The following is a 57,671-nucleotide window of genomic DNA, read 5'->3' on the forward strand; positions in this document are numbered from 1 at the left end:
CAGTCCGAAGCTCGAGGAGATCACCCCGATGGACCCGACCAGACTCGACGGTGCCGCGAGAATCTCGCCGGCGCCGGCTGCCATGTAATAGGCGCCACTCGCCCCGAGATCCTCGATCACGGCGATCACCGGCTTGCCACCCTGCTCCCGCATGCGCATCAACTCGTCATAGACGCGCTGGGACTGCACGGGACTGCCGCCGGGGGAGTTGATATCCAGCACCACCGCCACGGAGGCCGGCGACTCATTGGCCGCTCGCAGACCCTTGATGATGCGCTCGGCATTGGCTTCGCCATCCGCCTCGATCACGCCCTTGACGCGCACGACACCGAGGTGCCGCTCACCGGGCAAGGCTGCCGGCTGGCTGCCGAGCGTGAAGAGGGTCACGGATGTCGCGATCGAGGCAATGAACAACAACGCGAACAGGAAGCGAAAGAACAGCTTCCAGCGCCTGGAGCGCCGTTGCTCGGTGACCACGCCCTGCACCCAGCGGTCCATCATCTCGAGCTGCACGGTACGCTCACGCGCCTGCCAGTCCACCTCGCTGCTGGAGGTGGCAGCGCTGTCAGCGCCCTGTCCGCTCGCGCCCGCTCCCCCCTCGTCCTTGCCACCTGGCCCTTCACGCCAGGGATCCTGCGGCCTGTCACTCATCGCTTGCTGCTCCTGTCATGGGCAGGACACCGTCATCATCTGACCGCGCCAAGCCACTCCATCAATTCATCGAAGTGCGAGACGATGCGCTGTGGGGCACAGGCCTCGAGTCGCGGCACGCTGTGCACGCCATAGGTGACACCGACACTGTGCATGCCCAGCGCACGCGCCATCTCGAGATCATATTCGGTATCGCCGACCATCAGCGCCTCATGCGCCTCAACGTTCAGCTCGGCCAGCAGCTCTTCGAGCATCAGTGGATGCGGCTTGGACAGCGTCATGTCCGCGGTACGCGAGGCGTGGAACCAGTCACCGCAGTCATGGGCCTGGAACATCCGATCCAGCCCGCGGCGACTCTTGCCCGTCGCGACGGCCAGCAGCTGCTCCGGGTGAGCTCGCAGACGCTCGATGCCATTTTCCACGCCCGGAAAGAAATCCAGCGGCGTGGTATCGACTGCCACGAAATGCTGCTTGTAGGCCTCGACCAGTGCCTCGCACTGGGCAGCCGAAGCTCCGGGGAACAGCCGCGCCATGGCCTCCGGCAATCCGAGACCGATGATGTCGCGCGCGGCATGCGCCGGAAGCTCTCCCATGCCGACCGCCAGCGAGGCCGCCTGCAGGCAATCGACGATGCGTGCCTCGGAGTCCATCAAGGTACCGTCCCAATCGAAGATGACCAGACGATAGCGAAGTGAAGGCAGTACCGCAGAGGCGTCAGTCATGACGGGCTCCCAATTCTCGAGCATTGGCAAGGACGCGCTTCATGCGCTTGTCCAGCGGCGCACGGACCGTCACGGTCCGCCCGTCGGTGGGGTCCGGGAAGCTGAGCTGAGCGGCATGCAGGAACAGCCGCTCCAGCCCGACCTTCTTCGCCAGCGCATTGCCGCGCTCGGTCCCGTACTTGGTATCGCCGAGCAGCGGGTGACCGGCATGCACGGAGTGCACACGAATCTGGTGGGTACGCCCGGTGATCGGCTCGGCCTCGACCAGCGTCATGCTGGGATAGGCTTCGCGCACCGCATAACGGGTACTGGCCGTCTTGCCGGCCTCGTCGACGCGCACGCGACGCTCCCCGTTGCCGCCGTCGTAACGCTCAAGCGGTGCATTGACGTAATCACGCCGCGAGTCCCAGCGCCCTTCCACCAGCGCCAGATACAGCTTGGTCATCTTGTGGGCCTTGAGGTCCGCATTGAGCTGCAGCAACGCCGCACGCGTCTTGGCCAGCAGGATGCAGCCGGAGGTATCACGATCCAGACGATGGACCAGCTCCAGAAACGGCAGTTCATCACGAATCTGACGCATGGCCTCGATCAGCCCGATCTTGACGCCGCTCCCGCCGTGCACGGCGAGACCGGACGGCTTGTTGATGACCATGAAATCATCGGTCTCGCGCACGATGCAGCCCGCCAGCACCTCACGCAGATTGCCACTGACTTCCTGCACCGCAGCTTCCGGCGACAGGCGCAGTGGCGGTACACGCACCAGGTCTCCCGCCTGCAGGCGATAGTCGACCTTGATGCGCTTCTTGTTCACCCGAACCTCACCCTTGCGCACGATGCGATAGATCAAGGCCTTGGGTGCCCCCTTGAGACGTGTACGCAGGAAATTGTCGATGCGCTGCCCGGCCAGTTCCGGGGCAACCTCGATCCACTGGACTGATTGGCCCTCGGCCATGTCTCGCTCCTTTCCGGCCTCGCCTTCGCGCGGCCTGTTCATCATGTTGCCGTACGCCGGGGCGCACTCAGACTGGCCATTCTACGGTGTCATGCGACCAATGGGGAATCATCCCGCCATCGGAGGGCTCTGGCTGCGCCGCTCAAGGCCGCGAAACCCGGGACGAATGGCGGGCATTCGGGCGAAGCATTTGATATGCCTGCCGAATTGCTGGCCCATACCTTTACTGGTATATTCGGGCCCAGTGAGATGGGCCTTCTCTATATGCCCGATCACCCGCGTCACGACCCCGCCGAGACGGCGAGGTAGACGGTTCTGCATGCGGCGTGAAACCCCATGCAGACCACGTGAACAGGGCCAGCCGGCCCACGACGAAACAATGCGCACCGACGTCAGCACCGTGCAGAGTCTTCACGCACCCTGTTGTCACCTGGCCTGTCGGCCGCGTGCTGTCCTGCGCAACGGGTCTGCCGATTGCAGATCACGAATGCCGCCTCACGGACAGTCGTCCAATGCCGCTGGCTGGCCAGCATCATGACGAAAGACATCGATAACGTCCGCGCCAGAGATGGCGAGGTAACGCTATCAGCGGGCGCGGGACGTGTTACCCCGCGCGCCGCAGCGCGACCGGCCGTGACGCCACCTCCCCGCGAGACACGTCACTGCCCTCGAGCGCAGCAACACGATGCAATGCCCAGCCTTCTGGTGGGCCAATGACACACTACCGCCCGGGCATGATGCCCGGGCAATCATTCGATATCCGTGCCGAAGGCCGGCGTCGATGAATCGGCGAATGCCAGGTGTTAGGGAAGAGACCGCAGGGCCGGAGGAGTCAACGTTCCCCGCAACACGTCCTGCCTCTTTCCAGTACTCAACATGATCATGCCGCATGTGGCACGTCACGAGACGTGCCTGCATGCGAAAGACGCATCCCACGACATGCGCTGAGCACAACACGAAGCTGAAAACGGTTCCTCGTCGCCGACGCAAATGCGGCTGCCCTTCGGCACGCCCAGTCTAGCGAGACGACATGAAACGGATGCTCATCAACGCGACCCAGCCGGAAGAGCTGCGCGTCGCACTGGTCGACGGACAACGCCTTTACGATCTCGACATCGAGTCTGGTGCCCGCGAGCAGAAGAAAGCCAACATCTACCGCGGCAAGATCACCCGCATCGAGCCCAGTCTGGAAGCCTGCTTCGTCGATTTCGGCGCCGATCGCCACGGCTTCCTGCCGCTCAAGGAAATCTCCCGCGAGTACTTCAGCAAGGACCCGGGCCAAGGCCGCCCCAACATCAAGGAAGTGCTCAAGGAAGGCCAGGAAGTCATCGTCCAGGTCGACAAGGAAGAGCGTGGCAACAAGGGCGCCGCCCTGACCACCTTCATCAGCCTGGCCGGCCGCTTCCTCGTGCTGATGCCCAACAACCCGCGTGCCGGTGGCATCTCCCGCCGCATCGAGGGGGAAGAGCGCGCCCAGCTGAAAGAGGCGATGAACAGCCTCACCCTGCCGGACAAGATGGGCGTCATCGTACGCACCGCCGGTATCGGCAAGAGCGCAGAAGAGCTCCAATGGGACCTCGACTATCTGGCTCAGGTCTGGGATGCCGTCACCAAGGCTGCCGCCAGCCGCCCTGCCCCCTTCCTGATCTATCGTGAATCCAATGTCATCATCCGTGCCATGCGCGACTATCTGCGCAATGACATCGGTGAGGTGCTGATCGATTCCGGTGACGTCCAGGAAGAAGCCCTGTCCTTCGTCCGTCAGGTCATGCCGAGCTATCAGCAGAAGATCAAGCTCTACGAAGACGACGTCCCGCTGTTCTCGCGCTTCCAGATCGAATCCCAGATCGAGACCGCCTATCAGCGCGAAGTGAAGCTGCCTTCCGGTGGCGCCATCGTCATCGACCACACCGAAGCTCTCGTCTCCATCGACATCAACTCCGCGCGTGCCACGCGTGGCAGCGATATCGAGGAAACCGCGCTGCAGACCAATCTGGAAGCGGCGGACGAGATCGCGCGCCAGCTGCGTCTGCGTGACATCGGCGGCCTGGTGGTGATCGATTTCATCGACATGACCCCGGCGCGCAATCAGCGTGAAGTCGAGAATCGCGTGCGAGACGCGCTCAAGATCGACCGCGCTCGCGTGCAGATCGGTCGCATCTCACGCTTCGGCCTGATGGAAATGTCGCGCCAGCGCCTGCGTCCGTCACTGGGCGAGACCAGCGGCGTGGTCTGCCCGCGCTGTGACGGCCAGGGCACCATCCGCGACGTGCGCTCCATGGCGCTCTCGATCATGCGCCTGATCGAGGAAGAGGCCATGAAGGAGCGCAGCTCGCAGATCCGCGCCATCCTGCCGGTGCCGGTCGCGACCTACCTGCTCAACGAGAAGCGCGCCACGCTGTTCGACATCGAGCGTCGTCAGGGCGTCAATGTCGTGCTGCTGCCGAACCCGGAACTCGACACGCCGCACTACGAAGTCGTGCGTCTGCGTGATGACCATGTCGATGAAGACGGTGCCGACAAGTCCAGCTTCGAGCTGTCCGTCGAGACCGAAGTCGGCAAGGAGCCGGATCCGAATTTCGACAAGCCACCGGCACGCACCGAAGCGGCGGTCAAGAGCGTGTCCCACACGACGCCTGCCCCCGCCTCCGCACCGGAAGTCAGCGAGCCCGCCGAGACTGACGAGAACACCTCCGCTTCCGGCAACGGCAACGGCAACGGCAACGGCAACGACAATGCCAAGAACGGCAACCGTCGTCGCAATGGCAATGGCAGCAATAACCGCAGCCGCAACGACAATCGCAACGACAGCCAGAGCGAGACTCGCAACGACAGTCGTCAGGGATCGCGCAGCGACACTCGTAACGACGGCCGCAATGCCAATCGCAACGACAACCGTCAAACCTCTCGCAATGACGGGCGCAATGCGGTGAGCAAATCCGAGGCCACGGCGGCCCCGGCCACCCAGGCACCGGCAGCAGCCCCTTCCGGCGGCGGTCTGCTGGCACGTCTGGCCAAGGGCTTCAGCCGCCTGCTGGGCAGCGACGACAGCGCCAGCGCGACGCCGGCCAAGTCCAGCGAAGCCCGCAAGGCACTGGAAAAGGCACGCGAACGTCGCGAAAGCGTCAGCGAAGCCTCAACCGACGGCAATGCACGCAAGGATGGCCGCAATGCCAACCGCGGCAACGCACGCAACGACAATCGTCGCCGCAACGCCGAGGGCGATTCACGCCAGCAGGACTCGCGCCAGCAGGACTCGCGTCAGCAGGACACGCGCGGCAACGACAACGATGGTCGCAACGACAACCAGAGCGACAACCGCTCCGAGGGTCGCAGCAACAACAAGCGTCGTCAGCGCAACGACCGTGGCAATCGTCGCAAGTCCAGCGAGTCGCGTCAGGACAACGCTCAGGACATCGTGACCAACGACAGCAAGCCGCAGGCAGAAGCGACGGAGAAGACATCCGACGCACAGACACCTGCCAAGGCGCCGTCTGGCAATGATGCCAAGAGCGATGCCAAGCAGAACGTTGCCAAGCAGAACGATGCCAAGCAGGACAATGCTGCCAAGCGTGATGACAAGCCGGCGCGCCGTGAGAAGCCTTCCAAGGCGGACAAGGCAGAGCAGGTCAACAGCCATCATGCTCGCGAGTCCATCAAGGCGGCAGAACAGGCCCAGCAGAGCGAGCAGCAGGCAGACGATGTCCAGCAGCCGACGCGCAACAATCCGCGCGCTCGTAGCCGCAGCCATGCACTCAATCCCGATGCCGTCGCTCAGCAGCAGTCCCTGAAGGCCATGGCACTGGCCGGCCCGCAGGCGCAGAGCGCTCAGCCAGCCGACGCCGTGCTCGATGACGTCGCCCCGACCGCAGCACCGCAGCAACCGGTTCCCGCCGTTGCCGAGGAAGGTGCCGAAGGCGTGAAGGTCGCGCCTGAGACGGTCGAGAGCAGTGAACCGCAAGCGCAAGCTGTCGTCGCTGACAGCGACGGCGACAAGGCAGCGCCTGCCGACACCAGTGCCGACGTCAGCGCCAAGGTGGAGACGGACGTGACGCCGGCCGTGGCTGTGACCGCTGACGACGCCACGCCTGATGAGCAGCCGTCGGTCGCCGAGACGCCAGAGGCGCCGGAAATCAGTGCGCCCAGCACGCAAGCCCTGCAACAGGACGTGACGACACGGGATGGCTCTGCCGAGGTCAGCGACTCCAGCACCGCGCCTGCCACGCCCCATCAGGCTCAGCGCACTGAACAGCACGCCACCCAGCGTACTGAGCAGCATGCACCGCAGCAGGCCAGCGCTCATCAAGCGCAGGCCGAGACGCTGAGCGCAACGACCGATACCGATGCCGACACCTCTGAAACCGTGTCCGATGCCGAGGCCGATGTGGCAGCAACGGACGTCAAGGCGGATGACAGCGCGGTACAGGCGCAGGTCGCGGTGGAGACCGCACCGGAAGCGGCCGTCGACAGCCAGGCGCTGAAGGACAGCGTGATGCCGCAGGAGACGGCGTCCGTGGCAGAGACCGAAGCTTGCGTGGAAGCAGACACCCCCCATCGCACTGAGCACGCCAGCGACGCTGCGCCGACTGCGACAGCAGAAGACGTCAGCGAAGCGGCGACGCAGCCAGAGGCGACAGCTCAGGTAGAAGCGACTCCTGAGACTGCACCTGCCGAGCAAGATGCAGGACAGTCTGAAGCCGCCAAGCCGGAAGTGCAGCAGCCACAGACGGAATCTGCCGCGACCCCGCTGGCGTCGACTCAGGCCGATGCACAGCCTGATGCGTCTCAGGCAGAGGCTGCGCCAGCAGAGCCCGCTCTGGAAGATGTCGAGGCGACCGCCTCCGTGCAGACGGAAACGCCAGCACAGGATGACGACATCGCCGCGGCAGACGCTCAGGCACCTGCAAGCGATGACAAGCAAGATGAGGCAGCCGGGACCGCCAACGCTTCACGTCGCCGCCGTGGTGCTCGCGCCTACAATGACCCGCGCGAAGTTCGTCGTCGTGAGCGTGAGGCCGCCGAGAAAGCGGCCGCCGATGCTCAGGCGACAGAGGGTCAGGCAGAAGTCAGCTCGCAGGACAACGACGACAGCACGACACGTTGAGCCCTGCCCCCTGCCTCACCGGCTTCATCGGTGCAGGCAGGGGATTGACCCGTCACGAAAAAGCCCCGCAGATCACTCTGCGGGGCTTTTTCGTGACGGAATACCTTCGACAAACCGACCAACCGTCAGGAAGGCGTCGCGGCCATCTCTCCCAGTACGCGCGGTTCCTGCTCCAGCCAGATCCCGAAGCGCGCATGAACGCTCTCACGCACCTCCTGTGCCAGCGCCAGCAGCTCCGAGACCTGCCCGCCCCCAAAGTGAACCAGCACCAGCGCCTGGCGATCATGCACGCCGACATGACCCCGACGTGCCCCCTTGAGGCCACATTGGTCGATCAGCCAGCCGGCCGCCAATTTCACGCTGTCATCGGCCTGCGGGTAGTGCGGCAAGGTCGGATGATGCGCCAACAGCTCGCGAGCCTCGTCGGCGGCAAGCTGAGGGTTCTTGAAGAAGCTTCCCGCATTGCCGAGCACCGCAGGGTCCGGCAGCTTTTCACTGCGCATGGCAATCACGGCATTCGCCACACTCAATGGCGTGATGGCCTCCCCTTGCGGTGTGGCGGCACTAACGCGCTGAGCGAGGTCCCCATAGGCGAGTTGCGGTGTCGCTTCACGCGTCACCACGAACTCCAGGCGAGTGATCAGGACGCGATGCTCAAGCGACCCCTTGAAGAGACTGTCACGGTAGCCGAAGGCGCACTCCTCGCGACTCAGCCAGCGCGTGCTGCCATCCTCCAGCGACATGACTTCCAGTCGCAGCAGATGGTCGGCCAGCTCGACACCATAGGCACCGATGTTCTGGATCGGGGCTGCGCCACAGCAGCCGGGAATCAAGGCCAGATTCTCATAGCCCCACCAGCCAGCTGTCGCCAGCTCCATCACCAGGGCGTGCCAGCGCTTGCCCGCCTCGACACTCACGGTGGCGGTTCTACCATCCGCTGCCGGCGTGATCGTCATGGCCTCGAAGGCCGGGCGCATCACATGGGCATCCAGCCAGGGCAGCAACACCAGATTGCTGCCCCCACCGATCACCACCAGACGCTCATCGGCCGCACGCGAGTCCAGAATCTGGCGACGCGCCTCGGCCACGCTGCGTGGCTCACTGAAGGTACGTGCGGTGGCGGCAAAGCCCAGGGTATTGCAGGCCGTCAGTGATGCTCTCGTCGATGTCTTGTCGGACGCCATCATGAAGGGGCCCGCGTGACAGGTGGCAGGGCATCGATCAATGCCTCACAGGCGATGTCGATCAGGTCCAGCACCTGCTCGAAGGCCTCAGCCCCCCCGGTATAGGGGTCCGGCACTTCGCGACTGCCTCGCGCCGGAGCCGGCAGCGGCGTCGGCAGCAGGTCCAGCAGACGGCCAAGCAGTGCCGGACTGTCCTGGGGTGCCAGACGCCGCGCGTCACTCAGGTTGGCATCATCCATCACCAGGATCAGATCGACGTCATAAAAGTCCTGCACGCACAGCTGGCGGGCGCGCAGGCCACTGATGTCGTACCCACGCTCAGCCGCATGCGCGATGGCACGTGAATCCGGCGGAGCACCCACATGCCAGTCACTGGTACCACAGCTGTCGACCTCGATGAGCTCATCCAGCCCATGGCGTGCCAGCGCGGCACGCAGTACGCCTTCCGCGCTGGGGGAGCGACAGATATTGCCCAGACAGACCATCAGAATTCGTCTGACCGGCGGTCTGCGCGCCGCTATCCGCTCAAGCAACTCACTCATCACCGGCCTCTTGCGTCAGCCAGTCACGCACGCGCTCGAGATCTTCCTGGGTATCCACACCGGCAGGATGGGAGGTGCAGGCGATGGCGACCTGAATCGCATGACCATGATGCAGTGCGCGCAATTGCTCGAGCTGCTCGAGCTGCTCCAGCGGCGCCGGCAGCCAATCGACATATTCGCTCAGAAAGCTGGCGCGATAGGCGTAGAGACCGATATGGCGCAACCAGGAGTCGGTGGCCAGCACGGTCGGCGGCGTGGTGAAGTGCTCCCGATCCCACGGCAGCGGTGCGCGCGAGAAGTACAGCGCGCGACCACGCAGATCACGCACCACCTTGACCACATTGGGATTGAACAGGCTATCGACACTGGTGATGGGCTCGGCCAGGGTCGCGATGGAAGCCCCCTCGTCTTCCTCGAGACGCAAGGTGACCTGATCGATCAGCGCGGCAGGCAACAACGGCTCATCTCCCTGCACGTTGACGACCAGCGTCTCGGGAGCCAGTGCCAGCCGCTCGACCACTTCCGCGAGACGATCGGTGCCACTGGGGTGATCGGCACGAGTCATCACGACCTCGGCACCGAAGCCCTCACAGACGGTGCGGATACGCTCGTCGTCCGTGGCGATCACCACACGGCTTGCCTGACTGGCACAGGCATTGCGCCAGACATGCTCGATCATCGGCCGACCATGGATGTCCGCCAACGGCTTGCCGGGCAGGCGCGAGGAGTTGAAGCGCGCCGGAATCACCACCACGGCGCCACGACCTGTCACATCACTGCTGTGCGCCACATCGCTCATCAGCCGCGACTCCCCTTGAGCTTCTCGTCGGCATCCATCACGCGCGCTTCTTCTTCCAGCATGACGGGGATGCCGTCACGCACGGGATAGGCCAGCCCATCATAGAAGCACTTGAGCTCGGCATTCGCCGCATCGTAGGTCAGCTTGGCCTGACAAAGCGGGCAGACCAGCAGCGCGAGCAATTCCTTGTCCATCGAGACATCTCCGGGATAACAGCTAATAAGAAAGAAACAATCGGTCAGTCGCTCACAGCGCCTCGAGGCGGTTGGCGAGCCAATCCACCAGCGCCTGATCCGGCCGTGCCTCGACATCCAGTGCCCAGCAACGCTCGTTGGCGAAGCGGCGACACTTCACGGCATCCTTGGCCGTCATCACCACCGGCAGGTTGTCGGAAAAGCGCAGATCCGTCGGCGTGAAGCGATGATGGTCCGCCAGGGGATGGGGCTGATGCTCCACCCCCAGATTGGTCAAGGTACGGAAGAAACGCTGGGGATTGCCGATGCCGGCCAAGGCATGCACCGAGCCACTGAATGGCTGATGAGTGGCGGGATAACGCACATCATCGATCAGATGGCGCCAATGGACCGGCGTCAGCGTCATGCAATGTGATTCCACCGGCAGGCGGGTGCAGTCGATCACCCCATTGGAGATCACGGCATCGACACTCGCCAGCCGTGACAGCGGCTCCCGCAGGGGACCCGCCGGCAGGCACCGCTGATTGCCGAAGGCGCGCTCGCCATCCACCACCACCAACTCGATGTCGCGCCCCAGCGCATGGTGCTGCAAGCCGTCATCGGAGAGCAGGATGTCGCACCCCGCCGCGATCAGACGACGCGCGGCACTGGGACGGTCCGGGTCCACCGCCACCGGCAGGCCGGTCTGCTGAGCCAGCATCACCGGCTCATCACCGGCATGCTGCGGGTCCGTATCGGCCTGGACATACAGCGGGTAACGCGGCGCGTGGCCACCATAGCCCCGTGAGATGATGCCCGGGCGCCAGCCCTGCTCGCTCAACCAACGGCCGAGCCAGGCCACCAGCGGCGACTTGCCGGTTCCACCGACGGTGATGTTGCCGATCACGATCACCGGCACCGGCGCCTTCCAGACCTCACGCTTGCCAGTGAGATAGGCCTCACGTCGGCGTGCCACCACCCCTTTATAGACATGCTCCAGCGGACGTAACAGATGGAGCCAGGCGGCGCCCCGATACCAGGCGTCTACCAGTCGTTCACTCATGCGTCAGCCGTCTCCCGGAACTGGATGCGATGCAGGGCGGCGTAGGCCCCTTCCTTAGCGATCAACGCTTCATGCGTACCGTCTTCGATGATCTCGCCGTCATCCATCACCAGGATGCGATCCGCCTTCTCGATGGTGGACAGGCGGTGCGCGATGACGAAGGTGGTACGGCCCTGACAGACTTCCTCCAGCGCCCGCTGGATGTAGCGTTCCGACTCGGTGTCCAGCGCCGAGGTGGCCTCGTCCAGCACCAGAATCGGCGAATCCTTGTAGATGGCACGCGCAATGGCGATGCGCTGACGCTGCCCTCCCGAGAGCATGATGCCGTTGTCACCGACGATGGTGTCATAGCCCTGACTCATGCGTTCGATGAACTCGTGGGCATAGGCGGCGCGCGCCGCCTCCTCGACCCGCTGGACATCCGCTTCCCCGGTGCCGTAGGCGATATTGGCGGTGAGGTTGGCATTGAACAGCGTCACGTTCTGGGAGACCAGCGCGATCTGCTGGCGCATCGGGCGCAGCTTGTAGTCCTCGATGGCCACGTCGTCGATCAGGATGCGGCCCGTGGTAGGCGAGTAGAACCGTGGCAGCAGGCTCATCAGCGTCGACTTGCCGGAACCGGAGCGCCCGACGATGGCCACCATCTGCCCGGCCTCCACTTCCAGATCGATGCCCTTGAGCACATCCGGCTGATTGTCGGCGTAGCGGAAGTGGACGTTGTCGAAGCGCACCCGACCCGCCAGGCGACCGTCCGGAACCACGTTGCCGTTGTCGGGCTCCGCGGGCATGTCGAGCAGCCCGAACAGCTCCTCGGATGCCGCCATGCCCTTCTGGATCTCGCCGTTGACCTCGGTCAGCTGACGCACCGGCTTGGCCATCATCGAGGCCGCGGTGATGAAGCCGACGAATTCACCCGCCGACATGCCAGCCATCAATTCCGGCGCCATCGCCAGCCACACCAGGGTCGCCAGTGCCACGGCGATCAACAGCTGGATCACCGGCGTGGCGGTGGCCTTGGTCAACGCCTCCTTCATCTTCTGCTCGCGGTTGTACTCACTGACCGCAGCGAAGCGCGCCTTCTCGTAATCTTCCGCACCGTGGGTGCGGACCACCCGATGCCCGGACAGCGCCTCGGATGCCACATGGGTGACCTCCCCCATCGAGCCCTGGATACGCTTGGAGAGCTTGCGGAAGCGCTTGCTGGCATAGCTGACCACCCAGCCGATCAGCGGCGTGACCGCGATGAATACCAGCGTGAGTTTCCAGTTGGTCCAGAACAGATAGCTCAGCAGACCCAGCACGAAGAAGCCTTCGCGCATGATGATGGTCAATGCCTTGGTGGCGGCGCCGGTGATCTGCTCCACGTGATAGGTCACGCGGGTGATCAGGTGACCGGTGGAGTTCTCGTCGAAGTAACGTCCCGGCAGATGCAGCATGTGGTTGAACACGGTGGTACGCAGGGTATGCACCACGTTGCGTGCCACGTCGCTCATGCAGTAGGTCCCCAGGAAGGTCCCCACACCGCGTATCGCGAACATGCCGATCACGAACAACGGCAGGAACAATCTGAACTGGGCGTCAGGATTCTGAATGCCATCGATCAGGCGCTTCATCATCTCGGCCAGCGCCGTGCTCGAGGCACCATAGATGACGTAACCCAGCACGGCAGCCAGGAACATCTTCCAGTACGGACGGACATAGCCGAGCAGGCGGCGGTAATGAATCCAGGTGGAGTCGCGACTCACGGGGTCTCCATAGACTTGAGCGGCGCCCTCATGGGGCATCCGGTGGTGATGTATCGGTCCCGGTGCGCGTACTGATGCGCACTCGGGTAATGCCCACTTCGGCGGCAGCGTCCAACGCTTTCACCACCTTCGCATGTGGCGTACGGCCATCGGCTTCGAGGATCAACCCGAAGCGATCAGCCTGGTCCTTGTGTCGTGCAAGCGCAGTCCCCAATGCTGACTCGGTGAGCGAGGTGTCCCCGAGCGTGAAATCTCCCTTGGCGCCGATGGTCATGATCAGCGGCGCCTGCTCCACGGCGCTGGCCTGACTGGATTGCGGCAGAATCAGGTCCAGGGCGCGTCGACTGTCAAACGTGGTCGAGACCATGAAGAAGATCAGCAGCAGAAAGACCACGTCGATCAGCGGCGTAAGATTGACCTCGACCGATTCACGCTGGCGGCGAGGAAACCTCATGACGGCCTCCCGGGCCCCACGCCTCGATCAGCGAGCGTGTCGGAGCCCGAGAGCGGATCATCCTCGTCCCGACGCATGTAGGCCGGCAGGTCTTCCGGCAGACTCTCCCTCGGCGCTGGCCCGTTGCGCTGGCCCGCGCGACGATCGAAGCCGTCATGACTCTCGGCCAGCCCCAGCTCCCCCTGATGGTGCGAGATGTATTCCACCACCTGCCCCGCCTGCTCTTCCATGGTCACGGTGATGTCTTCCACGCGACGCTGGAAATAGCGATGGAACATCAGCGCCGGAATCGCGACCGTTAGACCCGCCGCCGTGGTGACAAGCGCCTGGGAAATCCCGCCGGCCAGCTCCTGGGCACGCTCGGCGGACCCGGCGTCCACGATCACGGCGAAGACATCGATCATGCCGACCACCGTGCCCAGAAGGCCCAGCAGCGGGGTGATGGCCGCGATGGTCCCCAGGGGGCTCAGGAAGCGCTCCATGTCGTGGATTACCGCAACGGCCGATTCCTGAATGCGCGCACGCACCTGTTCATTGCCCAGGCGCGCATTGCGAAGCCCTGCCGCCAGCACCCCCCCAAGGGGCGAATGACTCTCCAACCAGTAGACATTGACCTGTCCCTGACTGATCAGTTCACACACCTGCTGTCCCAGACCGCGCGGCGCGATACGGCGCGTGCGCAACGTCCACAGACGTTCGAGGATGATGGCCAGTGCCACGACCGAACATCCCAGGATCGGGAGCATCAGCAGCCCCCCTGCGTACAAGGCTTCCAACATGTGACCTCTCCCTTGGTCTTGATGGTGCACCGTCAACGGCGCCGATCATTGTTGTCGTCATCAGGCCTGCGCGACCGCGTCCCTGGCACGCTGACAGGCAGACATTCGCCATGCCCCTGATCAATCAACGGATTTTACCCCAAGGCACTGCGTATCGATACCGGCAGCACCCCGCGCGGGAATGAGGCGCTCCGCGTCAGGGGACCACTCCCAGCGCAGCGCTCCCTCCAGGCCACTGTGCCAGACACATTGCGCATGCCGCATCAGGCGTTCGACCACCTCGTCATGCGGATGACCATGCGGGTTGTAGCGTCCGGCACTGATGATCGCGTGGCGCGGTGCCAGACGCGCGAGCCAGGATTCCCCACTGCTGCTGCGACTGCCATGGTGCGCGACGACCAGCAATGGCAGCGGGCTTCCCGCCAGCCGACGCGAGAGCAGCTCCACCAGCTGGCGCTCCTCCTGCACCCCGATATCGCCACTCAGCAACGCCAGCGGACGCTCACCCCACGCAATCAGGACCACACAGGAGTGGGCATTGTCACGTCGCGCCTTCCACCCGGGCGGCGGCCACAACATCTCCAGTTTCACGGGGCGGTCGGCGAGATGGCCGAGCGTGATGCGCCGCCCTGCCTCACAGGACGCGGTCGGCACGCCCTTCAGCCAGCCGACCTGACGGTCAAGACGGCCTCTCTGTCCCTCAGGCACCCACAGTTGCGCGACCTGCTCCGCTCGCAGCGCCGCCAGTCCGCCTGCATGATCGCCATCACCATGACTGATGATGACGCCCCAGGGCGCCTCGGCAGCCGTCAGCAGCTCCCCCATGCGCGGCGGCCCGAAGGCAGCACCGGGGCCGAGATCATAGAGCCAATGACGAGGAAGATCCTCCATCGTCTCAGGTGACAGCACGCGCCCCGCTACCCTGAGCGATATCGCCAGCCCCTGACCGACGTCATGGACGGTCACGACCAACGGGGCCGCTCGCGAACCAGCAAGCCACGCGCTGTCGCGCCCTGTGCGTCCTTCGCCGGCGTGGGCGCTGGACGGCCATGGCGCAGGCGGCCACAGCAGCAAGGCAAGCCCCGTCCCCCACAGCATCGCCAGGGCGGTACACAGCCCTCTGACACGGCGCTCCAATCCCGGCACTCCACTTGCCAGCCACAGGCCGCCCAGTACCATCATCACCATCGCTGCTGCCATGTCAGCGGACAGGTAGTCCGTCGCTGTCCGTGCGGGCCAGAGGCCATGACGCTGCGTGACGGTCCCGAGCCACGCCATGCCATGATCCACTCGCTCGGCGAGCCACTGCCACAGCGCCCCGCTCATTCCCGCCCCTTCCGACAGCCTCAAGCCCATCGCGTCCAGCAGGGAGTCGATGCCAGCCAGCCCCCAGCCCAGCATCCCCAACGGCACGACCAGGAGGGTCGCGAGCGGGGCAATGACGAGATTCATCGGCATGGCAAGCCATGACAGCTGACCACGCCCGACCAGCAGAGCGACCCCCATCACCAGCGTCAACACCCATTGACTGCGCAGCGTGGCGCGACACCAGCCCAGCGCACCGCGGGGGCGCTCACACCCCTGCCAGGCCAGCAGCAGCGCTGCCACGGCAAGGAACGAATACCAGGTGCCGGGTCGCCACAAGGCCAGCGGATCAAGGCCGATCACCAGCGACAACGCCAACATCCATATCTGCCAGACGCCCAGGCCGCTGCGCCCGCTGGCCATCCACAACCCAGCACTTGTCATCAGCGCCGCTCGCAGCGCCGGCGGCGCCAGCCCCGCCAGTATCGCGAAACTCCAGGCCGCCAGACACGCCAGCCACCAGGGGGTGACGCTGAAACGCCAGTCGGCAGGACGAAGGCGGCGCAGGACGCCAAAGCTCACCACCAGCACCAGGCTTGCCATCAGCCCGACATGCAGCCCTGACACCACGGCGAGGTGCGTCAACCCGGTGGCATTCAAGGACTCCCAGTCATCGCGAGTCAGCGCCGAGGCACGCCCCAGCGTCAGCGCCGCCAGCCAGCGGCAGGGCGAATGCGCCCATTGGATGTCATCGCTCCGCCCTCCACAGCCCTGCCAGAGCCGCTGCTCGGCCGCCAGGCGCAACGCTGCCACCCCGCGGGGTGGTGCCAGTCGCTGTGCTCGGGCGGGGTCTCGCACGTACCCCGTCGCCACGATCCCCTCGCGCCACCACCAGCTGACCCGATCAAAACTCTGCAGCGCGTCCGGGTTGCTGGCAGCATGCGGCGGCACCAGTCTGGCGATCAGCCGCCACCGCTCCCCTGCTTGCCAGGGAACGAGAAGAGGCGAAGCTGATGATTCAGAGGCGGCACGCCGCGGCCAGTAGCGCCGCAATTGCACCCGCTGGCCCTCAAGACGGCGACAGGCCAGCTCACGCCCGGCGCTCGTCATGCCGGATGCGTTCATCCTGGGGGGCTTGAGCACCTCGCCCTGCTCACCGCCTGCTTCGCCGTCAGCGCCCGAGGCTCGACAGGCTTCCACCCTGAAGACCAGACGCACCGACTCCCCCGGGGCCGGGAGCGAACGGCTGGCCTGCTCGATGCGCCCCTCCAGCCAGATATCCTCGCGCGCCAGTGCTTCGGCAAGCATGAGTGGCTGATGCGCCAGCCCGAGCAACAGCCCACTCCACAGAGCAATCCCCAGCCGCAAAACTGCCGGGCGTCGCGCGAAGGCGAGCATCACCAGCAGGCTTAGCACAAGGGATGGCAGCAACAGGCTGTCTGCCATCCCGCTCAAGACATCCCCTGCGCTTTCGGGTGCGCCATCCGGCATGCGTCCCTGCCAATCGGCCGCCCACTCCCCCTGTCGCGACAGCCACACCCCGGCCACCAGACCGGCGAGCCACTGGATCAGAGCCCCCGGTGTCAGCCAGGACCCGCGAAACCGCGTGGCGTCGCTCGCGCCCACGGGCAGCTTTTCAGACGAATCGTTCAAGGAGGCAGATATCGCTCTTCATCAGGCATGACGGGGGCTGGCCTGCGTTCAGCATCATTTCAAGCACACAGGATTGCACGATGCGGGCCGCTTAACTGAGCTCACAGCATGGCAGTCCCGGGGACATGTATGGATAATGGCCGGCGTTGAATGCCAAATGGCCAAGCCATGCCTCGTCGTCTACTCAAGCGGTTCATGCCGGAACCGGATGCCCTCAGGCGCAAGAAATCCCTGCGCTTCATGCATCACCTGATCGCCGACCCCGCGTTGTGGGCGTTGTCGCGTCGAACCGTTGCCAATGCGTGCATGGTGGGCTTCTTCTGTGCCTTGCTGCCGATCCCCTTCCAGATGGTGGTGGCCGCCTTCGGCGCCTGGGCGTTGCGCTGCAACCTTGCGCTCTCGGTAGGTCTGGTGTGGATCACCAACCCGTTGACCATGCCCGTGGTCTACTACGCGACCTATCGCGTGGGCGCCTGGATGCTCGATACGCCTGCCCGGGTGATGCCGGACCAGGTCTCCGCGGCCTGGTTCGCCAACCAGCTGGAAGATATCCTGCCGGCACTTGCGCTGGGCTCGCTGGTCAGCGCGGTGGTGGTCGCCCTGCTCGCCAACGTGCTGGTCCGGCTGCTGTGGCGTTATCAGGTCGTGCGCAGCTGGCGCAGTCGCCGCAAGGCGCGTCTGGCCGCCAGGCGTTGCACCAAGGCGCAGCGGTCCGACCAGAACGCTGCCCCGGATACCGACAAGTCCTGAAGGCTGACGAGGCCGCCTATGAAAAAGCCCCGCCATCTCTCGATGGCGGGGCTTTTGGCTTTCTGGCATGGCGTGAGGCAGACATCCGCCACTCAGCGGTGGAGCTCAGTCCTCGTGCAGCTTGCCGCCATCCAAGCGCAGCACACGGTGCTGGTGCGCGGCCAGCCCATTGTCGTGGGTCACGATGATGAAGGCGGCCTGCGCTTCCCGAGCGATGTCATCCATCAGCTCCAGAATGCGCGCCGCCGTGGTCTGATCCAGGTTGCCGGTCGGTTCATCCATCAGCACCAGGCTCGGGTCCGTCACCAGCGCACGCGCGATGGCGACGCGCTGACGTTCTCCCCCGGACAGCTCGCCCGGCTTGTGATCGGCGCGCGGCGCCATGCCGACACGCTCCAGCAGCTTGCGCGCCTTGACGGCGGCCTCGGCACGCTTGTGGCCCCGGATGATCAACGGCATCGCCACATTCTCTTCGGCGCTGAATTCCGCCAGCAGATGATGGAACTGATAGACGAAGCCGATGTGCTGATTGCGGAAGCTGCCAAGCGCCGACTCACTGAGCTCGGACAGGCGCTGGCCGGCCACCTTCACGATGCCCTGACTGGGATGATCCAGCCCGCCGAGCAGATTGAGCAGCGTGGTCTTGCCGGAGCCGGAGCTGCCGACGACGGCGACCCGTTCGCCGGCGTGCACACGCAGCTCCAGTTCGTCCAGAACCTGCACCTTCTGCGGGCCTTCGTCGTAGCTGCGACTCAGGCGCTCACAGATCAACATCGGCTTGCCGTGAGCCAGGTCAGTCGCACGGGTGTCAGAAGCCGGGGTCGGCATGGCGGAGTCTCCAGCAGCAGAGCGGGATGATGCATCGGTCGATGTCGGTAGATCATTCATAGCGCAGCACCTCGGCCGGCTGGATGCGGGAAGCGCGCCAGGCCGGATAGAGTGTCGACAGGAAGCTCAGCACCAGCGCGGAGCCGATGATGACGCCCATGTCGGACAGCTCGAGACGAGACGGCAGATAGCTGATGAAGTAGACGTTGGGATCCAGGAACTGGATACCGAAGGTCGACTGCACCCAGGCGATGATGTCGGAGACGCTCAATGCCAATGCCACCCCGGCGATGGCGCCGATGATGATCCCCATCACGCCGATGGTCAGCCCCTGGACGATGAAGATGCCCATGATGCTGCCGGGCTTGGCCCCGAGGGTGCGCAGGATGGCGATGTCGGCGTGCTTGTCGGTCACCATCATCACCAGCGTCGAGACGATGTTGAAGGCCGCCACGGCGACGATCACCATCAGCAGCAGGCCGATCATGTTCTTCTCCATCTGGATGGCGGCGAACAGGTTGCCGTGGGTACGCTTCCAGTCCATGCCGCGATACTGCGGCCCCAGCTGGCTGATGATGTCACGGGTGACGGCATCGGCACTGAACAGATCATCGAGTTTCAGGCGTACGCCCTGCACCTCGCCTTCCTTGAAGCGTGCCAGCTTGGCCATGTCCGAGATGTCGGTGTAGGCGAGACTGGCATCCACGTCCGCGCCGACCTTGAAGATGCCGGTCACCGTGAAGCGCTTGAGGCGCGGGAAGATGCCCCCGGGCGTGATGGAGGCCTCGGGCACCAGCAGCGTGACGCGATCCCCGACGCCGACCCCGAGATTGCGTGCCAGCAGCTCCCCCATCACGATGCCCCAGCTGCCCGGCGTGAGGTCTGCCAGACTTCCCTGCACCATGTGCTCACTGATGATCGAGACCTGGTCCTCCGCGGACGGATCGATACCGGTGACCAGCGCGCCCTTGTTGCGACCATTGGTGGTGAACATGCCCTGCTGCTCGATGTAGGGAGCGGCACCGACGACATGCGGCTTCTCGCGCAACATGCCGGCGAGCGTCTCCCAGTCGGTGACGCTGTCGCGCGCCTCGACCCGCACATGCGGCACCATGCCCAGTACGCGGGTACGCAATTCGTGGTCGAAGCCGTTCATGACGGACAGCACCAGAATCAGTACGGCCACGCCCAACGACAGGCCGAGCATCGAGGTCAGGGAAATGAAGGAAATGAAATGGTTACGGCGCTTGGCGCGGGTATAGCGCAGGCCGATCAGAAAGGGTAGGCGATCCAGCAGCATCGAAGTCGATTCCTTGGGTCAGGGTCGCGGGCCATGATACGCATTCCGCAGGCTCGGCGCATGGGGCCACAATCGCGCCCAGTTTGCCAGCCCTCGCATGAGAACAGCATGAACCGCCAGTCTCGAGTGTCTGGCCATATGACGCACGCAGGGGCTAGCGTCGACGCATGGCTCTGCTATCATCGCGCGCCGAGTCCGCGGTATCGCGGCATTACCGTCACTTCTTCATCAGGGAGATGCCCATGGCCACCCGTCTGCTTGCCGAATGGCACCCGCAGGATGCCATCCAGCTCAGCTGGCCCAGCCCCCACAGCGACTGGAACGAGATGCTCGAGAGCATCGAAGCCACCTGCGAGGCCATGGTGATCGCCATCAGCCGGTATCAGCACGTGCTGATCAGCGTCAGTGACGAGGCCACCCGCGAGCGCCTCACGTCACGCTTCGCCGGTTTCGGCGTGCCGGCCGAGCGTCTGCATCTGCATGTGGCGCCGCTGGATGACACCTGGACGCGTGACCACGGCCCCATCACCGTCGAACGTGATGGCCAGCCGGTACTGCTCGACTACACCTTCACCGGCTGGGGCGGAAAGTTCGAAGCCGCTCGCGACAACGCCCTGACCCGAGCGCTGGCCGCTCAAGGGGTCTATGCAAGCCCGGTGGAAAGTCGCGATTTCATTCTGGAAGGCGGCGGCATCGAGACGGATGGCCTGGGGACACTGTTGACCACCGAGGCCTGCCTGCTCAACGACAATCGCAATGCCGGGCTGAGCCGCGAGCAGGTCGAGGCACAGCTCACGGCTGATTTCGGTGTCTCACGCATCCTGTGGCTGGCCAATGGCCATCTGGAAGGCGATGACACCGACAGTCATGTCGACACCCTGGCGCGCTTCTGCGACCCGCGTACCATCGCCTACGTGCGTTGCGATGATCGCGACGACCCGCACTACCCGGCGCTCAAGGCGATGGAAGCCGAGCTGGAAGACATGCTGGATGCCAATGGCGATCCGTACTTCCTGGTACCGCTGCCATGGCCAGAGGCCTGCTTCGATCCCGAAGACGGCCATCGCCTGCCGGCGACCTATGCCAACTTCCTGATCATCAACGGCGCGGTGCTGGTGCCGACCTATGCCGATCGTCACGACATGATCGCGCTCAAGGCCCTGGCGGGCGCCTTCCCGGGACGTGACATCATCCCGGTCGACTGCCGCGCCGTGATTCGCCAGCATGGCAGTCTGCACTGCATGACCATGCAACTGCCCAAGGGCACCCTAGCCACCTCGAACCTCACTCAAGGAGCACTGTGATGACCACTTCCCGCCGTACACTCAAGGTCGGTGTCGTCCAGCAGCAGGGCTGGCCCGACAAGGATACGAGCCTGGCGGCCAGCGAGGCGGCCATCCGCCGCCTGGCAGCCGGCGGTGCTGAGCTGGTGATGCTGCAGGAGCTGCATGCCAGCCACTATTTCTGCCAGACGGAAGACACCGCGATCTTCGATCTCGCCGAGCCCCTCGAAGGCCCGACCACCCAGCGCCTGGCCGGTCTGGCCGCTGAACTCGGTCTGGTCATCGTCGGCTCCATCTTCGAGCGCCGCGCGGCGGGCGTATATCACAATACCGCCGTGGTGCTCGACAAGGCCGATGGCCTGGTCGGCACCTTCCGCAAGATGCACATCCCGGATGATCCCGGCTTCTACGAGAAGTTCTACTTCACGCCGGGTGATGCGCCCAGCGCTCAGTCGCCGCGCCGCGGTTTCGAGCCCATCGATACCTCGGTGGGCCGCCTGGGCGTGCAGGTCTGCTGGGATCAGTGGTACCCGGAAGGCGCGCGGCTGATGGCACTGGCCGGTGCCGAGATGCTGCTCTATCCCACCGCCATCGGCTGGGACCCGCGCGACGATGAGGCCGAGCAGACGCGCCAGAAGGATGCCTGGACACTGATCCAGCGCAGTCACGGCGTCGCCAATGGCGTGCCGGTGATCGTCGCCAATCGGGTCGGCCATGAAGCGGACCCGACGCCTGCCAGCGAAGGCATCCAGTTCTGGGGGGGCAGCTTCGTGTGCGGACCCCAGGGCGAACTGCTGGCGCATGGCGGCACCGAGCCCGAGGAGTTGCTGGTCGAGGTGGATCTGGCGCGTGGCGAGGACGTGCGCCGCATCTGGCCCTATCTGCGTGACCGCCGCATCGATGCCTATGGCGATCTCACCGAACGCTATCGCGACCGCTAGACGCAAGGTCGCGATCAGCTCCTGAGGAAGCCGCGTGTTTCTTGACGACGCTTCCCGCCCGGGAGATGCCAGCCATGCCACGAGGCGCCCTGCGGGGCGCCTCGTGTCGTATCCGCACGCTTGTCTTTCCCGCCAGGCTGCGCTAAACAGGATAACGCGATAAAAACAGTGTATTCCTCAAGCGCCAACCAGGACGCGGACCATGCCCGAATATCAGCTGATGGCCAGAATAGAGGCGGCCTTCGATGAACAGATCAGCGCAGCCGAACAGGTCATCACTGCCGTCGCGGAGGAGAATTCGCCGCTGTGGCGGCTGGATGGCGGCCATGCCGATCTCGATTGGCTACGGCTCGCGCTGCAGGATGTGTGGTATCAGGATGGGCAGGATGGGCGTGTCACCCGCCCCTATCTGGGCGTGGTGGCGGCAGGCCCGCAGGTGATCCAGGCGGTCTCGGCCCTCAATCTGGCCAAGGAGCATCTGGCGGGACTGTTTGCCGAACTGCGTGAGGCGTATCCCGATCAACTCGCGGAGCTCAAGGCCATCCTGCCCTTCCGCCACCCCGGCCTCAACCAGCACCTGAAGGGCGATGGCCTCGCTCGTCTGCATCTGAAGCAATGCTGGCGGCGCGTACCGGTCGCGGAAGCAGCGGTGGCGCGAGTGCGCTTCGCCTGGTACAGCTCCGGACGCTCCATTCAGCGCGTCAGTGTACCGGAGTGCGAGGCGATGCTGATGAAACTGGATACCGAGGCCGATCACGTGCGCCTGCAGCTCAGACTGCTGGCGGGCCTGCCCTCTGACGAGATACTGGCACGCATCCAGCCTCAGGCGCCGCTGATGCGCGCCAATCTCTTCTATCGTGAGCCGGTCTTGCGCGAGGATGGCGAGCTGCGCGCTCGCCGCGCGATGAACGTCTCGCTGCCGCTGTTCCTGCCCCACGATGACCTGCGCCTGCCGGCGCTCAACCAACCCTCACCGACTCCGCCAGCACAGCGCACACGCGCCAGACGCGGAGATGTGCGCATCGAGGACACGCCCTTTCTCAAGAGCCTGCGCGTGCATCGCTATCGCTGATCTCTAGAGCCGGAGAGCCAGTGAGACAGACAGACTGTGAAGTCGCCTGCTAGAGATCCAGCCCTGATTCCGGCAGGCGCTTGAGGTGCATGCGGCGCGCCAGGCGGATCAACGGCTTGAGCGTCAGCTGCAGCGAGCCGATCACGAACAGCCAGATCCCCAGCGTCATCCACTCATCCCAGAAGAAGCACACGCTGCCGATGGTGAACAACAGGCCCAGCACCAGCTCGTTGATGATGCTGGCCAGCTCGTAACGGCGGTGGATGACTAGCTCCTCGCGGCCGAGACGCAAGGTCAGGTCACTCGTGACTTCCTGCTCGCGAGGGGATTGCGACTCGGGGTGTGGCTGTCGACTCATCGAAGGCTCCTTGGGTAAAAGACTGGGTCATCTGTGAATATCTCGTGTCAGTGGGCACAAAGCACAAGGCCCCGACATCCAGGATGTCGGGGCCTTGTGCGTGGCCGTGTTGGCACAGCGAGCTCAGGGCTCATGATTCAGGGCTCAGGGCTCAGGGCTCAGAACAGACGATTCAGCCCGTTCATGGCAGCGACCCGATAGGCTTCCGCCATGGTCGGGTAGTTGAAGGTGGTGTTGACGAAGTACTTGAGCGTATTCGCCTCACCTTGCTGCTGCATGATGGCCTGGCCGATGTGCACGATCTCGGATGCCTGATCACCGAAGCAGTGGATGCCGAGGATTTCCAGCGTGTCGCGATGGAACAGGATCTTGAGCATGCCGACGGTGTCGCCGGTGATCTGGGCGCGTGCGGTGTCCTTGAAGAAGGCCTGCCCCACTTCGTAGGGAATGCGCGCTTCGGTCAGTTCGCTCTCGCCACGCCCCACCGAGCTGATCTCGGGGATGGTGTAGATGCCGGTCGGCACCTCATTGACGAACTTGAACTCCTCGCCCAGCAGATTGGCCGAGGCGAAGCGGCCCTGATCATAGGCAGCAGAGGCCAGGCTCGGCCAGCCGATGACATCGCCCACGGCATAGACGTGGTCCAGCTCGGTGCGGTACTGATCATCGACCGTCAGCTGACCACGACCATTGGCCTGCAGACCGATGTTCTCGAGGCCGAGGCTGTCGGTGTTGCCGGTGCGCCCATTGGCCCACAGGAAGGCGTCCGCACGCAGCTTCTTGCCGGACTTGAGGTGCACGACCACACCGGACTCATCGCCCTCGATGCGCTCGTATTCCTCATTGTGGCGCACCAGCACGCCGTTGTTGCGCAGGTGGTAGGACAGCGCGTCGGAAATCTCGTTGTCCAGGAATGACAACAGACGATCGCGGGTATCGATCAGGTCCACCTTGACGCCCAGCCCCGAGAAGATGGAAGCGTACTCGGACCCGATGACACCGGCACCGTAGATGATCAACGTGCGCGGCGTGTGCGACAGACCCAGGATGGTATCGGAGCAATAGATACGCGGGTGGCGGAAATTGACGTCTGCCGGGCGGTAGGGGCGCGACCCGGTGGCGATCACGACCTTCTCCGCGTGCAGCTCCTCGGTCCCTTCATGGGCATCACGCACCAGCACGGTGTGCTCGTCCTTGAAGCGCGCGGTACCGAAGAACACGTCGATGCGATTGCGAGCATAGAAGCGCGTGCGCATCTCGACCTGCTGCTCGATGGTACGACGCGAACGTTCCAGCACCTTGGGGAAGGAGAACCAGCGCGGCTCACCGATGTCGCGGAACATGCGATTGGTGTTGAACTCGATGATCTGCTTGACCGCGTGACGCAGGGCCTTGGAGGGGATGGTGCCCTTGTGGGTGCAGTTGCCGCCCACGGAGGACTGGGCCTCGATCACGGCCACTCGCTTGCCATGCTTGGCCGCATTGACCGCCGCGCTCTCCCCTGCCGGACCGGTACCGATCACGACCACATCGTAGTTGTAGACTGCCATGAGACTCGCTTTGCTCCTTGGTTGTTCGTAGGCCGGCCCTGACACGCCACACTCTGCTCAGGGAGAGAATGGCATGCCAGGGCCGGCGGCTGGCCTTGCGGCCGGCGGGCTCTGAGTCATCAGAGCAGAAATCAGCGACGCGGGGCTTCGTAGGCCAGATCACTGGCCGGCTTGCCGCCGCTCTCGGCCATCAGACGCTGGCGCTCCTGCTCCTTCTCGCACTCGTCATCCTTGCCGCCACAGATATCACAGCCATCCTTGAGCCCGAGGTTGTTGAGGCCGCCGCAGGAGCCGGCGATCGGCTTGCGCCCCATCAACACCCCGACAGCCATCGCGCCGATCAACAGCAGCATGGCGGCGAACACCAGTAACCAGATAGTCATGTCATTTCTCCCGGGGCATGGCCCCATGTTGGCCCACTGTGACCGACCCGACTCGACCGCCACATCGGTACCCGCCCTGACGGGAGGGTGCCGATGCATCGTGAGTGGCAGGCCCGGTCAGGGGCGTGTCACGACAGGTGGCAGCGGATCACGTCCTCCCCGTCTGCCTGACGGCAGACAGGCTCAGACGCTGGATTCCCCTGCGGGCTTCGTGTCGCCTGTCGCCGGCGCGTCCTTCAGATAGGGCGCGAATGCCGGACTCCAGGACTGCTTGAAGCCATCATCCGTTTTGACAATGAAATAGGCAGCAATGTTCTCGCGTCTTGCGATGGCCATTGCCTTCTCGGCGCCAAGCACGTTGAGTGCCGTGGCCCAGGCGTCCGCACTCGCACAATCTGGCGTGATGACCGTCACCGATGCCAGGGAGTGCTGAATGGGACGACCGGTACGCGGATCGATCGTGTGTGAGTAACGTACGCCGTCCTGCTCGAAATAGTTGCGGTAGTCACCGGAAGTTGCCACGGCAGCATTGCCGGGGTCGATGATCCGCTGCACGGAACGCTCGAAGGACTTCGGCGCTTCGATGGCGATACGCCACGGCTTGTGGCCGGGCTTCTCACCCTTGACGCGGATCTCGCCACCGACCTCGACCAGATAGTTCTCGATGCCATTGGCCTCGAGCACATCGGCGACTCGATCCACCCCATAGCCCTTGGCGATCCCCGACAGGTCGGCATACACCGGCTTGCGCTTGATCACCGTATTGCCATCGAGCTCCAGCGCCAGATGATCGACCTTCTCGAGCGCCTGCGCGATCTGTGCATCACTCGGTGCCTTGTCGAGACGCTCATCCGGGCCAAAGCCCCACAGATTGACGGCCGGGCCGACGGTGATGTCAAAGGCACCCTCGGAGCGCCTGCCGATATCCTGCGATTCGGCCAGCACCTGCGCCAGGCCATCCGACAGCGTGATCGGCGTATCCAGCGGTGCCTGATTGAGCTTCGAGAGCTCCGAGGTGTCCTTGTAGGTCGACATCTGCCAGTCGACCTTGTCCAGCGCCTCGACGCTCGCCTGCTTGAGTGACGCCACCTCATCGACATCCAGATCCCCTGCCACCGTGACATGGAATCCGGTGCCGAAGATGGGACCGGCAAAGCGATGCAACTCAGGGTTGCTGGAATTTTCACAGCCTGCAACCAGCAGGGCCAGCCCCATGAGGGCCGGCCCTGCCAGTCGTCTTGCGACGCGTGACATCATCGATCAACCACCGAAGTCATCGAGCAGGATGTTCTCCGGCTCCACACCCATGTCGGTCAGCATCTTGACGACGGCGGCGTTCATCATGGGCGGCCCGCACATGTAGTACTCGCAGTCCTCAGGGGCCGGGTGGTCCTTGAGGTAGTTTTCGTACAGGACGTTGTGGATGAAGCCCGTCGGGCCTTCCCAGTTGTCCTCAGGCTGCGGATCAGACAGCGCCAGGTGCCACTCGAAGTTTTCGTTCTCTTCGGCCAGCTGGTCGTATTCCTCGTTGTAGAACGACTCGCGCATGGAGCGCGCACCGTACCAGAACGACATCTTGCGCTTGGAATTCAGACGCTTGAGCTGATCGAAGATATGGCTGCGCATCGGCGCCATGCCGGCACCGCCACCGATGAAGACCATCTCGGCGTCGGTATCCTTGGCGAAGAACTCACCGAACGGCCCCATCACGGTCACCTTGTCACCCGGCTTCAGCGAGAAGACGTAGGTGGACATCAGCCCCGGCGGATGCTGGGAATTCGGCGGCGGAGTGGCGATACGGATGTTGAACTTCAGGATGCCGTACTCTTCCGGATAGTTCGCCATGGAGTAGGCGCGGATGACCGGCTCTTCGTTCTTGTGCTGAACGTTGAACAGACCGAACTTCTCCCAGTCACCACGATACTCTTCTTCGATGTCGAAGTCGGAGAACTTGATGTCGTAGGCCGGCGCTTCCAGCTGCACGTAACCGCCGGCGCGGAAGTTGACTTCCTCGCCTTCCGGCAGCTGCAGGTTCAGCTCCTTGATGAAGGTCGCGACGTTCGGGTTGGCGGTCACGGTGGTTTCCCACTTCTTCACACCGAAGATCTCTTCCGGCACTTCGATCTTCATGTCCTGCTTGACCGGGACCTGGCATGACAGGCGCCAGCCTTCCTTCTTCTCACCCATGGTGAAGTGGGATTCCTCGGTGGGCAGGATGGAGCCGCCGCCCTCCTCGATCCGACACTTGCACTGGGCACAGGAACCACCGCCACCACAGGCGGAGGACAGGAAGATGCCATTGGCCGCCAGGGTCTGCAGCAGCTTGCCGCCGGCCTGGGTGGTCAGGGTGTTGGCGGGGTCGCCATTGATCTCGATCTGGACGTCACCGCTCGAGACCAGCTTGCTGCGTGCCGCGAGAATCACGAGCACCAGGCCGATCACGACCACGGTGAACATGACGACGCCGAGCACGATGATGGAGGTATCTACCATTTCGATTTCCTTATGCTCGGTTGCGTTACAGCTGGACGCCGGAGAAGGACATGAAGCCCAGCGACATCAGGCCAACGGTAATGAAGGTAATGCCGAGACCCTGCAGGCCAGCCGGCACGTCAGAGTACTTGAGCTTCTCGCGGATACCGGCCAGTGCGGCGATCGCCAGTGCCCAGCCGAAGCCGGCACCCACGCCATAGATCACGGACTCGCCGAAGCTGTAGTCACGCTGCACCATGAACAGGGCCGCACCGAGAATCGCGCAGTTGACCGTGATCAGCGGCAGGAACACGCCCAGCGCGTTGTAGAGCGCCGGCACGAACTTGTCGAGGAACATCTCGAGGATCTGGACGATCGCCGCGATGACGCCGATGTAGGACAGGTAACCCAGGAAGGACAGGTCGATGCTTTCCGCACCTTCCAGACCGGTCCAGGTCAGCGCGCCTTCACGCAGCAGATAGTTCAGGATCAGGTTGTTGACCGGGACGGTCACCGCCAGCACGACGATGACGGCCACGCCCAGACCGATCGCGGACTGGATCTTCTTGGACACCGCCAGGAAGGTGCACATGCCCAGGAAGAAGGCCAGCGCCATGTTCTCGACGAACACGGCCTTGATGAACAGGCTCAGGTAGTGTTCGAACATGTTACACGGCCTCCTTGATCTTGGTGTTGGCGGTAATCTTGTACTCCGCCTTCTCGACCTGCTCCGGATAGACGCTGCGCAGCACCCAGATGAACAGACCGATGACGAAGAACGCGGACGGCGGCAGCAGCATCAGACCATTCGGGATGTACCAGCCACCGTCATTGACGGTCTGCAGGATGGTCACGCCGAACAGGGAGCCGGAACCGAACAGCTCACGCACGAAGCCGACCACCAGCAGGATCACGGTGTAGCCGAGACCGTTGCCGATACCGTCGATGAAGCTCATCGCCGGGCCATTCTGCATGGCGTAGGCTTCCGCGCGGCCCATCACGATGCAGTTGGTGATGATCAGACCGACGAAGACCGACAGCTGCTTGGAGGTCTCGAAGGCGAAGGCCTTGAGCGACTGATCGACCACGATGACCAGCGAGGCGATGATCGTCATCTGCACGATGATGCGGATGGACGACGGGATGTGATTGCGGATCAACGAGATGAACAGACTGGAGAACGCCGTCACCAGTGACACCGCGATCCCCATGATCAGGGCGGTGTTCATCGAGTTGGTCACCGCCAGCGCGGAGCAGATACCGAGGATCTGCAGCGCGATGGGGTTGTTCTTGAAGATCGGCGTCGTCAGGACACCTTTAGGAGTTTCGGCTGCCATCATTACGCTCCTTTGACGTCGCGGAACTGGGTCAGGTACTTGGCGAAGCCATTCTCACCCATCCAGAACTGCAGCAGGTTGGTCACGCCGTTGCTGGTGAGGGTAGCACCTGACAGGGCATCAACCTGGTACTTGGCATCCGGAGATGACGGATTGACACCGCCCTTCTTCAGGTGCACTTCCGGGTCCATGCTGTCTTCGGGATAGATCTTCTTGCCATCCCACTGGGCCTTCCACTTCGGGTTGTCGACTTCGCCGCCCAGCCCCGGAGTTTCCCCCTGCTGATAGAAGGACAGACCCACCACGGTGTTGCCGTCACCCTTGAGTGCCAGGTAGCCGTACATCATCGACCACAGGCCGTTGCCACGCACCGGGACGATGATCTCGTCCGGCTGCTCGACATCACCGACCAGATAGACCACCGAGTACTGCTCACGACGCTTGATGCCCGGCAGATCCTCGTCACCGGACAGGGTACGTGAGGTGGCCGGGTCCTTGGACATCTTGGCCTGGTCGTACTTTTCCGGATCGATGTCGTCGACGTACTCACCGCTGTTCAGGTCGACGACCTTGGCGGTGACCTTGTCACGGAACTGCTGGCCGACATCCTCGCCCGGCTGCAGCAGCTCGGCGACCGCGAGGATGTTGCTCTTGCGGTCCAGCTCGGCATTGGTCATCTGCATCGGACGCAGCACGACCGCTGCGGTGGATACCACCACCGAGCAGACGATGCACAGCCCGAGCGCGACGCCGAGGGTCTTCTTGATGGAATTGTTGCTGGCCATGTCAGGCGGTCTCCTCGTTCGCGATGCCGGCAGCCTCGCGCTTGACGCGGCGCTTGATGTTGGCCTGCACGACGAAGTGGTCGATCAGCGGGGCGAACAGGTTGGCGAACAGGATCGCCAGCATGATGCCCTCCGGGAAGGCCGGGTTGGCGACACGGATCAACACGGTCATCACGCCGATCAGTGCACCGAAGATCAGCTTGCCCTTGTCGGTCATGGAAGCCGAGACCGGATCGGTGGCCATGAAGACCATGCCGAAGGCGAAGCCGCCGATGACCAGATGCCAGTACCACGGCATCGCGAACATGGCATTGGTGTCACTGCCGATGGCGTTGAACAGCGCCGAGGTCGCGACCATGCCCAGCAACACACCCAGCATGATTCGCCAGGAGGCGATGCGCGTCCACAGCAGTACCGCCGCGCCGAGGAAGATGGCCAGCGTCGATACCTCACCCAACGAGCCCGGAATGAAGCCCAGGAAGGCATCGGTCCAGCTCATCTGCTGCATCAGGGCGCTCATGCCGTCCTGTGCCGCGGTGGACAGTGCGGTCGCACCGGTATAGCCGTCAGCCGGCACCCACACCGCGTCACCGGAAATGCTGGCCGGATAGGCGAAGTACAGGAAGGCACGACCGGACAGCGCCGGGTTGAGGAAGTTCTTGCCGGTACCGCCGAAGACTTCCTTGCCGATCACCACACCGAAGGTGATGCCGAGCGCGACCTGCCACAGCGGGATGGTGGCCGGCAGCGTCAGCGCGAACAGCACGGAGGTGACGAAGAAGCCTTCGTTGACCTCGTGACCGCGACGCATCGCGAACAGCACTTCCCAGAAGCCGCCGACCGCGAAGGTCACCAGATAGATGGGCAGGAAGTAGGTGGCCCCCAGGATGAAGTTGGCCCACACGCTGCCCGCATCATGGCTGCCCGCCAGCATCATGACGATGGCTTCACGCCAGCCGCCCAATGCACTGTAACCGCCAGCGATGGCCTCGTTGGCCTGCAGACCGGCGTTGTACATGCCGAAGAACATGGCCGGGAAGGTACACATCCAGACCGTGATCATGATGCGCTTCAGGTCGATACCATCACGCACGTGCGCGGTGGTACGCGTGACACTCGCCGGCGCATAGAAAATCGTGTCCACGGCTTCGTAGAGCGCGTAGAACTTCTCGTACTTGCCACCCTTGTGGAAGTGCGGCTCCAGGTTATCCAGAGTCTGTCGAATACCCATCATCAGACCTCTTTCTCGATCGTGGTGAGGTTGTCACGCAGGATGGGACCGTACTCGTACTTGCCCGGGCACACATAGGTGCACAGTGCGAGGTCCTCTTCATCAAGCTCCAGGCAGCCAAGCTGCATGCCGGTCTCGATATCACCCACGATCAGCGAGCGCAGCAGCTGCGTCGGCAGAATGTCCAGCGGCATGACCTTCTCGTACGCCCCCACCGGCACCATGGCACGCTCAGAGCCATTGGTGGAGGTGTTGGGACGATAGTCACGCAGACCGGTCAGCTTCGACAGGTAGATACCCAGCACCGAGTGACGATTGGCACCGGTGGACAGCCAGCCCATGAAGGCACGCTTGTTGCCTTCTTCCAGCAGACTCACCTGAGTGTGATAGCGGCTGACGAAACGCAGCGCCCCTTCACAGGTCAGACCGGAGAACACGGAACCGGAGATCACACGGGTATCTTCCGGCTGCTCGACTTCCCCCTTGAGCAGTTCTTCAGTGCTCGCGCCCAGACGGGTACGCAGCAGGCGGGGCTTGGTCGCACGCGGGCCACCGACGGCGATGACACGCGTAGTGTCCAGACGCCCTTCCGCCAGCAGGGTACCGATGGCGACGACATCCTGATAACCGACATGCCAGACATGACGTTTCAGGCTGACCGGTGCGAGATGATGGATGTGCGTACCCGGCAGACCTGCCGGGTGCGGGCCCTTGAAGGACTCGCTGACCACGCCGGCCACATCGCCGCCCGGGATATCCGCGCCCGGTGCCTGGCACAGGAACACCTTGCCTTCGGTCAGACGCGTCAATGCGACGAGACCCTGACGGAACGCAACTTCCTGCCCCTTGAGCACCACGGCCGGATCTGCGGCCAGCGGGTGGGTATCGATGGCGGTGACGAAGATGGCTGCCGGGGTGGCATCCAGTGCCGGCACACGCGAGAACGGGCGGGTACGGAATGCCGTCCACAGACCGGAGTCGACCAGCTGGTCGACCACGACCTGACGCTCGAGACCGGCCAGCGCCGCCTCGCCATGCGCGGTGAATTCCACCGCTTCGCCCTGCGCATCGGTCTCGATGACCACGGACAGAAGCTTGCGCTTCTCGCCACGGTTGATCTCGACCACGGTCCCGGCAGCAGGCGCGGTGTAACGGACGCCAGGGGTCTTCTTGTCGGTGAACAGGAGTTGCCCCAGTTTCACCTTGTCCCCTTCACGGACTTCCATCGTCGGCTTCATGCCGACGTAGTCAACACCCAGGATCGCTACGCGACGAACGGGCTGCGCATCCTCGATACGCTGCTCCGGCGCCCCGGCGATGGGGAGATCCAGGCCACGTTTGACTTCGATCATAGACTCGCCCAATTGTCGGATCTGATGTTGTTCAGGAAAGATCACGCATCAATGACACGCCTCGAGGCCGACATACGGCCAGGCAACCTCGCGAGATTCGCGTTTCAGTTGATGTGAATGCTTTTCTTATCAGACGGTTGGAGGTGTAGCCCAGAGATTGGACCGGCCCAAAAAAATCCGCCTCATTATAAAGATGCGAGCCCCGAAAGACCATACGACACTAAAGTGGTGAGGGCATTCAACACGCCAACGCCCCTGCCATCGAGGATGGCAGGGGCGTTGTATTGACAGGCATTTTTTCCTGACCGTGCGTGAATCACGCCATGGCGCGACCCATTGCCTCAGCGAGTGGGGAAATAGCTGAAACGCACGTTGGACATGTGCTGCAGGATACGCACGACCTGGCAGCTGTAACCGAACTCGTTGTCATACCACACATACACGACGGCCTGCTTGTCGGTGACGATGGTCGCCTGCCCATCGACGATGCCGGAATGACGGTTGCCGACGAAGTCGGAAGAGACCACCTCACAGGAATCGACGTAGTCGATCTGCTTCTGCAGTGAAGAGTGCAGAGAGGCCGTGCGCAGGAAGTCATTCATGCGCTCGGCGTCGCTTGCGGTGTCCAGCGTCAGATTGAGAATCGCCATCGAGACGTTGGGTGTCGGCACGCGGATCGCGTTGCCGGTCAGCTTGCCGGAAAGCTCCGGCAGCGCCTTGGCGACGGCCTTGGCGGCACCGGTCTCGGTCAGCACCATGTTGAGTGCCGCCGCGCGACCGCGACGGTCCCCGCTGTGGAAGTTGTCGATCAGGTTCTGGTCGTTGGTATAGGAGTGGACCGTCTCCACATGCCCCTGACTGACGCCGTATTCGTCGTGCAGCACCTTCAGTACCGGCACGATGGCGTTGGTGGTGCAGGACGCCGCGGAGATGATGCGATCATCGTCACGGATGTCGGTGTGGTTGACGCCATAGACGATATTCTTCAGATCGCCCTTGCCCGGAGCGGTGAGCAGCACCTTGGCCACGCCCTTGCACTCGAGGTGCTGCCCCAGGCCGGCCTCGTCGCGCCACTTGCCGGTATTGTCGACCACGATGGCATTGTCGATGCCGTGCGCGGTGTAATCGATCTCGGACGGCGAGTTCGCGTAGATGATCTTGATGTAGTTGCCATTGACGATCAGCGCCGAATTCTCCTGATCGACCGTGATGCTGCCCTCGAAGGGACCATGCACGGAATCACGACGCAGGAGGCTGGCCCGCTTTTCCAGATCCTCCTTACTGCCACGCACCACGATGGCGCGCAGACGCAGCAGATTACCGCCACCGGCCTTCTCGATCATGATGCGCGCCAGCAGGCGGCCGATACGCCCGAAGCCATACAGGACGACATCCTTCGGGTCGCCGCCCATGCCGCCTTCGACGTAGCCACCGACGATCTCGGCAAGCTCGCGTTTTAGGAAGGCAGTGATGTCCGTCTCGTCGGAGCGCTTGAAGGCCACCGCCAGCTTGCCGATATCGACATGGGCCGGCCCGAGATTCAGCTCGATCATGGCACGCACCAGCGGGAAGGTGTCCTCGACGGACAGCTCCACCCCTTCCGCCTTGCGCACCCAACGGTGGTTCTTGAGGATACGCACCATGGAGCGGTTGATCAGCGAACGCCCATAGATGGAGGGCACGACATTGAAGCGACGATAGAGGTCACCCAGCAGCGGGATCATCTGTTCGGCGAGGGCTTCATTGTCTTGCCACTGCTTGAAACAGGCTTCGAGATTCTCTTTGCTCACGGAGGAATTCCTCTGACTGGCGAACGATAGGCGAACGCGGCAAGCGAGCTTGCAGCGTCGGACAAGGCCAGCTGAGTATGCGTAACGGGGGGCGGGGTCACAATGAAAGGATGGTCGCACGGAGGGTAGTAGTGCTACAGAATCAACGATTTGACTACAAGAGCCCTTCCTGAAGCACCGTCCGCATCCCGTGGAGGATCGCCGGACAAGCTCTTGCGAGATTCCGGGCCTCGCCACCGATGAAAAGGCCACGCCTCGCCCCCATGACAGGGAATGACTTGCTATCATCAGGCGCAGGGCATTGACGACACCGCCTCGGCAGCCCCGTCACGGCAAGGGGTTGGATCTGCGACCATCAGAGCGGGCCGTCAGAACGCCCCCTCCATGCTGGCTGCCACGAGGAGCGCCCTGCGCCGACCATTGCGCCTTCATCACCATCGCTCGCGCCGCCGCGGGCTTTCACCGTTTGGCGTGACTGGCGAGGAGCACCCCTCCCGCCGGTGAATCTTCCCGTGCGCCCAAGCCCAGGACACAAGACACCAGAGCCCATGTTCGAGACTCCGCTGACGCCCCCGTTGCCACGCTCTCCCCGTGAGACCACCTACTGGACGCTGCAGGATGGCAGCGCTGCCGCCCTGGCGCTGGCGCGCCTGGCGGACGCCGATGAAGCGCCACTGATGGTGATCACGCCGGACACCGCCAGCGCCCAGCGTCTGGAGGCGGACCTGCACTTCTATACCCGCCACCCGGAGCGCCTGCTGCCATTCCCTGACTGGGAGACACTGCCCTACGACAGTTTCTCGCCCCACCAGGACATCGTCTCGGAGCGCCTGCGCACGCTGCGCACCCTGCAGGCCAGCCGCCGCGCCATCGTGCCGGTGCCGGTCAACACCCTGATGCAGCGCCTGGCGCCGGCGGATTACATCGCCGGCCAGGTCTTCAGTCTCGCCAGGGGAGACACTCTCGACCGCGAGAATTTCCGCTCACGCCTCTCACGTGCCGGATACCGTGCGGTGGAGACCGTCTACGAGCCCGGAGAGTATGCGTTGCGCGGCGCGCTGATCGACCTGTTCCCGATGGGCAGTGAGCAACCGCTGCGAATCGATCTGTTCGATGACGAGATCGACACCCTGCGCGCCTTCGACCCCGACACCCAGCGCAGCGGCGACAAGGTCGAGGCGATCGAGATCCTGCCCGCCCACGAATATCCTCTGACGCGCAGCGCCATCGCCTGTTTCCGCGAGGGCTTCGAGACACTGTTCGATGTCGACCCCCGCCAGTGCATCCTCTACAACGATGCCATCAAGGGCATTCCCTCACCGGGGCTCGAGCAGTATCTGCCGCTGTTCTTCGAGGAGACCGCGACGCTGTTCGATCACATGGGCGACAACCTGCGGATCGCCATGCTGCCGGGAGCTCGCGAAGCGGCCGAACATCATTGGGACGCCATCACCACGCGCTACGCCAATCTCGGCGTGGACCCCACGCGCCCGCTGCTGCCGCCGCATCGCGCCTTCGTGCCGGTCAACGAACTGTTCGCGTTGATCAAGCAGCACGAGCGCATCGAACTGCTGCGCGAGCCCAATGCGCACACCATCGAATTCGGCCAGCAGGCGCTGCCCAGCCTCGCCATCGATGCACGCAGCGCCGACCCCACCCAGGCGCTGGCGAGCTTCCTCAAGCAGCGACTCAACGGCCAGAGCGCACAGCGCATCCTGTTCGTCGCCGAGACCCAGGGTCGCCGGGAAGTCGTCGAGGAGCAGCTCGCTCCGCTGCTGCGCAGCTTCGGGCTACGCAGCCTGGAGGACTTCGCGAGCTTCCAGCACTTCGTCGACAGTCCCGCCGCGGTCGGCCTGACCGTCGGCGGCCTGACGCGTGGTGCCTGGGTAGCGGGTGAGCAGGCCTCCCAGGCGCCCTCCCCCGAGCGCGCAGACGCCGCCAAGGGGCTGGTCATCGTCACCGAGACCGAGCTCTATGGCGAGGTAGTCCGCCAGAGCCGTCGTCAGGCGCGTGCCACCGATGACAACGAACTGGCCGTGCGTCATCTCTCGGAGCTGCGCGAAGGCGCACCGGTGGTACACCACACCCACGGGGTCGGTCGCTACCTGGGACTCGAGACCATCGACGCCGGCGGTCAGGAAGCCGAGTTCCTCGCCCTTGAATACGCCGACGGCGCCAAGCTCTATGTGCCGGTGGACAGCCTGCATCTGATCTCACGCTATTCCGGCGCCAGCGATGAACTGGCACCGCTGCACAAGCTGGGGTCCGAGCAGTGGGAGAAGGCCAAGCGCAAGGCGGCCGAGAAGATTCGCGACACCGCCGCCGAGCTGCTGGATGTCTATGCACGGCGCGAAGCGCGTGTCGGCCATGCCTGCGACTTCCCCGCCGAGGACTACGCCCGTTTCGCGGCCAGCTTCCCCTTCGAGGAGACACCGGACCAGGCGCAGACCATCGGCGCGGTGATCCAGGACATGTGCTCTCCTCAGCCGATGGATCGCGTAGTGTGCGGCGATGTCGGCTTCGGCAAGACCGAGGTCGCGATGCGCGCCGCCTTCCTGGCCGTCAACTCCGGACGCCAGGTGGTGGTGCTGGTGCCCACCACCCTGCTGGCCCAGCAGCATTATGACAACTTCCGCGATCGCTTCGCCGACACCGCGGTGGAGATCGCCCTGCTGTCGCGCTTCACCAGCGGCAAGGGCCAGGAAGCGTCACTGGAGCGCATCCGCAAGGGGCAGGCGGATATCGTGATCGGCACCCACAAGCTGCTCTCCAAGTCGCTGGAATTGCCCAACATGGGACTGCTGGTCATCGATGAGGAGCACCGCTTCGGGGTCTCCCAGAAGGAGCGACTCAAGAGCCTGCGTGCCGAAGTGGACATCCTGACCCTGACTGCCACGCCGATTCCGCGCACGCTCAACATGGCGATGAGCGGCATTCGCGACCTGTCCATCATCGCCACGCCACCGGCGCGCCGCCTGTCGGTGAAGACCTTCGTCCAGCAGCGCAACGACGGCGTGATCAAGGAAGCCATCCTGCGTGAGCTGCTGCGCGGCGGACAGGTCTACGTGCTTCACAATGAGGTCAAGACCATCGAGGAAAGCGCGGCACGCATCGCGGAACTGGTGCCGGAGGCCATCGTCGGTGTCGCCCACGGGCAGCTGCCGGAGCGTAGCCTGGAGCGGCGCATGTCGGACTTCTACCACAAGCGCTTCAACGTGCTGGTCTGCTCGACCATCATCGAGACCGGCATCGACGTCCCGAGCGCCAACACCATCATCATCGAACGCGCCGACAAGTTCGGCCTCGCGCAGCTGCACCAGCTGCGTGGGCGCGTCGGGCGCTCGCATCACCAGGCCTATGCCTACCTGCTGACCCCGCACCCCAAGACCATGACCCGCGATGCGGTCAAGCGTCTGGAGGCAATCAGCGAATCGCATGACCTGGGGGCCGGCTTCACCCTGGCCTCCCATGACATGGAGATCCGTGGCGCGGGCGAGCTGTTGGGTGATGAGCAGTCCGGCCAGATGGAAACCATCGGCTACTCGCTGTACATGGAGATGCTGGATCGCGCCGTGAAGGCCATCAAGGCCGGCAAGACGCCCAACATCGAATCGCCGCTGGATGAGGGCGTGGAAGTCGGACTCAATCTGCCGGCGCTGATTCCGGGTGACTACCTCCACGATGTCCAGCAGCGCCTGATGATGTACAAGCGCATCAGCAACGCCGAGAACGCCAGCGATCTCCGGGAATTGCAGGTCGAGATGATCGACCGCTTCGGCCTGTTGCCGGAGCCGGTCAAGACGCTGTTCCGCCAGACCCGGCTGCGCCAGCGCGCCCAGGCACTGGGCATCGTCAAGCTGGAAGCCGGTGCCGCACGCGGCCGCATCATCTTCGGCGCCCAGACGCCTGTCGATCCCTTGACGCTGGTGACACTCATCCAGCGCCAGCCCGATGTCTACAGGCTGGAAGGTGCCGACACGCTGCGCTTCACCACCGAGATGGAAGACGCCGAGGCGCGCTTCAGCTTCTGCGAATCCTTGCTCGAGCTGCTCAACGCCAAGACCCAGGCGGCCTGACGCCCCCACTCACCTCTGTGCACGTGAAAATGCGCGGAACATGAAAACGGCCTGCATCGCTGATGCAGGCCGTTTTTCTGGCAGTCAGACCGCCTCACCTCCCAGGGACAAGCGCCTCACGCATGGCGTGCCAGCAGCGCCGCCAGCAAGCGCTGCACCTGCGGCATGCCTGCCTCGATCACCGACTCCGTTCCGGCCCTCGTCGGCTCCTCCTCCCCGACCCCGGCCGCGTGACTGATCACCAGGCACAGGCTGGCGTACTCCATCTCGAGTTCACGGGCCAGCACGGCCTCGGGCATCCCCGTCATGCCCACCAACGTATTGCCATCGCGCGCCATCAGACGAATCTCGGCCGCGGTTTCCAGTCTCGGCCCCTGCACCACGCCCAGCACTCCGCCTGCCTGGATCGCCAGTCCCGCGTCAGAGGCCGCCGAATGCAGCTCCTCGCGCCAGACACGGTGATACGGCCAGGCGAATGCCACATGCTGGAACGGCTTGAAACGGCCATCGAAGAACGAGCCCTCGCGCCCCGTCGTGTAATCGATCAACTGATCCGGGACCACCAGCGTGCCCGGCGCCAGCGTCGGGTCGATACCTGACACGCAGTTGACGCCAACGACGTGAGTCGCCCCGGCCTGCTTGAGCGCCCACAGGTTGGCGCGATAATTGATTCGGTGCGGCGGCATCTTGTGGGGTTGACCGTGCCGCGCCAGAAACAGGATCGACCTGCCGCCGAGCCGCCCCTGCACCACCCCGCAGGACGCCGCCCCCAAGGGAGTTTCCTGACCACCCCGCTTGAGCACCTCCAGCCCCGGCCAATGGCCGAACCCGGTCCCCCCGATGACTGCCAGCATCCCCTGTCTCCTCGCCACCCATGTGCAGGAATCTCTCAAGGGCCGAACGCTTCGCCCCTGAGCGAACGCTACTCCGAGCCAACCGACAACGACAAGCACAATCGTCACGCTCTGCACCAAGAGACGAGAAAAGGCCCCGAAACGACACCACCCGCCGCGGTGGCCCGGGCGGGTGGTGATCACATGCAGGCGTGGCTGCGATGGTGAGACAGGACGGCAGCGCGACGAAACCGCCTCGTCTTCAGGAACGTTACAGCCCCTTGGGCGCGTAGATGCCCGGCGCGTTGCGCCAGTAGCCCTTGTAATCCATGCCGAAACCGAACAGGAAGCGGTCCTCGACATCCAGACCACAGAAGTCGGCCTTGAAACCCGGATAGGCCTTGCGATCGTGCTTCTTGTCCACCAGCACACAGCTGGACACGCTGCGCGCACCCGCTTCACGGCAGTACTCGATGATGGCCGCCAGGGTGCCACCCTCATCGAGGATGTCATCGACGATGACCACGTCACGACCGGCCATCGGCAGTTCCGGATTGACGCGCCAGAACAGCTCGCCACCGCGCATGGCACCGCGGTAACGCGTCGCGTGCAGATAATCGACTTCCAGCGGGAACTTGAGTCGGGTCAACAGCTGACCTGCGGTAATCAGGCCGCCATTCATCACGCAGTAGAAGATCGGCATGCGATCACCAAGGCTGCGGGTCAACTCCCCGGCCATGCGATCAAGTGCGACCTCCAGCTCTGCCTGGGGAATCAGGCAGTCGGCGTTGTCCATCACGTCTCGCATTTCGGCATGCAGGGCGCTCAGGGAGTCAGGCGTCGGAGTCAGCATCGGGAGTTTCCTGGGTATCACTGGCCTCATCTCCACGTCGGGCGGACGTGGCAGAGGATGTAGCAGCGGAGGATGAAGCAGAACGGCGGGACCCGCTCTGCGCAGCGTGTGACGGCGAGGCTTCAGCGGCCTTGCCGTCCTGTTCGTCTTGCGGTCGGCGCGAGGACGACTCGCGATCAGCATTCGTGTCGCCTTGAGGAGCAGCGCCCTCGAGGGACAGCACGTCAGCGAAGTGCAGGCGCTGCCCCGGCAGGGCCACGCGTGCATCGTGCTCACGGATGATGTCATGGATGCGCAGCAGCACATCCTGCTTGATGGCGTGATACTTCACCCAGTCGGTGGTGCGCGTGAAGACGTACACGAAGAAGTCCAGCGAGTGTTCACCGTAGCTGTTGAAGTTCACGATCTGGGTCCGCGTCTGGTCGATCTCGTCATGCCCTTCCACCATCTCGCGGACCGCGGTGATGATGTCACCGACCCGGGTGGCATCTTCGTAACGCAAGCCGATGGTCTCGAAGATGCGCCGGTTGTACATCCGTGACGGATTCTCCACCGCGATGCTGGTGAAGATGGCGTTGGGGATGTAGAGCGGACGCATGTCGAAGGTGCGGATGCGCGTCAGCCGCCAGCCGATGTCCTCGACGGTGCCCTCGATCTCGCGGTCCGGCGAGCGAATCCAGTCACCGACCTTGAATGGGCGGTCGAGATGGATCATCAGGGCACCGAAGAAGTTGGCCAGCAGATCACGCGCGGCGAAGCCCACCGCGATACCGCCGACCCCACCGAAGGCCATCACGCCGGACAGTGACACACCGAGATTCTGCAGGATGGCCAGACCCACCAGCACGATCACGACGGCACGCAGCAACTTGCTGATCGCCGAGGCCGTGGTGGCATCCATCGCGTTGACGTTGGTGCCGGGCGGTGGCGTGGTACGCAGCGACTCGAAGCGCTTGATCATGCGAATCAACGCCCAGGCCAGCGCCAGCAGGGTGATGATCTGGCGCACCGTGCCCAGATAGGCCTCCAGGCTGCCGGGCGCGAACTGATGGGCAAGAATGTCCAGCGCGACCAGCGACCCCATGCTGTAGAGCCACAGAGACAGCGGATGGCGCAGCCCGTGCAGCAGCGCGTCATCCCACAGGTTGCGACTCTTCTCGGCATGCACGGCCAGGCGACTGAGCAGAATGCGCTCGCTCAGATGCAGCACGATCACGGCCACCAGCACCAGGGCGAGGTTGATCCCCCAGAGTGGCAGACCGAAGGTCTGCTCCACCCAGTTGCGCAGCGGCTCGACCCAGTGATTGATCATCTCTTCGGCAGGCGCCGCCAGCTTGTCGGCAGCCGCCTCGGTGGCGGATTTCTCAGCCATGTGGAGTCCTTGGGTGACGTCTGGAGGAAAAGCCCCTCAAGGCTGGCTCATTCAGCCAAGCCCGATGGCATGGCCACCTGCTCGAGCGGCTGACTGGCCGCCAGCGCCTCGAGACGTGCATGGGTACGCCGCCAGCGAGACAGCCCCGCAAGGCCCTCGAGCGTGGGGCGGGCGCGCCCGTAGCGCAGACGCGCCTGACGCTTGCCGGCATTGCGCTGCTCATCCCCATCAAGGCTGTCGAGCACGGCACGTGCGGCGGCGGGATCATTGCACACCAGCGCCATGTCGCAGCCGGCATCCAGTGCCAGACGAGCGCGCACTTCCGGCTCGCCCTCGGCCACGGCAGCCGCCATGCCCAGGTCATCGGAGAAGATGGCGCCCTTGAAACCGAACTCCTCACGCAGCAGCCCCAGCCAGCTTGGCGAGAAGCCGGCGGGGCGCGCATCGAAGTCGGGATAGATGACATGAGCCGGCATCACGCCACCCAGGCGATCCGCCAGCGCCGCGAAGGGCTTGAGATCATGCTCGCGCAGCTCGCGGAAGGGGCGGGGGTCGATCACGCGCTCGCGGTGGGTATCCGCCGCGATGCCACCATGACCGGGATAATGCTTGCCGACCGCTGCCATGCCAGCTTCGCGCAGGCCCTCGATGAAGGCGGTACTGACGGCAATCACGTCCTCGGGAGTCGTCCCGAAACTGCGGTCGCCGATGATGGTGGAACCCGCGACATCGATATCCAATACCGGCGCGAAGGTGATGTCGCAGCCAATGGCGGCCATCTCCATGCCCAGCAACCAGCCGGCGTCACGGGCAAACCCGAGCCCTGACGACTGGGCATCATCACCGCAGCCGTCACAGTCACGTCCCAGGCAGCAATGTGCCAGGGCGCGCATCGGCGGCAGGCGGGTCACGCCTTCGCGCAGCCGTTGCACCCGTCCGCCTTCCTGATCGATGGCGATCAACAGATGTGGATTGACGCGGCGGATCTCACCGCACAGCGCCAGCACCTGCTCGGGAGAAGCACAGTTGCGCGCAAACAGGATGACGCCGCCGACGGCGGGGCGTGCCAGTAGTTCACGTTCGTCAGACGTGAGGGTATGCCCCTCGACGTCGAGCATTACGGAGCCCAATGGCTGTGTCATGACATCCTTCCTGTCCATGGCCTGCTGGCCGTGTCATGCGCTGCAAGGCATGGCACGCACGGCAGGGTTTCATGTCGTTACGGGGCTCGGCAGCCTGGAAGACAAGCCTCAGGACAGGCGGCCGGCGCGAGGAAAGGCGCAATTCTAGCCGACTGAGCGCGACTCGAACAGTCGCGAGAACCAGCCGCCAGGCAACGCAGCGTCAGGCATGCAACAACACTGGCGTTCCGGCGGGCGCATGCCGGTAAAGGCACAGCAGATCCTCATCGCGCAGACGAATGCACCCATGGGAGGCCGGGGTGCCCATCGGCTCGCTGGTCGGCGTGCCATGGAAGTAGATGTAGCGCCGCAGGCTGTCGACGCGCTGTCCCGCCGCGTTGCGGCCACGGTTGATGCCGGGCTCACGACCGCTGAGCCACAGGATACGCGTCAGGATCCAGTCGCGTTCGGGGTGCTCGGCGGCCAGTCGAGGCGTGAACACCTCTCCCGTGAAGCGCCGCCCACGATAGACGGCACCACGCGGATTGCCCTCCCCGATCGCGGCGCGAACCACATGCCAGCCGGTCGGCGTGCAACCGCTGCCATCGAGCTCGCCGATACCGTTGAGGCCGCTGGAGATCGCACAGGCATGCACCAGCGTGTCAGGGTCAGCCGCGGGGGGCGGCGCATCACGACTGCCACTGGGCGCGTCATTGCGTATCTCAAGACGCTGGCGGGTGAGATCCACCGCCACCCAGCAAGCCATCAGCTGGCCGCCTGGGTGACCGCTTCACCATCTCCGAGCGAGGCCGGCAGCGGAGCCGCCATCGCCGCGACCACCACCGGACGCATGTGCTGGATCAGCTCGCGCACACTGGTGTGATGGCCGTATTCGGCCTCTTCGATATCGCGCAGTGCGTCCAGTCCCGAGAAGGTGAAGATCACGCTGCCGAGCATGAAGTGCAGACGCCAGAAGCGCTCGTTGTCTGGCAGGTCCGGCGTCGCAAGCTTCAGGAGCTCGGCGAAGCGGCTGAAGACCGTGCCGTAATGCTCGCGGATGTAGCGACGCATGTGGCCCTGCCCCTGGGTATAGGCAAGCCCGAGCAGGCGCATGAAGGTACGCAGGCTGTTGCGCTCGGCCGGCACCTCCAGCACCGTGCGCGCCATCACTTCCAGCAGCGTTTCCAGCGGCACCTGACGACCGGCATGCTGCTGCTCGACACTGTCGAGTGCCGCATGGAAACGCTCGCTGAAGGGGTCGAGATAGCGGGCGAACACTGCCTGGATCAATGACTTCTTTGAGCCGAAGTGATAATTGACCGCCGCCAGGTTGACCTTGGCCTTGCTGGTGATATTGCGCAGCGAGGTTTCGGCGAAGCCTCGCTCGGCAAACAGGACCTCGGCGGTATCGAGGATACGGGTAACGGTATCGGTCTGGGCCATGGGCGGATGCCTTGTCAGGTGATCAGTCACGAGGGGGCACGGGAGTCCTTGTCCCCCCGGACAACGGCAAGGCCGTGGCCCGGGGGGCGACTCTTCTCACGCAGGTCAATCAAACGACATGTCGGTCTTCACGCACCGCGTGTCAGGCAGCGACTCCGAGGCGGAGGCTGCCACGAGCCGTGTCCCGAGCACAGGACAGAAGCACAGGACACACAGGGCCTGTGTACCGGTAGCCGGATGCGCCCGACGAACATTCGTTTGAAACAAGATAATTCTAGCTGTCCATGCCATGACTGGCAATTGCTGGTTGTTTCAAACACTCGACAGCCAAGACCGGCAGGACGCGCATTCACACGGGACATTCAGGGACGGGATGGTCATGGGGCGTCCCGGACACCCGCTGTCTCGCGTCAGCATGTCGATGTCGACGAAGATGCCGGCAACGTTGCTGCCAAAGCACCCACGATGCCTTGCATGACCGCCATGACTGGATACAATGACAGTTGTATGGATGCACACCCCGTGCCGTCAGCTCAGATGCCGCCCAGGCCAAAGGCAATGCCCATGACTCAGCCGCTTACTCCGCGCCAGCAGGATGTCTTCGACTTCATCATCAAGACCATCAAGTCCTCAGGCTATCCGCCAACGCGTGCCGAAATCGCCCAGGCACTGGGCTTTCGCTCACCGAATGCCGCGGAAGAGCATCTGCGTGCCCTGAAGCGCAAGGGAGCCATCGAGATGGTGCCGGGCACCTCGCGGGGCATCCGCGTGCCGTCTCTGGCCGAGGCGGAAGAGGATAGCGAGCAGGGCCTGCCGGTCATCGGGGAAGTGGCCGCTGGCAGCCCTATCCTGGCCAGCCAGCATATCGATCGCCATTGCCCGCTGCCCAGTGACTACTTCTCGCCTGCCGCCGACTATCTGCTGCGCGTGCGCGGGGTCTCGATGAAGGATGTCGGCATTCTGGAAGGTGACCTGCTGGCCGTGCACCGCACGAGCAGCGTGCGTGACGGACAGATCGTGGTGGCGCGTCTGGGGGATGAAGTGACGGTGAAGCGCTTCCGTCGCGATGGCCATTACGTATGGCTGGAAGCCGAGAACGAGGACTTCGCGCCCATCAAGGTGGATCTGCGCACGGACAGCCTGGAAATCGAGGGCCTCGGCGTGGGCGTGATCCGCGATGGCGGCCTGCACTGATCTCAAGGCTCGCAGGCAGTCTGTCCTCACAGCGCTGACGCGCAGATGACGATTGTCGTCATCTGGGCATCCACGAAAAAACCCGCCGATTGGCGGGTTTTTTCGTGGCTGGCAGACATGCGGGAAGTGCTCAGTGCACCATGCCTTCCGACTGCTCGTCTTCATCATCCTCGCCATCCCACAGGCGGGTGCGGGTGATGGCGTGGTCGATCATCTCACGCGCGACCTCGAAGCGATTGTCACGCAGCAGATCGGCAGCTTCATCGGAGATGCGGATACTGAGAAGTGGCTCACCTTCACTCTCGGCGGCACGCAGGATCACTTCCCCATCTTCCATTTGCACGATTTCAAGTACGGCGGGATCGGACACGTCATTCCTCCTGCACGGCATCCTGAGGATACCGGCGTCGTTGTGATCGTCAGCTTGACGGCGGGCAGGCCCTGCGACTTGCAGTCACTGGCGACAATGCAGAAAAAAGTACGACCACAGCCAGAGCCATGGTCGTACCGGAGAATGCAGGGCTTGCCACAATGCCACCAGTCTAGCACCCGTCATGCCAGGGCGTCACCTGAATGACAGGTGCGTGACATGCCAGCGCTTTCGGGTCAGGCAAGGCGCGACGCTACCACTCCACATTCGACTCGCGAAGGTGTGACAGCAACGCCTTCATGGCGCTGACTGCCGTGGCGAGACGCTCTGCCAGAGGCGCATTGGCCGCCGCGGCGATGATGAGACCATCGCCACGCGCCTGGCCTTCCTCACGCCGGGCAGCACCGCCCTCTTCATGCAGACGCGTGATATCGGCCACCAGCTGGCTCAACCAACTGTCCGGCTGCGCCTGCAGGCTTCGCAACTGCTCGATTTCCGCCACGGGAGTCGGCGGTGTGGCCAGCCGCTCGCGCCAGCTGCCCTCAGGCCAGCGTGCCGACGCGGCGCACTCCTCGATCAACGAGGCCAATGCCAGCTCCATCAACGCCAGCGCCCCTTCCTCACCGGCCATGCGCCGTGCGACGGCATGCTCATCACGCGTCGCGACGGCCGCCTGCTCCAGCAGCAACTCGGCCTGATACAGCAGTTGATTGGTGCGGCCACGCTGGCTCATCAGCTCTTGGCTCCCTTGCGCTTGTCCTCGACGACCCAACGGCCGTTGTCGAAGGTCGCCTTCCACCCCGTCGCCTTGCCATCCTCGTCCGTCATCACGAACTGCTCCTTGGCCTTGCGCGAGAAACGAATCTGCGTCGGGCGGCCATCGGGGTCTTTCTCCGGCGCCTTGAGGATGAAGTGATACTTCTCCGGCAGCTCGTCGGCATGCGCCTTGAGCTCGCTGACCAGCGGCGGACGCGTCTCGCGATTCTTGGGGAACTGACTGGCGGCAAGGAACAGGCCACTGGCGCCATCACGCAGCACGTAGTGATCCTCGACCTTCACGCAGGCAAGTTCCGGCATGGGGATCGGGTCCATCTTCGGCGGCGCGACCTCCCCGGACTTGAGCAGCTTGCGGGTGTTCTTGCAATCCTCGTTGGTGCAGCCGAAGTACTTGCCGAAACGCCCGGTCTTGAGCTGCATGTCGGCACCGCACTTGTCGCACTCGATCACCGGTCCATCGTAGCCCTTGATGCGGAACTGACCCTGCTCGACTTCATGTCCCACGCAGTCCGGGCTGTTGCCGCAGACGTGCAGCTTGCGCTGCTCGTCGATCAGATAGCTGTCCATGGCCGTGGCGCAGATCGGGCAACGGCGCTTGGCACGCAGTGCATCGGTCTCGGCATTCTCATCTGCGTCAGCGGCGACCGCCTCATCCCCCGGCAACAGGTCGATGGTGGTCTTGCAGCGCTCCTTGGGCGGAAGGTTGTAACCGGAGCACCCCAGGAAGACGCCGGTGGAGGCGGTACGGATCTGCATCTCGCGACCACAGGTCGGGCAGGCGATATCGGTCGGCACCGGCTGATTCGGGCGCATGCCCTCTTCTGACTGGGCGTGATCCAGCTCGGCCTTGAACTCGGCGTAGAAGGCATCCAGCAGCTCGCGCCAGTTGCGCTGACCATTGGCCACCTCATCGAGGTAGTCTTCCATGCGCGCAGTGAAGCCGAAGTCCATCAGGTCCTTGAAGGATTCACTGAGACGATCAGTGACGATGTCACCCAGCTTCTCGGCGTAGAAACGCCGATTTTCCAGCGCCACGTAACCACGATCCTGAATGGTCGAGATGATCGCCGCATAGGTCGAAGGACGGCCGATGCCGCGCTTCTCCAGCTCCTTGACCAGACTGGCTTCGGTGTAACGCGCCGTCGGCTTGGTGAAGTGCTGCTGCGGGTCCAGCTCGACCAGCTCCAGCACCTCGCCGATGGCCAGGTCCGGCAGTGACTGGTCCTCTTCCTTCTTGCCCGCCGGCTTCATCACGCGGGTATAACCGTCAAACTTGAGCACCCGGCCCTTGGCGCGCAGCTCGTAGCCATCGACCTCGATGGTCAGGGTCGAGGACAGATACTCCGCCGGCACCATCTGGCAGGCGACGAACTGACGCCAGATCAGCTCATACAGACGCTCCGCGTCACGCTCCATGCCGGTGAGGTCCGTCGCGCGACGCGCCACCTCGGAGGGACGGATCGCTTCGTGAGCTTCCTGGGCGCCTTCCTTGCTGGAGTAGACGTTGGCGGCCTGCGGCAGATAGTTGTCGCCGAATTCCTCAGCGATGAAGTCCCGCGCGGTGGCCACCGCGTCCGCCGACAGATTGGTCGAGTCGGTACGCATGTAAGTGATGTAACCGGCCTCATAGAGGCGCTGCGCCATCATCATGGTCTTCTTGACCGAGAAACCGAGACGACTGCTGGCCGCCTGCTGCAGGGTCGAGGTGATGAAGGGGGCATTCGGCTTGGAGCGGGTCGGCTTGTCTTCGCGATTGGAAATCGCGAGCCGAGCGGTACGCAGCGCCGCGATGCGATCCAGCGTTTCCTTCTCGCTGGTCGGACGGAAGGCCTTGCCATCCTGACGCGCCAGCTCGAAACGGATCGCCTCGCCGCTGGTCGCGGCAAGCTCTGCGTGCACATCCCAGAATTCTTCCGGAATGAAGGCACGGATCTCACGCTCGCGCTCGACGATCAAGCGCACGGCAACCGACTGCACTCGCCCGGCCGACAGCCCACGAGCCACCTTGGCCCACAGCAGCGGCGAGACCATGAAACCGACGACACGATCCAGATAGCGACGCGCCTGCTGAGCATGCACGCGGTCCATCTTCAGATCGCCCGGCTCATCGAAGGCCGCCGTGATCGCCTTCTTGGTGATCTCGTTGAACACCACGCGCTTGTAGCGGGTATCGTCACCACCGATGGTCTCGCGCAGGTGCCAGGCAATCGCCTCCCCTTCGCGGTCCAGATCCGTCGCGAGATAGATGGTGTCGGCCTTCTCGGCCAGGCGCGTCAGCTCGGAGACGACCTTTTCCTTGCCGGGCAGGATCTCGTAATGCGCCTCCCAGCCGTTCTCCGGGTCTACCCCCATGCGACGGATGAGCTGCGTCTTGGCCTTCTTTTCCTTGTGAGCCGCCTTGGCTTCCGGCGACATCTTGCGCGTCTCGGCTGCCTGACGGGCACGCTCCTTGGGATCGGTGGCCTGCTTGCCGCTACCGCTGGTCGGCAGATCGCGGATATGCCCGACACTCGACTTCACCACGAAGTCGTTGCCGAGATACTTGTTGATGGTCTTGGCCTTGGCAGGCGACTCGACGATCACCAGTGACTTGCCCATGGTTGCTCGCATCTCCTGGCCGGCGCTGACTGCACCGGCGAATGACTCGTAGCGCTGGGTTTTATCCCAGCCTAAAAATGCGCCTACCCTACCCCAGCATTTCAGCGCTGACCAGCAATGTTGCCAGCACCACGACATGTGGGTGGTGGCAGCGGACATCACACACCACCCCGAATCTCGAGAATCGACGCCCGAGGCATGACGCGGTCATCGACCGGCACCCGGACCTGCCAGACCCGCCAGGTGCATGTGTCGCCATGACGACAGGCAAACCATGACTATATATAAGTGGCCTTTTCACGATTCGTCACATCAGTGTGGCATTACTGACACAGGCAGTGGCAGGCCTGCGGGTCAACGTAGATGCCATCCTCACAGCCAGGGCCTCTCGGATCACGCCATGTCTGACTGGCCACCAGCCTGACGCCAGCGCTTGTGAAGACGCAAGTCATGTCGCTACCATCGCCGCCATGGCAGCCAAATCACTCACGCGCTACCACACCAATCAACCACGACACTCGACAGGCTCCCTTTACGTCGTCAATGTAGTAAAATGACAACACAAACCGCCTGACCCCTCACGCAAGTGTTCAAGGAGTATGTTCTCATGCCGCACGCGTTCAACGGCCCGATCCGCCGCACCAAGATTGTCGCCACACTCGGTCCGGCCAGTGACAAGCCGGGCGTCCTCGACGCGATGATCCGTGCCGGAGTGGATGTGGTTCGCCTCAACTTCTCTCACGGCAGCCCCGAAGACCACCGCATGCGTGCCGAGGCCGTCCGTGCCGCCGCCGCCGCCCAGGGCCGCAGCGTCGCCGTGCTGGGTGATCTGCAGGGTCCGAAGATCCGCATCGCCCGCTTCAAGGACACCGCTGTCCAGCTTCAGGAAGGCCAACCGTTCATCCTGGACATCGGCCTGGGCCGCGATGAAGGTACCGTCGAGCGTGTCGGCTGCGACTATCAGCAACTGGCCGATGACGTGGTCGCCGGCGACGTTCTGCTGCTTGATGACGGTCGCGTGGTGCTCGAGGTCAACGAACTCAAGGGCAACGAGATCCACACCACCGTCAAGGTGGGTGGCAAGCTGTCCAACAACAAGGGCATCAACAAGCAAGGCGGTGGCCTGTCCGCCGAGGCGCTGACCGAGAAGGACAAGGCAGACCTCAAGACCGCCATCGACATCGGCGTGGACTATCTGGCCGTCTCCTTCCCGCGCAGTGGCGCCGACATGCAGCTGGCACGTGAGCTGCTGGGCGAGGAAGGTCGTGACATCGGCCTGATCGCCAAGGTCGAGCGCGCCGAAGCCGTGGCCGACGACGCCGTGCTCGACGGCATCATCCTCGCCAGTGAAGGCGTGATGGTGGCGCGTGGCGATCTGGGCGTGGAGATCGGCGACGCACAGCTGATCGGCGTGCAGAAGCGCATGATCCGCCGTGCCCGCAGCCTCAACCGCGTGGTCATCACCGCGACCCAGATGATGGAGTCGATGATCAGCGCCCCGCTGCCGACCCGCGCCGAAGTCTTCGACGTCGCCAATGCCGTGCTCGACGGCACCGACGCCGTGATGCTGTCGGCCGAGACCGCGGCAGGCGATTTCCCGGTCGAGACCATCGAGACCATGGATCGTGTCTGCCTGGGTGCCGAGCGCGAGCGTGCCGCCCAGGAATCCCAGCACCGCATCCACGAAGGCTTCAGCAAGACAGACGAGACCATCGCACTGTCTGCCATGTACGCGGCCAACCACCTGACCGGTGTCGTGGCCATCGTCTGCATGACCGAATCCGGCTATACCCCGCTGATCGCCTCGCGCATCCGCTCGGGTCTGCCGATCGTCGGTCTCGCCCAGGACCAGAAGACCCAGCGCCGCATGGCCCTCTATCGTGGCGTGGTGTCCCTGCCCTTCGATTCCAGCGAGCTGCCGGCGCAGGAGATCAACCGTCGCGCCATCGCCGAGCTGGAAGCGCGCGGCATCGCCAACCGTGGTGATCTGGTGATTCTGACTCGCGGCGATCAGATGAATGCCCACGGTGGCACCAACACCATGAAGATCGTCACTGTCGGTGGCACCATCGACTGAGCGACCGGCATCGACGGATCGACACCGGCAGCGTTATCACTGACGGGGCTGACACCCCGCCTTCAGGAGATCAAGCGGCATGAGCGAGCAACGACCCAAGCGCCAGGCACGACGCACCCTGGCAGAACGCAAGCGGATTGCGCTGGTGGCTCACGATGGCAAGAAGGATGAGATGCTGGCCTGGGCCATGCGCTGGCGCGATGAGCTGTCACGCCACCAGCTGCTGGGCACCGGCACCACGGCCCGACGCATCAGCAAGGAGCTCGGACTTGAGGTCGAAGGCCTGATGAGCGGACCGCTGGGCGGTGATCAGCAGATCGGTGCGCGCATCGCCGAAGGCAATCTCGACCTGCTCATCTTCCTGTGGGACCCGTTCGCTCCGATGCCGCACGACCCTGACGTCAAGGCGCTGCTGCGCCTGGCGACACTGTGGAATGTGCCGGTGGCCAACAATGTCGCGAGTGCCGACTTCATGTTCCACTCATCACTGATGTCGGAGTCGGTCGAGATCGCGGTCCCCGATGCCAATGACTGGGTCAGCACCCGCGCCTGACACTGGCACATTGCCGATACACGCAAACGCCCGCCCCTCATTTGAGTGGGCGGGCGTTTACGTATGGACCCATGTCAGCGTGATCCACACCGTTATTGGCTTCATGCAGGACAGCGAATATCCGCGAAAATGTCGTAATCAAACTACATTTCGGACCTTTACCTGACTGGCTAGCTGGCTGGCTAGCTGGCTAGCTAACGGCAACATGCCCCTTCCTCCAGGCGTCTGATGCCTCACGCCTCACGCCTGAATCCTGAGCTGGCTGGCGATGATCGCCCCGCGTGAGGCCATGCAATAGAGCCCGATGTGATGGGCGTCTCGCTGCGGGTGGATGGCGGGCGCAGGCAATCCAAGGGCAGCCACGCTTTCCGCACTCAGATCATAGGTGGCGCAGGCAGGCTCCAGCACCACGATGTCGCTCACCTCGCCCAGCAGACCATGATTGCGTGCAGAGAGAAGCGTCAGCACCAGGTCCATCACGCAGATGTCCGTGCAGATTCCCGCCACTACCAGCGTCTTCAGTCGCTGCCGGCCAACCCAATCCTGCAGCGCATTGACACCGCTTGCCGGGTCGATCGCGCCAATATATCCATTGATGCAATCCTTGCGCACCAGAGTGGCATGCGGATCGCTCTCCAGCCACGCAAGCTCGGCCACCAGCTCATCCTCGCCACTGCCCTGCTCACAGTGAGCGGGATAGGGCGGCTCCGGGACGCCGGGTGAGTGGGAGTCAATGAAAGCCAGCAGTGGGCGGCCGTGCGCCGAGAAACAGCGCGCCACGTCGTTACTGAGCGCCACCATGCGGGTTACCTGGGCATTGTCGGCCTGCGGGGCCAGAGCGCCTCCTTGCACCTGACAGAAGCCGTTGATCTCATCGACCAGAATCAGTCCGGCACTCGGCAGCGAACATTCGTAAGGGGCAGGCCGTACCGGCAGGCGCGCATCCAGCGCAAGGGGGGAGTCGAGCGGCGCGGGGGATGCAGGAAACGACAACGGCGAGCTGTCGGGGCTGCTGGCCGAGGTAGCATCGGCCTTTGACGCTCTCGTGTCATTCTCTGAGGAAGCAATGGAGTGAGGCATCGTGTCGTACCCGAGGCAAGGAAAGCCTTCAGAGTATCAGCAGGTCACCGGACATGGCAGCGACGCACGGGCGATGGCTGCCATGTCGAAGGATACTCAGCTCGGATCAGACTCGCCTGCCACACAATCTGGCGAAGCTGAGGGCGCGTCGTCCAGATATCCCTGGCCACGCACGCTGCTGGTATCGCGCTTCAACACCGCAAACTGGGCGACACGCCCGGGGTCGTCCTCGATCCGCTCGGCAAGGCACACCAGACCCGGCCTGCGTGCGAGAGACGGTGGCGCGATCGCCAGGGTATCGTGGCGCCCCTCGGCCATATCCAGCGCATCCGCCATGTGCAGGCATTCGATGCGTGCGACACAGGGGAGATTGTGCTCAAGCCACTCGCTGCACTCCTCGAACAGAGCCTCGCGCGCCACGATGCGCTGGACCTTCGAGGGACAGAGGTCCGGTGGCCCCAGCAGGCTGAGGCTGATGGCACGGAAAAGCCGACGCTCCACCCGAATGCCCGGCCAGCAGGCCAACGCCTCGTGGGTGGCCGTCACCGGTCGCTGATGCCCTCTTGACCAGGGGACGACGGCAGCCTCCACCTCTCCTCTCACCAGGGCGTTGACCACCTCTTCGATGCCCGCATAGGCACTCAAGATGGCATTCGAGGCATACATCTTGGCGGCGCATTCGCGTGAGTACCCCCCGAGCCGTCCCGGGTAGCCGACCCGCAGCACATGAGCCGATGCGCGCGTTGTCGATGCATTTTCCTGAGCTTCGCTTACCGTCACCTTCATCCCTGCCCCTCATGACAACGACTGATGAACATCCGACTTGCCATCAGCATAGCCGTAAATGGCGCACTCAGGCGAAACCACCATTGGCGCCAATGACCTGCCCGGTGACCCAGGCGGATTCCTCACCGGCCAACCAGGCCACGACGGCCGCGATATCCGTGGCATCCGCGATACGTCCCAGCGCTGCCATGCCCTTGAGACGCTCGATGGTCTCCTCGCTCTTGCCATGCCGGAACAGCCCGGTATCCGTCGGGCCCGGCGCCACGGCATTGACGGTAATCCCGCGTGCGCCGACCTCCTTGGCCAGCACGCGAGTGAGCTGGTCCACCGCGGCCTTGGACGCCGCATAGGGACCATAGGTGGCGAACATCTGGCGCGTCACGGAGGTGGAGATATTGATCACGCGGCCCCCATCACGCAGCTTGCGCGAGGCTTCGCGCATCATGTTGAAGCTGCCGGTGAGGTTGGCCTGCATCAGACTGGAAAAGTCCTCATCCGTGAACTCAGCCAGCGGCTTGTAGAGGCTCATCCCGGCATTGTTGACCAGAATATCCACTCCGCCATAGTGCTCAGTGGCCACCGTGAACAGCTGACTGGCCATCTTGCTGTCGCCGACATCACCCTGGACGGCAAGCGCCTGCCCGCCAGCTGCCACTATCTCGGCCACCACCTGATTCGCCCCATCGACATCACTGCGGTAATTGACCACCACCCGGGCGCCGTCCGCCGCCAGACGCTGAGCGATGCCTGCGCCGATGCCGCGCGAGGCTCCAGTCACCACCGCCACCTTGCCGCTCAACTGCTGTGCATTCTCCGACATGGCTGTTTCCCCTTTCGTCATGGGCCATCGATTTCAAGGTCCCTCAATCTCGAACCTTGAGCGTCTCAGTCAGACCTCATCATTGCAGCAACCGGATGCCACTGACACCCCTGCAACGCGGGGTGTCGTATCAACGAAAGAACCGCCACCCCGGGCATGCCGGTGGTGGCGGTTCTTTTACAGCGGTGGCCTGCCTCAGGCTTGGCCGTTGGCCTGACGCTCGAAGGTATCGGCGCGCAGGATCTCGATCCAGTAGCCGTCGGGATCCTTGATGAAGGCCAGACCCTTCATCTTGCCATCATCGGGGCGCTTGACGAACTCGACACCCAGCGATTCGAAACGCTCGCTGGCGGCGTAGACGTCTGGCACGCTGACCCCGATGTGGCCGAAGCCCTGAGGCTGGGCGTTGCCATCATGATAGGCGAAGTCCGGGTCGTCCTCGGTCCCCCAGTTGTGCGTCAGCTCCAGCATCGCCTCACGCCCGAAGGTGTAAGTGGTGCGCTTGAGATCATCACTCGGCACGTCGCTGGCCTGGTCGTCGTCCAGATAGGCGAGGAAATAGAGGCTGAACTGCATTTCCGGGAAGTCGAGCTTGCGCACCAGGCGCATGCCGAGCACACGGGTATAGAAGTCCAGACTACGTGTCGGATCCTTGATGCGCAGCATGGTCTGGTTGAAGACATAGCCTCGGGTAGCCGGATCAATCTGCTCACTCAGGCCGGGAACCTGCTCGAAATGTGTTGCCATGATGGTCCTTCCACAGGAAAGGACGGCAGGACATCCACGATGCCCGGCCGTCCCTGGTGATCGTATAGCTGTCAGATGGAGTCGGCGAGCGGGTTTTGCAACCTCGCCGGCCGCGGCATCACTCGATTTCGATCAGCACTTCCCCCGGCGTGACGCGATCGCCGCGAGCCACGTGGATGGCCTTGACGGTACCGTCGACGCGCGCCGTGATCTCGGTCTCCATCTTCATCGCCTCGCTGATCAGCACCGACTGGCCTGCCGTGACGCTGTCACCCACCGCCACCAGCACCTCGACGATATTGCCCGGCATCGCCGTGGTGACGTGCCCCGGCGCAGACGCACTCGCGCGCCCGCCGCTCTGGCCACCTGCCACGTAATCGTCCTTGGCTTCGAACACCACCTCTTCCGGCATGCCATCCAGGGTCAGATAGACGTGACGCTTGCTGCCCTTGGCACCGCCGACGCCGGTGATCTGCACCGCATAGGACTCGCCGTGGACATCGATGACGAACTCGGTCGGCACGCCGGAAGACACCGGACGCTCCGCCTCGCCCTGGGGGATGATTTCCGGCGTGAGGGTGCCGGCGCGGCGCTCGCTGAGAAAGTCACGTCCCAGCTCCGGGAACATGGCAAAGGTCAAGACATCCTCAGGGGACTCGGCCAGCTCGCCCAGCTCCTCGGTGAGACGCGCCATTTCCGGGCTCAGCAGATCCGCCGGACGCCCAACCTCCACCGGTGCGTTGCCGATGGCACGCGAGCGAACCTCTTCGTTGACCGGCGCCGGCGCCTGGCCATAGCCGCCCTGCAGGTAACGCTTCACTTCATTGGTGATGCTCTTGTAGCGCTCGCCGGTCAGCACGTTGAGCACCGCCTGGGTACCGACGATCTGTGAGGTCGGGGTGACCAGCGGCGGATAGCCCAGATCGGCACGCACACGCGGAATCTCGGCGAACACCTCACGAATGCGCTCCAGCGCATTCTGCTCCTTCAACTGACTGGCCAGGTTGGACATCATGCCGCCGGGGATCTGGCTGATCTGGACCGAGACATCCTCACGGGTGAATTCACTCTCGAAGGCCGAATACTTGCGGCGCACCTCACTGAAGTAGTCACCGATCTCACGCAGCGACTCCAGTTCCAGTCCGGTGTCCCAGCGAGTGTCACGCAGCGAGGCGACGAAGGATTCGGTGGCCGGGTGGCTGGTGCCACCGGCGAAGGCCGAGATGCAGGTATCGATGTGGCGGCAGCCCGCCTCGACGGCCTTGATCTGACACTGCGGTGCCAGACCTGCCGTGGCATGGCTGTGCAGGTGGATCGGCACTTCGACTGCCTCGACCAGCGCACTGACCAGGTCAAAGGTGGCATACGGGGTCAGCAGCCCGGCCATGTCCTTGATCGCGATGGAATCGGCGCCCATCTCGACCAGCTTGCGCGCCTGCTCGACATACATCTCCAGCGTATGCACCGGGCTCACGGTGTAGCAGATGGTGCCCTGGGCGTGCTTGCCGGCCTTCTTGACCGCGCGCATGGCGGTTTCCATGTTGCGCAGGTCATTCAGGGCATCGAACACGCGGAAGATATCGATGCCGCCGGCCGCGGCACGCTCGACGAAGGCCTCCACCACGTCATCGGCATAATGACGATAGCCGAGCAGGTTCTGACCGCGCAGCAGCATCTGCAGCGGCGTGTTGGGCATGGCTTCCTTGAGCGACTTCAGACGCGCCCAGGGGTCTTCCTTCAGAAAGCGCACACAGGCATCGAAGGTCGCACCGCCCCAGACCTCGAGGCTGTAGAAGCCGGCCTGATCGAGACGTGCCGCGATGGGCAGCATGTCCTCGGTGCGCATGCGCGTGGCGATCAATGACTGGTGGCCATCACGCAGGACGACTTCGGTGACCTTGACGGCATCAGCCGCAGAGTCGCTCGCGGCATGGGGAGTGGAGGTAGCAGCAGTCATGTCAGGTGTCCTTGTCATTGTTGGTTGAGGAGTCGGGGGAAGGACTCGAACGGCATGTCAGGGGTGGACTCAGAGACCGGCGTGCGCCGCGATCGCCGCCGCGATCGCCAGTGCCGTCTGTTCCGGCAGGCGCTTGACCGAGTACTGGGTCAGCTCCGGATGCGCCGCCACGAAACCGGTATCGAAGCGCGCGTTGCGGAAGTCCGGATGCTTGAGGATTTCCTGATAGTAAGGCGCGGTGGTCTTGACCCCCTGCAGGCGCATGTCATTGAGGGCGCGTGACCCGCGATTGATGACCTCTTCCCATGTCAGCCCCCACACGATGAGCTTCAGGCACATGGAATCGAAATACGGCGGGATGGTGTAGCCGGTATAGATCGCGGTATCGGTTCGCACGCCAGGCCCGCCGGGGGCGTAGTAACGCGTGATGCGCCCGAAGCTGGGCAGGAAGTCGTT

At 63.8% G+C, this 57,671-nt stretch carries 47 protein-coding genes and 2 pseudogenes (2 of these 49 only partly in view); 9 read left to right on the forward strand and 40 right to left on the reverse strand.

The genetic code is table 11. The features are described 5' to 3' along the window. The 3 genes in view from sppA to rluC are tightly spaced (at most 35 nt apart) and all read right to left on the reverse strand, a layout consistent with a single transcriptional unit that may run on beyond the window. Positions 1 to 651, reverse strand: partial view of a signal peptide peptidase SppA gene (gene sppA, locus HXS66_RS02360; RefSeq protein ID WP_077372070.1) — the 5' portion only. Its footprint begins 426 nt before the window's first position; 651 of the gene's 1,077 nt are visible here — the first part of the coding sequence; the start codon lies at positions 649 to 651; its stop codon lies off the left edge, out of view. Between the two features lie 35 nt (positions 652 to 686). Then, entirely contained in the window at positions 687 to 1,373 is a 687-nt protein-coding gene (locus HXS66_RS02365; protein ID WP_176502774.1) for an HAD-IA family hydrolase, read from the reverse strand. Then, complete coding sequence (rluC, locus tag HXS66_RS02370) at positions 1,366 to 2,325, reverse strand: 23S rRNA pseudouridine(955/2504/2580) synthase RluC (protein WP_077372067.1); 960 nt, start codon at positions 2,323 to 2,325, stop codon at positions 1,366 to 1,368. The genes HXS66_RS02365 and rluC overlap by 8 nt, the downstream gene beginning before the upstream one ends. A 1,030-nt stretch (positions 2,326 to 3,355) precedes the next feature. Between rluC and rne the strand changes: the two are divergent. Beyond that, a pseudogene (rne, locus tag HXS66_RS17595) lies at positions 3,356 to 5,212 on the forward strand (ribonuclease E); the annotation flags it as partial. Between the two features lie 2,342 nt (positions 5,213 to 7,554). On the opposite strand, the gene murB reads toward rne, so the two are convergent. The 9 genes and pseudogenes from murB to HXS66_RS02420 all read right to left on the reverse strand — a co-directional run bounded on the left by murB (position 7,555) and on the right by HXS66_RS02420 (position 17,126). Continuing rightward, positions 7,555 to 8,616 (reverse strand): UDP-N-acetylmuramate dehydrogenase, encoded by a 1,062-nt coding sequence (gene murB, locus HXS66_RS02380; protein ID WP_176502776.1) that lies wholly within the window; start codon positions 8,614 to 8,616, stop codon positions 7,555 to 7,557. After that, positions 8,613 to 9,155 (reverse strand): low molecular weight protein-tyrosine-phosphatase, encoded by a 543-nt coding sequence (locus tag HXS66_RS02385; RefSeq protein ID WP_176502777.1) that lies wholly within the window; start codon positions 9,153 to 9,155, stop codon positions 8,613 to 8,615. Before HXS66_RS02385 ends, murB begins: the two co-directional genes overlap by 4 nt. Further along, the gene (kdsB, locus tag HXS66_RS02390; RefSeq protein ID WP_077372058.1) at positions 9,148 to 9,954 is read right to left on the reverse strand and encodes a 3-deoxy-manno-octulosonate cytidylyltransferase; all 807 of its coding nucleotides are present in this window, start codon (positions 9,952 to 9,954) and stop codon (positions 9,148 to 9,150) included. The genes HXS66_RS02385 and kdsB overlap by 8 nt, the downstream gene beginning before the upstream one ends. Next, positions 9,954 to 10,148: a Trm112 family protein gene (locus HXS66_RS02395; protein ID WP_077372055.1), complete on the reverse strand. Its 195-nt coding sequence runs from the start codon at positions 10,146 to 10,148 to the stop codon at positions 9,954 to 9,956. Before HXS66_RS02395 ends, kdsB begins: the two co-directional genes overlap by 1 nt. Before the next feature lie 52 nt (positions 10,149 to 10,200). Further along, the gene (gene lpxK, locus HXS66_RS02400; protein WP_077372052.1) at positions 10,201 to 11,190 is read right to left on the reverse strand and encodes a tetraacyldisaccharide 4'-kinase; all 990 of its coding nucleotides are present in this window, start codon (positions 11,188 to 11,190) and stop codon (positions 10,201 to 10,203) included. Next, on the reverse strand, positions 11,187 to 12,935 hold the full coding sequence (gene msbA, locus HXS66_RS02405; protein ID WP_255303063.1) for a lipid A export permease/ATP-binding protein MsbA: 1,749 nt from the start codon (positions 12,933 to 12,935) through the stop codon (positions 11,187 to 11,189). Before msbA ends, lpxK begins: the two co-directional genes overlap by 4 nt. Positions 12,936 to 12,963: 28 nt before the next feature. Continuing rightward, complete coding sequence (locus HXS66_RS02410) at positions 12,964 to 13,389, reverse strand: biopolymer transporter ExbD (RefSeq protein ID WP_176502779.1); 426 nt, start codon at positions 13,387 to 13,389, stop codon at positions 12,964 to 12,966. Between the two features lie 194 nt (positions 13,390 to 13,583). After that, positions 13,584 to 14,168, reverse strand: a pseudogene (locus HXS66_RS02415) (MotA/TolQ/ExbB proton channel family protein); the annotation flags it as partial. 120 nt (positions 14,169 to 14,288) lie between these two features. Further along, on the reverse strand, positions 14,289 to 17,126 hold the full coding sequence (locus HXS66_RS02420; protein WP_176502780.1) for a ComEC/Rec2 family competence protein: 2,838 nt from the start codon (positions 17,124 to 17,126) through the stop codon (positions 14,289 to 14,291). A 168-nt stretch (positions 17,127 to 17,294) separates the two neighbouring features. On the opposite strand from HXS66_RS02420, the gene HXS66_RS02425 reads away from it, so the two are divergent. Continuing rightward, on the forward strand, positions 17,295 to 17,876 hold the full coding sequence (locus tag HXS66_RS02425) for a DUF2062 domain-containing protein (RefSeq protein ID WP_077372037.1): 582 nt from the start codon (positions 17,295 to 17,297) through the stop codon (positions 17,874 to 17,876). Positions 17,877 to 17,981: 105 nt separating this feature from the next. On the opposite strand, the gene HXS66_RS02430 is transcribed toward HXS66_RS02425, so the two are convergent. Continuing rightward, on the reverse strand, positions 17,982 to 18,704 hold the full coding sequence (locus HXS66_RS02430; protein WP_077372034.1) for an ABC transporter ATP-binding protein: 723 nt from the start codon (positions 18,702 to 18,704) through the stop codon (positions 17,982 to 17,984). A gap of 52 nt (positions 18,705 to 18,756) precedes the next feature. After that, a complete protein-coding gene (locus HXS66_RS02435) occupies positions 18,757 to 20,001 on the reverse strand; it encodes a lipoprotein-releasing ABC transporter permease subunit (RefSeq protein ID WP_077373141.1) in 1,245 nt (414 codons plus the stop codon). A gap of 245 nt (positions 20,002 to 20,246) precedes the next feature. Between HXS66_RS02435 and HXS66_RS02440 the strand changes: the two genes are divergently transcribed. The 3 genes from HXS66_RS02440 (at position 20,247) to HXS66_RS02450 (ending at position 23,300) form a co-directional block, all read left to right on the forward strand. Then, a complete protein-coding gene (locus HXS66_RS02440; protein ID WP_084209144.1) occupies positions 20,247 to 21,308 on the forward strand; it encodes an agmatine/peptidylarginine deiminase in 1,062 nt (353 codons plus the stop codon). Beyond that, entirely contained in the window at positions 21,308 to 22,228 is a 921-nt protein-coding gene (locus HXS66_RS02445; protein ID WP_176502781.1) for a carbon-nitrogen hydrolase, read from the forward strand. The genes HXS66_RS02440 and HXS66_RS02445 overlap by 1 nt, the downstream gene beginning before the upstream one ends. Positions 22,229 to 22,430: 202 nt before the next feature. Beyond that, the gene (locus HXS66_RS02450; protein ID WP_176502782.1) at positions 22,431 to 23,300 is read left to right on the forward strand and encodes a DNA replication terminus site-binding protein; all 870 of its coding nucleotides are present in this window, start codon (positions 22,431 to 22,433) and stop codon (positions 23,298 to 23,300) included. Positions 23,301 to 23,349: 49 nt separating this feature from the next. Here HXS66_RS02450 and HXS66_RS02455 read toward each other — a convergent pair whose 3' ends face one another. The 11 genes from HXS66_RS02455 to HXS66_RS02505 all read right to left on the reverse strand — a co-directional run bounded on the left by HXS66_RS02455 (position 23,350) and on the right by HXS66_RS02505 (position 34,558). After that, complete coding sequence (locus HXS66_RS02455; protein ID WP_136938275.1) at positions 23,350 to 23,658, reverse strand: YrhK family protein; 309 nt, start codon at positions 23,656 to 23,658, stop codon at positions 23,350 to 23,352. Between the two features lie 158 nt (positions 23,659 to 23,816). Then, entirely contained in the window at positions 23,817 to 25,208 is a 1,392-nt protein-coding gene (gene sthA / locus HXS66_RS02460; RefSeq protein WP_077372019.1) for a Si-specific NAD(P)(+) transhydrogenase, read from the reverse strand. A 131-nt stretch (positions 25,209 to 25,339) separates the two neighbouring features. After that, positions 25,340 to 25,591, reverse strand: a complete 252-nt coding sequence (gene nqrM, locus HXS66_RS02465) for a (Na+)-NQR maturation NqrM (protein ID WP_077372016.1) — start codon at positions 25,589 to 25,591, stop codon at positions 25,340 to 25,342. Between the two features lie 183 nt (positions 25,592 to 25,774). Beyond that, positions 25,775 to 26,848, reverse strand: a complete 1,074-nt coding sequence (locus HXS66_RS02470; RefSeq protein ID WP_240499576.1) for an FAD:protein FMN transferase — start codon at positions 26,846 to 26,848, stop codon at positions 25,775 to 25,777. Between the two features lie 3 nt (positions 26,849 to 26,851). Next, the gene (gene nqrF / locus HXS66_RS02475) at positions 26,852 to 28,084 is read right to left on the reverse strand and encodes an NADH:ubiquinone reductase (Na(+)-transporting) subunit F (RefSeq protein ID WP_077372013.1); all 1,233 of its coding nucleotides are present in this window, start codon (positions 28,082 to 28,084) and stop codon (positions 26,852 to 26,854) included. Between the two features lie 25 nt (positions 28,085 to 28,109). Continuing rightward, a complete protein-coding gene (nqrE, locus tag HXS66_RS02480) occupies positions 28,110 to 28,730 on the reverse strand; it encodes an NADH:ubiquinone reductase (Na(+)-transporting) subunit E (protein WP_077372011.1) in 621 nt (206 codons plus the stop codon). A gap of 1 nt (position 28,731) precedes the next feature. Further along, positions 28,732 to 29,400 carry an NADH:ubiquinone reductase (Na(+)-transporting) subunit D gene (locus HXS66_RS02485; protein WP_077372008.1) on the reverse strand — a complete coding sequence of 223 codons (669 nt, stop codon included), beginning with the start codon at positions 29,398 to 29,400 and terminating at the stop codon, positions 28,732 to 28,734. Between the two features lie 2 nt (positions 29,401 to 29,402). Beyond that, positions 29,403 to 30,185, reverse strand: a complete 783-nt coding sequence (locus HXS66_RS02490) for a Na(+)-translocating NADH-quinone reductase subunit C (RefSeq protein ID WP_077372005.1) — start codon at positions 30,183 to 30,185, stop codon at positions 29,403 to 29,405. A 1-nt stretch (position 30,186) separates the two neighbouring features. Further along, a complete protein-coding gene (locus HXS66_RS02495; RefSeq protein ID WP_077372002.1) occupies positions 30,187 to 31,419 on the reverse strand; it encodes an NADH:ubiquinone reductase (Na(+)-transporting) subunit B in 1,233 nt (410 codons plus the stop codon). After that, on the reverse strand, positions 31,419 to 32,768 hold the full coding sequence (locus HXS66_RS02500) for a Na(+)-translocating NADH-quinone reductase subunit A (protein ID WP_084209148.1): 1,350 nt from the start codon (positions 32,766 to 32,768) through the stop codon (positions 31,419 to 31,421). Before HXS66_RS02500 ends, HXS66_RS02495 begins: the two co-directional genes overlap by 1 nt. Positions 32,769 to 33,109: 341 nt before the next feature. Next, a complete protein-coding gene (locus HXS66_RS02505; RefSeq protein WP_077371996.1) occupies positions 33,110 to 34,558 on the reverse strand; it encodes a glyceraldehyde-3-phosphate dehydrogenase in 1,449 nt (482 codons plus the stop codon). A gap of 548 nt (positions 34,559 to 35,106) precedes the next feature. On the opposite strand from HXS66_RS02505, the gene mfd reads away from it, so the two are divergent. After that, positions 35,107 to 38,634 carry a transcription-repair coupling factor gene (gene mfd / locus HXS66_RS02510; protein ID WP_176502783.1) on the forward strand — a complete coding sequence of 1,176 codons (3,528 nt, stop codon included), beginning with the start codon at positions 35,107 to 35,109 and terminating at the stop codon, positions 38,632 to 38,634. A 116-nt stretch (positions 38,635 to 38,750) separates the two neighbouring features. On the opposite strand, the gene HXS66_RS02515 is transcribed toward mfd, so the two are convergent. From HXS66_RS02515 to HXS66_RS02540, 6 genes are all read right to left on the reverse strand, one after another. Next, positions 38,751 to 39,488 carry an S-methyl-5'-thioinosine phosphorylase gene (locus tag HXS66_RS02515; protein ID WP_176502784.1) on the reverse strand — a complete coding sequence of 246 codons (738 nt, stop codon included), beginning with the start codon at positions 39,486 to 39,488 and terminating at the stop codon, positions 38,751 to 38,753. Between the two features lie 250 nt (positions 39,489 to 39,738). Next, positions 39,739 to 40,320, reverse strand: coding sequence for a hypoxanthine-guanine phosphoribosyltransferase (locus tag HXS66_RS02520; protein WP_077371987.1), 582 nt, complete (start codon positions 40,318 to 40,320; stop codon positions 39,739 to 39,741). Continuing rightward, complete coding sequence (locus HXS66_RS02525) at positions 40,301 to 41,692, reverse strand: mechanosensitive ion channel family protein (RefSeq protein WP_255303065.1); 1,392 nt, start codon at positions 41,690 to 41,692, stop codon at positions 40,301 to 40,303. The genes HXS66_RS02520 and HXS66_RS02525 overlap by 20 nt, the downstream gene beginning before the upstream one ends. A 47-nt stretch (positions 41,693 to 41,739) precedes the next feature. Further along, complete coding sequence (gene nagZ, locus HXS66_RS02530; protein WP_176502785.1) at positions 41,740 to 42,834, reverse strand: beta-N-acetylhexosaminidase; 1,095 nt, start codon at positions 42,832 to 42,834, stop codon at positions 41,740 to 41,742. 202 nt (positions 42,835 to 43,036) lie between these two features. Then, positions 43,037 to 43,579, reverse strand: a complete 543-nt coding sequence (locus HXS66_RS02535) for a L,D-transpeptidase (RefSeq protein ID WP_077371981.1) — start codon at positions 43,577 to 43,579, stop codon at positions 43,037 to 43,039. Beyond that, complete coding sequence (locus tag HXS66_RS02540; protein WP_077371978.1) at positions 43,579 to 44,256, reverse strand: TetR/AcrR family transcriptional regulator; 678 nt, start codon at positions 44,254 to 44,256, stop codon at positions 43,579 to 43,581. The genes HXS66_RS02535 and HXS66_RS02540 overlap by 1 nt, the downstream gene beginning before the upstream one ends. 564 nt (positions 44,257 to 44,820) lie before the next feature. Here HXS66_RS02540 and lexA point away from each other — a divergent pair. After that, complete coding sequence (gene lexA / locus HXS66_RS02545) at positions 44,821 to 45,450, forward strand: transcriptional repressor LexA (RefSeq protein WP_077371975.1); 630 nt, start codon at positions 44,821 to 44,823, stop codon at positions 45,448 to 45,450. Positions 45,451 to 45,580: 130 nt separating this feature from the next. Here the strand turns inward: lexA and HXS66_RS02550 are convergent, their stop codons facing one another. The 3 genes from HXS66_RS02550 to topA all read right to left on the reverse strand — a co-directional run bounded on the left by HXS66_RS02550 (position 45,581) and on the right by topA (position 49,195). Next, positions 45,581 to 45,820, reverse strand: coding sequence for a hypothetical protein (locus tag HXS66_RS02550; RefSeq protein WP_103751365.1), 240 nt, complete (start codon positions 45,818 to 45,820; stop codon positions 45,581 to 45,583). Positions 45,821 to 46,073: 253 nt separating this feature from the next. Continuing rightward, positions 46,074 to 46,553 carry a DUF6586 family protein gene (locus tag HXS66_RS02555; protein ID WP_077371969.1) on the reverse strand — a complete coding sequence of 160 codons (480 nt, stop codon included), beginning with the start codon at positions 46,551 to 46,553 and terminating at the stop codon, positions 46,074 to 46,076. Then, positions 46,553 to 49,195 carry a type I DNA topoisomerase gene (gene topA / locus HXS66_RS02560; protein ID WP_077371966.1) on the reverse strand — a complete coding sequence of 881 codons (2,643 nt, stop codon included), beginning with the start codon at positions 49,193 to 49,195 and terminating at the stop codon, positions 46,553 to 46,555. Before topA ends, HXS66_RS02555 begins: the two co-directional genes overlap by 1 nt. 607 nt (positions 49,196 to 49,802) lie before the next feature. Between topA and pyk the strand changes: the two genes are divergently transcribed. Next, entirely contained in the window at positions 49,803 to 51,272 is a 1,470-nt protein-coding gene (pyk, locus tag HXS66_RS02565; RefSeq protein ID WP_077371963.1) for a pyruvate kinase, read from the forward strand. Positions 51,273 to 51,351: 79 nt separating this feature from the next. Then, on the forward strand, positions 51,352 to 51,825 hold the full coding sequence (locus HXS66_RS02570; protein ID WP_077371960.1) for a methylglyoxal synthase: 474 nt from the start codon (positions 51,352 to 51,354) through the stop codon (positions 51,823 to 51,825). Between the two features lie 240 nt (positions 51,826 to 52,065). Here the strand turns inward: HXS66_RS02570 and HXS66_RS02575 are convergent, their stop codons facing one another. The 6 genes from HXS66_RS02575 to HXS66_RS02600 form a co-directional block, all read right to left on the reverse strand. After that, a complete protein-coding gene (locus HXS66_RS02575) occupies positions 52,066 to 52,905 on the reverse strand; it encodes an isochorismatase family protein (RefSeq protein WP_176502786.1) in 840 nt (279 codons plus the stop codon). Positions 52,906 to 53,001: 96 nt separating this feature from the next. After that, positions 53,002 to 53,691: a prephenate dehydratase domain-containing protein gene (locus tag HXS66_RS02580; protein ID WP_176502787.1), complete on the reverse strand. Its 690-nt coding sequence runs from the start codon at positions 53,689 to 53,691 to the stop codon at positions 53,002 to 53,004. Positions 53,692 to 53,758: 67 nt separating this feature from the next. Beyond that, positions 53,759 to 54,511, reverse strand: coding sequence for an SDR family oxidoreductase (locus HXS66_RS02585; RefSeq protein WP_176502788.1), 753 nt, complete (start codon positions 54,509 to 54,511; stop codon positions 53,759 to 53,761). Between the two features lie 195 nt (positions 54,512 to 54,706). Continuing rightward, positions 54,707 to 55,258: a lactoylglutathione lyase gene (gene gloA / locus HXS66_RS02590; protein ID WP_176502789.1), complete on the reverse strand. Its 552-nt coding sequence runs from the start codon at positions 55,256 to 55,258 to the stop codon at positions 54,707 to 54,709. A 118-nt stretch (positions 55,259 to 55,376) separates the two neighbouring features. After that, the gene (gene oadA, locus HXS66_RS02595) at positions 55,377 to 57,215 is read right to left on the reverse strand and encodes a sodium-extruding oxaloacetate decarboxylase subunit alpha (RefSeq protein ID WP_077371946.1); all 1,839 of its coding nucleotides are present in this window, start codon (positions 57,213 to 57,215) and stop codon (positions 55,377 to 55,379) included. Positions 57,216 to 57,284: 69 nt separating this feature from the next. Then, a protein-coding gene (locus tag HXS66_RS02600; protein WP_176502790.1) for an acetyl-CoA carboxylase biotin carboxylase subunit crosses the window boundary here: on the reverse strand, positions 57,285 to 57,671 show its final stretch. The gene runs 1,029 nt beyond the window's last position; the window shows 387 of its 1,416 coding nt (coding positions 1,030-1,416); its start codon lies off the right edge, out of view — the gene reads right to left on this strand; it ends in the stop codon at positions 57,285 to 57,287.

This window comes from Cobetia sp. 5-11-6-3, assembly GCF_013374055.1.
GTDB lineage: Bacteria > Pseudomonadota > Gammaproteobacteria > Pseudomonadales > Halomonadaceae > Cobetia > Cobetia marina.

Bases quoted from the DNA above. Each gene is read 5' to 3' on its own strand.
- gloA (WP_176502789.1), bottom strand. From the start codon at position 55,258: ATGGCAACACATTTCGAGCAGGTTCCCGGCCTGAGTGAGCAGATTGAT.
- sthA (WP_077372019.1), bottom strand. From the start codon at position 25,208: ATGGCAGTCTACAACTACGATGTGGTCGTGATCGGTACCGGTCCGGCA.
- HXS66_RS02580 (WP_176502787.1), bottom strand. From the start codon at position 53,691: ATGAAGGTGACGGTAAGCGAAGCTCAGGAAAATGCATCGACAACGCGC.
- HXS66_RS02570 (WP_077371960.1), top strand. From the start codon at position 51,352: ATGAGCGAGCAACGACCCAAGCGCCAGGCACGACGCACCCTGGCAGAA.
- nqrF (WP_077372013.1), bottom strand. From the start codon at position 28,084: ATGGTAGATACCTCCATCATCGTGCTCGGCGTCGTCATGTTCACCGTG.
- kdsB (WP_077372058.1), bottom strand. From the start codon at position 9,954: ATGAGCGATGTGGCGCACAGCAGTGATGTGACAGGTCGTGGCGCCGTG.
- HXS66_RS02445 (WP_176502781.1), top strand. From the start codon at position 21,308: ATGACCACTTCCCGCCGTACACTCAAGGTCGGTGTCGTCCAGCAGCAG.
- HXS66_RS02410 (WP_176502779.1), bottom strand. From the start codon at position 13,389: ATGAGGTTTCCTCGCCGCCAGCGTGAATCGGTCGAGGTCAATCTTACG.
- HXS66_RS02515 (WP_176502784.1), bottom strand. From the start codon at position 39,488: ATGCTGGCAGTCATCGGGGGGACCGGGTTCGGCCATTGGCCGGGGCTG.
- nqrE (WP_077372011.1), bottom strand. From the start codon at position 28,730: ATGTTCGAACACTACCTGAGCCTGTTCATCAAGGCCGTGTTCGTCGAG.
- nagZ (WP_176502785.1), bottom strand. From the start codon at position 42,834: ATGACACAGCCATTGGGCTCCGTAATGCTCGACGTCGAGGGGCATACC.
- lpxK (WP_077372052.1), bottom strand. From the start codon at position 11,190: ATGAGTGAACGACTGGTAGACGCCTGGTATCGGGGCGCCGCCTGGCTC.
- HXS66_RS02490 (WP_077372005.1), bottom strand. From the start codon at position 30,185: ATGGCCAGCAACAATTCCATCAAGAAGACCCTCGGCGTCGCGCTCGGG.
- HXS66_RS02425 (WP_077372037.1), top strand. From the start codon at position 17,295: ATGCCTCGTCGTCTACTCAAGCGGTTCATGCCGGAACCGGATGCCCTC.
- HXS66_RS02535 (WP_077371981.1), bottom strand. From the start codon at position 43,579: ATGGCTTGCTGGGTGGCGGTGGATCTCACCCGCCAGCGTCTTGAGATA.
- lexA (WP_077371975.1), top strand. From the start codon at position 44,821: ATGACTCAGCCGCTTACTCCGCGCCAGCAGGATGTCTTCGACTTCATC.
- rluC (WP_077372067.1), bottom strand. From the start codon at position 2,325: ATGGCCGAGGGCCAATCAGTCCAGTGGATCGAGGTTGCCCCGGAACTG.
- HXS66_RS02395 (WP_077372055.1), bottom strand. From the start codon at position 10,148: ATGGACAAGGAATTGCTCGCGCTGCTGGTCTGCCCGCTTTGTCAGGCC.
- HXS66_RS02555 (WP_077371969.1), bottom strand. From the start codon at position 46,553: ATGAGCCAGCGTGGCCGCACCAATCAACTGCTGTATCAGGCCGAGTTG.
- HXS66_RS02520 (WP_077371987.1), bottom strand. From the start codon at position 40,320: ATGCTGACTCCGACGCCTGACTCCCTGAGCGCCCTGCATGCCGAAATG.
- HXS66_RS02525 (WP_255303065.1), bottom strand. From the start codon at position 41,692: ATGGCTGAGAAATCCGCCACCGAGGCGGCTGCCGACAAGCTGGCGGCG.
- oadA (WP_077371946.1), bottom strand. From the start codon at position 57,215: ATGACTGCTGCTACCTCCACTCCCCATGCCGCGAGCGACTCTGCGGCT.
- HXS66_RS02500 (WP_084209148.1), bottom strand. From the start codon at position 32,768: ATGATCGAAGTCAAACGTGGCCTGGATCTCCCCATCGCCGGGGCGCCG.
- mfd (WP_176502783.1), top strand. From the start codon at position 35,107: ATGTTCGAGACTCCGCTGACGCCCCCGTTGCCACGCTCTCCCCGTGAG.
- HXS66_RS02365 (WP_176502774.1), bottom strand. From the start codon at position 1,373: ATGACTGACGCCTCTGCGGTACTGCCTTCACTTCGCTATCGTCTGGTC.
- HXS66_RS02430 (WP_077372034.1), bottom strand. From the start codon at position 18,704: ATGCCGACCCCGGCTTCTGACACCCGTGCGACTGACCTGGCTCACGGC.
- HXS66_RS02585 (WP_176502788.1), bottom strand. From the start codon at position 54,511: ATGTCGGAGAATGCACAGCAGTTGAGCGGCAAGGTGGCGGTGGTGACT.
- HXS66_RS02575 (WP_176502786.1), bottom strand. From the start codon at position 52,905: ATGCCTCACTCCATTGCTTCCTCAGAGAATGACACGAGAGCGTCAAAG.
- topA (WP_077371966.1), bottom strand. From the start codon at position 49,195: ATGGGCAAGTCACTGGTGATCGTCGAGTCGCCTGCCAAGGCCAAGACC.
- nqrM (WP_077372016.1), bottom strand. From the start codon at position 25,591: ATGACTATCTGGTTACTGGTGTTCGCCGCCATGCTGCTGTTGATCGGC.
- HXS66_RS02440 (WP_084209144.1), top strand. From the start codon at position 20,247: ATGGCCACCCGTCTGCTTGCCGAATGGCACCCGCAGGATGCCATCCAG.
- HXS66_RS02495 (WP_077372002.1), bottom strand. From the start codon at position 31,419: ATGATGGGTATTCGACAGACTCTGGATAACCTGGAGCCGCACTTCCAC.
- HXS66_RS02385 (WP_176502777.1), bottom strand. From the start codon at position 9,155: ATGAGTGAGTTGCTTGAGCGGATAGCGGCGCGCAGACCGCCGGTCAGA.
- HXS66_RS02450 (WP_176502782.1), top strand. From the start codon at position 22,431: ATGCCCGAATATCAGCTGATGGCCAGAATAGAGGCGGCCTTCGATGAA.
- HXS66_RS02455 (WP_136938275.1), bottom strand. From the start codon at position 23,658: ATGAGTCGACAGCCACACCCCGAGTCGCAATCCCCTCGCGAGCAGGAA.
- HXS66_RS02485 (WP_077372008.1), bottom strand. From the start codon at position 29,400: ATGGCAGCCGAAACTCCTAAAGGTGTCCTGACGACGCCGATCTTCAAG.
- HXS66_RS02470 (WP_240499576.1), bottom strand. From the start codon at position 26,848: ATGATGTCACGCGTCGCAAGACGACTGGCAGGGCCGGCCCTCATGGGG.
- pyk (WP_077371963.1), top strand. From the start codon at position 49,803: ATGCCGCACGCGTTCAACGGCCCGATCCGCCGCACCAAGATTGTCGCC.
- HXS66_RS02540 (WP_077371978.1), bottom strand. From the start codon at position 44,256: ATGGCCCAGACCGATACCGTTACCCGTATCCTCGATACCGCCGAGGTC.
- murB (WP_176502776.1), bottom strand. From the start codon at position 8,616: ATGATGGCGTCCGACAAGACATCGACGAGAGCATCACTGACGGCCTGC.